Origin of the sequence: Microbulbifer sp. MCCC 1A16149 (assembly GCF_050368945.1) — a bacterium.
GTDB lineage: Bacteria > Pseudomonadota > Gammaproteobacteria > Pseudomonadales > Cellvibrionaceae > Microbulbifer.
On record NZ_CP185959.1, the window covers coordinates 4,357,672 to 4,412,474 of the forward strand.

Annotated in this window: 63 protein-coding genes (2 of these 63 only partly in view); 45 read left to right on the forward strand and 18 right to left on the reverse strand. The window is 58.4% G+C overall.

Going from position 1 to position 54,803, the window contains the following annotated elements:
• From ACONT6_RS17995 to ACONT6_RS18005, 3 genes are all read left to right on the forward strand, one after another.
• A protein-coding gene (locus ACONT6_RS17995; protein ID WP_428819755.1) for an adenosine deaminase family protein crosses the window boundary here: on the forward strand, positions 1–276 show its 3' end. It extends 1,143 nt beyond the left edge of the window; only the last 276 of its 1,419 coding nucleotides appear in the window; the start codon falls outside the window, past its left edge; the stop codon is at positions 274–276.
• Positions 277–303: 27 nt separating this feature from the next.
• Positions 304–1,419 (forward strand): purine nucleoside permease, encoded by a 1,116-nt coding sequence (locus ACONT6_RS18000; protein WP_428819756.1) that lies wholly within the window; start codon positions 304–306, stop codon positions 1,417–1,419.
• 274 nt (positions 1,420–1,693) lie between these two features.
• Positions 1,694–2,113 carry a c-type cytochrome gene (locus ACONT6_RS18005; RefSeq protein WP_428819757.1) on the forward strand — a complete coding sequence of 140 codons (420 nt, stop codon included), beginning with the start codon at positions 1,694–1,696 and terminating at the stop codon, positions 2,111–2,113.
• 100 nt (positions 2,114–2,213) lie between these two features.
• Here ACONT6_RS18005 and rep read toward each other — a convergent pair whose 3' ends face one another.
• Positions 2,214–4,247: a DNA helicase Rep gene (gene rep, locus ACONT6_RS18010; RefSeq protein ID WP_428819758.1), complete on the reverse strand. Its 2,034-nt coding sequence runs from the start codon at positions 4,245–4,247 to the stop codon at positions 2,214–2,216.
• Between the two features lie 169 nt (positions 4,248–4,416).
• On the opposite strand from rep, the gene ACONT6_RS18015 reads away from it, so the two are divergent.
• From ACONT6_RS18015 to ACONT6_RS18040, 6 genes are all read left to right on the forward strand, one after another.
• Positions 4,417–5,289, forward strand: a complete 873-nt coding sequence (locus ACONT6_RS18015) for a helix-turn-helix domain-containing protein (protein WP_428819759.1) — start codon at positions 4,417–4,419, stop codon at positions 5,287–5,289.
• Between the two features lie 77 nt (positions 5,290–5,366).
• A complete protein-coding gene (locus ACONT6_RS18020; RefSeq protein WP_428819760.1) occupies positions 5,367–6,797 on the forward strand; it encodes a hypothetical protein in 1,431 nt (476 codons plus the stop codon).
• Positions 6,798–6,870: 73 nt separating this feature from the next.
• Positions 6,871–7,104 (forward strand): DUF3565 domain-containing protein, encoded by a 234-nt coding sequence (locus ACONT6_RS18025; RefSeq protein WP_428819761.1) that lies wholly within the window; start codon positions 6,871–6,873, stop codon positions 7,102–7,104.
• Positions 7,104–7,559 (forward strand): YaiI/YqxD family protein, encoded by a 456-nt coding sequence (locus ACONT6_RS18030; RefSeq protein WP_181254667.1) that lies wholly within the window; start codon positions 7,104–7,106, stop codon positions 7,557–7,559. Before ACONT6_RS18025 ends, ACONT6_RS18030 begins: the two co-directional genes overlap by 1 nt.
• A 115-nt stretch (positions 7,560–7,674) precedes the next feature.
• A complete protein-coding gene (gene bla, locus ACONT6_RS18035) occupies positions 7,675–8,538 on the forward strand; it encodes a subclass B3 metallo-beta-lactamase (protein WP_428821529.1) in 864 nt (287 codons plus the stop codon).
• Complete coding sequence (locus tag ACONT6_RS18040) at positions 8,538–9,098, forward strand: GNAT family N-acetyltransferase (RefSeq protein ID WP_428819762.1); 561 nt, start codon at positions 8,538–8,540, stop codon at positions 9,096–9,098. Before bla ends, ACONT6_RS18040 begins: the two co-directional genes overlap by 1 nt.
• Here the strand turns inward: ACONT6_RS18040 and ACONT6_RS18045 are convergent.
• Positions 9,085–10,575 (reverse strand): YifB family Mg chelatase-like AAA ATPase, encoded by a 1,491-nt coding sequence (locus ACONT6_RS18045; protein WP_428819763.1) that lies wholly within the window; start codon positions 10,573–10,575, stop codon positions 9,085–9,087. The genes ACONT6_RS18040 and ACONT6_RS18045 overlap by 14 nt on opposite strands.
• 75 nt (positions 10,576–10,650) lie before the next feature.
• Positions 10,651–10,872 (reverse strand): accessory factor UbiK family protein, encoded by a 222-nt coding sequence (locus ACONT6_RS18050; protein WP_428819764.1) that lies wholly within the window; start codon positions 10,870–10,872, stop codon positions 10,651–10,653.
• Between the two features lie 437 nt (positions 10,873–11,309).
• Here ACONT6_RS18050 and ACONT6_RS18055 point away from each other — a divergent pair, with 437 nt between their 5' ends.
• The 6 genes from ACONT6_RS18055 to ACONT6_RS18080 all read left to right on the forward strand — a co-directional run bounded on the left by ACONT6_RS18055 (position 11,310) and on the right by ACONT6_RS18080 (position 14,870).
• Entirely contained in the window at positions 11,310–12,035 is a 726-nt protein-coding gene (locus ACONT6_RS18055) for a TorF family putative porin (RefSeq protein WP_428819765.1), read from the forward strand.
• Between the two features lie 58 nt (positions 12,036–12,093).
• On the forward strand, positions 12,094–12,432 hold the full coding sequence (locus tag ACONT6_RS18060; RefSeq protein ID WP_078084659.1) for a P-II family nitrogen regulator: 339 nt from the start codon (positions 12,094–12,096) through the stop codon (positions 12,430–12,432).
• Between the two features lie 90 nt (positions 12,433–12,522).
• Complete coding sequence (locus tag ACONT6_RS18065; protein ID WP_428819766.1) at positions 12,523–13,782, forward strand: ammonium transporter; 1,260 nt, start codon at positions 12,523–12,525, stop codon at positions 13,780–13,782.
• Positions 13,783–13,895: 113 nt separating this feature from the next.
• Positions 13,896–14,234, forward strand: a complete 339-nt coding sequence (locus tag ACONT6_RS18070; protein WP_043319767.1) for a P-II family nitrogen regulator — start codon at positions 13,896–13,898, stop codon at positions 14,232–14,234.
• A gap of 106 nt (positions 14,235–14,340) precedes the next feature.
• Positions 14,341–14,556, forward strand: coding sequence for a hypothetical protein (locus tag ACONT6_RS18075; protein ID WP_428819767.1), 216 nt, complete (start codon positions 14,341–14,343; stop codon positions 14,554–14,556).
• Positions 14,557–14,657: 101 nt separating this feature from the next.
• Complete coding sequence (locus ACONT6_RS18080) at positions 14,658–14,870, forward strand: hypothetical protein (RefSeq protein ID WP_428819768.1); 213 nt, start codon at positions 14,658–14,660, stop codon at positions 14,868–14,870.
• 192 nt (positions 14,871–15,062) lie between these two features.
• Here ACONT6_RS18080 and xerC read toward each other — a convergent pair whose 3' ends face one another.
• From xerC to lptM, 5 genes are read right to left on the reverse strand one after another with little or no spacing between them, the layout of a single operon-like run.
• Positions 15,063–16,001: a tyrosine recombinase XerC gene (gene xerC, locus ACONT6_RS18085; protein ID WP_428819769.1), complete on the reverse strand. Its 939-nt coding sequence runs from the start codon at positions 15,999–16,001 to the stop codon at positions 15,063–15,065.
• A gap of 5 nt (positions 16,002–16,006) precedes the next feature.
• Positions 16,007–16,768, reverse strand: coding sequence for a DUF484 family protein (locus ACONT6_RS18090; protein WP_428819770.1), 762 nt, complete (start codon positions 16,766–16,768; stop codon positions 16,007–16,009).
• Positions 16,769–16,799: 31 nt separating this feature from the next.
• Positions 16,800–17,630: a diaminopimelate epimerase gene (gene dapF, locus ACONT6_RS18095; protein WP_428819771.1), complete on the reverse strand. Its 831-nt coding sequence runs from the start codon at positions 17,628–17,630 to the stop codon at positions 16,800–16,802.
• Between the two features lie 26 nt (positions 17,631–17,656).
• Complete coding sequence (gene lysA / locus ACONT6_RS18100) at positions 17,657–18,910, reverse strand: diaminopimelate decarboxylase (protein ID WP_428819772.1); 1,254 nt, start codon at positions 18,908–18,910, stop codon at positions 17,657–17,659.
• Positions 18,907–19,146 (reverse strand): LPS translocon maturation chaperone LptM, encoded by a 240-nt coding sequence (gene lptM / locus ACONT6_RS18105; RefSeq protein WP_428819773.1) that lies wholly within the window; start codon positions 19,144–19,146, stop codon positions 18,907–18,909. Before lptM ends, lysA begins: the two co-directional genes overlap by 4 nt.
• Before the next feature lie 100 nt (positions 19,147–19,246).
• Here lptM and cyaY point away from each other — a divergent pair, with 100 nt between their 5' ends.
• From cyaY to ACONT6_RS18120, 3 genes are all read left to right on the forward strand, one after another.
• A complete protein-coding gene (gene cyaY / locus ACONT6_RS18110; protein ID WP_428819774.1) occupies positions 19,247–19,579 on the forward strand; it encodes an iron donor protein CyaY in 333 nt (110 codons plus the stop codon).
• A gap of 189 nt (positions 19,580–19,768) precedes the next feature.
• Complete coding sequence (locus tag ACONT6_RS18115) at positions 19,769–20,638, forward strand: SPFH domain-containing protein (protein WP_428819775.1); 870 nt, start codon at positions 19,769–19,771, stop codon at positions 20,636–20,638.
• Positions 20,639–20,653: 15 nt separating this feature from the next.
• Positions 20,654–20,860 carry an Arc family DNA-binding protein gene (locus tag ACONT6_RS18120; protein WP_428819776.1) on the forward strand — a complete coding sequence of 69 codons (207 nt, stop codon included), beginning with the start codon at positions 20,654–20,656 and terminating at the stop codon, positions 20,858–20,860.
• A 166-nt stretch (positions 20,861–21,026) separates the two neighbouring features.
• On the opposite strand, the gene ACONT6_RS18125 is transcribed toward ACONT6_RS18120, so the two are convergent.
• Both ACONT6_RS18125 and argH read right to left on the reverse strand, forming a co-directional pair.
• Positions 21,027–22,013, reverse strand: a complete 987-nt coding sequence (locus ACONT6_RS18125; protein ID WP_428819777.1) for a glycerophosphodiester phosphodiesterase family protein — start codon at positions 22,011–22,013, stop codon at positions 21,027–21,029.
• Between the two features lie 205 nt (positions 22,014–22,218).
• Positions 22,219–23,640 (reverse strand): argininosuccinate lyase, encoded by a 1,422-nt coding sequence (argH, locus tag ACONT6_RS18130; RefSeq protein ID WP_428819778.1) that lies wholly within the window; start codon positions 23,638–23,640, stop codon positions 22,219–22,221.
• Positions 23,641–23,764: 124 nt separating this feature from the next.
• Between argH and ACONT6_RS18135 the strand changes: the two genes are divergently transcribed.
• Entirely contained in the window at positions 23,765–24,967 is a 1,203-nt protein-coding gene (locus tag ACONT6_RS18135) for a sensor histidine kinase (protein ID WP_428819779.1), read from the forward strand.
• Entirely contained in the window at positions 24,964–25,728 is a 765-nt protein-coding gene (locus ACONT6_RS18140) for a LytR/AlgR family response regulator transcription factor (RefSeq protein WP_428819780.1), read from the forward strand. Before ACONT6_RS18135 ends, ACONT6_RS18140 begins: the two co-directional genes overlap by 4 nt.
• 14 nt (positions 25,729–25,742) lie before the next feature.
• Here the strand turns inward: ACONT6_RS18140 and ACONT6_RS18145 are convergent, their stop codons facing one another.
• From ACONT6_RS18145 to ACONT6_RS18160, 4 genes are all read right to left on the reverse strand, one after another.
• The gene (locus ACONT6_RS18145; RefSeq protein WP_428819781.1) at positions 25,743–27,425 is read right to left on the reverse strand and encodes an amidohydrolase; all 1,683 of its coding nucleotides are present in this window, start codon (positions 27,423–27,425) and stop codon (positions 25,743–25,745) included.
• A gap of 16 nt (positions 27,426–27,441) precedes the next feature.
• Positions 27,442–28,206 carry an SDR family oxidoreductase gene (locus ACONT6_RS18150; protein ID WP_428819782.1) on the reverse strand — a complete coding sequence of 255 codons (765 nt, stop codon included), beginning with the start codon at positions 28,204–28,206 and terminating at the stop codon, positions 27,442–27,444.
• Positions 28,207–28,287: 81 nt separating this feature from the next.
• Positions 28,288–29,436, reverse strand: a complete 1,149-nt coding sequence (locus tag ACONT6_RS18155; protein ID WP_181254645.1) for a PilT/PilU family type 4a pilus ATPase — start codon at positions 29,434–29,436, stop codon at positions 28,288–28,290.
• Positions 29,437–29,675: 239 nt separating this feature from the next.
• Positions 29,676–30,710 (reverse strand): type IV pilus twitching motility protein PilT, encoded by a 1,035-nt coding sequence (locus ACONT6_RS18160; protein WP_428819783.1) that lies wholly within the window; start codon positions 30,708–30,710, stop codon positions 29,676–29,678.
• 99 nt (positions 30,711–30,809) lie between these two features.
• On the opposite strand from ACONT6_RS18160, the gene ACONT6_RS18165 reads away from it, so the two are divergent.
• From ACONT6_RS18165 to ACONT6_RS18285, 25 genes are all read left to right on the forward strand, one after another.
• Complete coding sequence (locus tag ACONT6_RS18165; protein WP_428819784.1) at positions 30,810–31,505, forward strand: YggS family pyridoxal phosphate-dependent enzyme; 696 nt, start codon at positions 30,810–30,812, stop codon at positions 31,503–31,505.
• 30 nt (positions 31,506–31,535) lie between these two features.
• Positions 31,536–32,363 carry a pyrroline-5-carboxylate reductase gene (proC, locus tag ACONT6_RS18170; protein WP_428819785.1) on the forward strand — a complete coding sequence of 276 codons (828 nt, stop codon included), beginning with the start codon at positions 31,536–31,538 and terminating at the stop codon, positions 32,361–32,363.
• A 164-nt stretch (positions 32,364–32,527) separates the two neighbouring features.
• On the forward strand, positions 32,528–33,133 hold the full coding sequence (locus ACONT6_RS18175) for a YggT family protein (protein WP_078082709.1): 606 nt from the start codon (positions 32,528–32,530) through the stop codon (positions 33,131–33,133).
• Between the two features lie 198 nt (positions 33,134–33,331).
• The gene (locus tag ACONT6_RS18180; protein WP_428819786.1) at positions 33,332–35,308 is read left to right on the forward strand and encodes a dynamin family protein; all 1,977 of its coding nucleotides are present in this window, start codon (positions 33,332–33,334) and stop codon (positions 35,306–35,308) included.
• A 140-nt stretch (positions 35,309–35,448) separates the two neighbouring features.
• Positions 35,449–36,672 (forward strand): homoserine O-succinyltransferase MetX, encoded by a 1,224-nt coding sequence (gene metX / locus ACONT6_RS18185; protein WP_428819787.1) that lies wholly within the window; start codon positions 35,449–35,451, stop codon positions 36,670–36,672.
• Positions 36,672–37,262 carry a methionine biosynthesis protein MetW gene (metW, locus tag ACONT6_RS18190; protein WP_181255567.1) on the forward strand — a complete coding sequence of 197 codons (591 nt, stop codon included), beginning with the start codon at positions 36,672–36,674 and terminating at the stop codon, positions 37,260–37,262. Before metX ends, metW begins: the two co-directional genes overlap by 1 nt.
• Positions 37,263–37,338: 76 nt before the next feature.
• Complete coding sequence (locus ACONT6_RS18195) at positions 37,339–37,788, forward strand: DUF4426 domain-containing protein (RefSeq protein ID WP_428819788.1); 450 nt, start codon at positions 37,339–37,341, stop codon at positions 37,786–37,788.
• A gap of 70 nt (positions 37,789–37,858) precedes the next feature.
• Positions 37,859–38,503 carry an RdgB/HAM1 family non-canonical purine NTP pyrophosphatase gene (rdgB, locus tag ACONT6_RS18200; RefSeq protein WP_428819789.1) on the forward strand — a complete coding sequence of 215 codons (645 nt, stop codon included), beginning with the start codon at positions 37,859–37,861 and terminating at the stop codon, positions 38,501–38,503.
• Between the two features lie 4 nt (positions 38,504–38,507).
• On the forward strand, positions 38,508–39,761 hold the full coding sequence (gene hemW / locus ACONT6_RS18205) for a radical SAM family heme chaperone HemW (RefSeq protein WP_428819790.1): 1,254 nt from the start codon (positions 38,508–38,510) through the stop codon (positions 39,759–39,761).
• Between the two features lie 171 nt (positions 39,762–39,932).
• Positions 39,933–40,259: a thioredoxin TrxA gene (gene trxA, locus ACONT6_RS18210; protein WP_078082904.1), complete on the forward strand. Its 327-nt coding sequence runs from the start codon at positions 39,933–39,935 to the stop codon at positions 40,257–40,259.
• 443 nt (positions 40,260–40,702) lie between these two features.
• Positions 40,703–41,962 (forward strand): transcription termination factor Rho, encoded by a 1,260-nt coding sequence (rho, locus tag ACONT6_RS18215; protein ID WP_181254636.1) that lies wholly within the window; start codon positions 40,703–40,705, stop codon positions 41,960–41,962.
• 296 nt (positions 41,963–42,258) lie between these two features.
• Complete coding sequence (locus ACONT6_RS18220) at positions 42,259–42,528, forward strand: RNA recognition motif domain-containing protein (protein WP_010133764.1); 270 nt, start codon at positions 42,259–42,261, stop codon at positions 42,526–42,528.
• Between the two features lie 165 nt (positions 42,529–42,693).
• Entirely contained in the window at positions 42,694–44,157 is a 1,464-nt protein-coding gene (gene ubiD / locus ACONT6_RS18225) for a 4-hydroxy-3-polyprenylbenzoate decarboxylase (RefSeq protein WP_428819791.1), read from the forward strand.
• A 23-nt stretch (positions 44,158–44,180) separates the two neighbouring features.
• A complete protein-coding gene (locus tag ACONT6_RS18230) occupies positions 44,181–44,567 on the forward strand; it encodes a hypothetical protein (protein WP_428819792.1) in 387 nt (128 codons plus the stop codon).
• A gap of 109 nt (positions 44,568–44,676) precedes the next feature.
• Entirely contained in the window at positions 44,677–45,141 is a 465-nt protein-coding gene (locus tag ACONT6_RS18235) for a hypothetical protein (RefSeq protein ID WP_428819793.1), read from the forward strand.
• Between the two features lie 132 nt (positions 45,142–45,273).
• Complete coding sequence (locus tag ACONT6_RS18240) at positions 45,274–45,687, forward strand: hypothetical protein (protein ID WP_428819794.1); 414 nt, start codon at positions 45,274–45,276, stop codon at positions 45,685–45,687.
• 154 nt (positions 45,688–45,841) lie between these two features.
• Positions 45,842–46,303 (forward strand): hypothetical protein, encoded by a 462-nt coding sequence (locus ACONT6_RS18245; protein ID WP_428819795.1) that lies wholly within the window; start codon positions 45,842–45,844, stop codon positions 46,301–46,303.
• Between the two features lie 124 nt (positions 46,304–46,427).
• The gene (locus ACONT6_RS18250) at positions 46,428–46,808 is read left to right on the forward strand and encodes a hypothetical protein (RefSeq protein ID WP_428819796.1); all 381 of its coding nucleotides are present in this window, start codon (positions 46,428–46,430) and stop codon (positions 46,806–46,808) included.
• A gap of 150 nt (positions 46,809–46,958) precedes the next feature.
• A complete protein-coding gene (locus ACONT6_RS18255) occupies positions 46,959–47,255 on the forward strand; it encodes a hypothetical protein (protein WP_181252552.1) in 297 nt (98 codons plus the stop codon).
• A gap of 120 nt (positions 47,256–47,375) precedes the next feature.
• Positions 47,376–47,837: a hypothetical protein gene (locus ACONT6_RS18260; protein WP_428819797.1), complete on the forward strand. Its 462-nt coding sequence runs from the start codon at positions 47,376–47,378 to the stop codon at positions 47,835–47,837.
• 80 nt (positions 47,838–47,917) lie between these two features.
• Positions 47,918–48,229: a cupin gene (locus ACONT6_RS18265; protein WP_428819798.1), complete on the forward strand. Its 312-nt coding sequence runs from the start codon at positions 47,918–47,920 to the stop codon at positions 48,227–48,229.
• Between the two features lie 132 nt (positions 48,230–48,361).
• The gene (locus ACONT6_RS18270; RefSeq protein ID WP_428819799.1) at positions 48,362–48,766 is read left to right on the forward strand and encodes a DUF4259 domain-containing protein; all 405 of its coding nucleotides are present in this window, start codon (positions 48,362–48,364) and stop codon (positions 48,764–48,766) included.
• Between the two features lie 107 nt (positions 48,767–48,873).
• Positions 48,874–49,293 carry a GNAT family N-acetyltransferase gene (locus ACONT6_RS18275; protein WP_428819800.1) on the forward strand — a complete coding sequence of 140 codons (420 nt, stop codon included), beginning with the start codon at positions 48,874–48,876 and terminating at the stop codon, positions 49,291–49,293.
• A gap of 101 nt (positions 49,294–49,394) precedes the next feature.
• Positions 49,395–49,571: a PLD nuclease N-terminal domain-containing protein gene (locus tag ACONT6_RS18280; RefSeq protein ID WP_181254628.1), complete on the forward strand. Its 177-nt coding sequence runs from the start codon at positions 49,395–49,397 to the stop codon at positions 49,569–49,571.
• Between the two features lie 30 nt (positions 49,572–49,601).
• Positions 49,602–49,949 (forward strand): cupin domain-containing protein, encoded by a 348-nt coding sequence (locus tag ACONT6_RS18285; RefSeq protein WP_428819801.1) that lies wholly within the window; start codon positions 49,602–49,604, stop codon positions 49,947–49,949.
• A 112-nt stretch (positions 49,950–50,061) separates the two neighbouring features.
• On the opposite strand, the gene ACONT6_RS18290 is transcribed toward ACONT6_RS18285, so the two are convergent.
• The 4 genes from ACONT6_RS18290 to hemC all read right to left on the reverse strand — a co-directional run.
• Complete coding sequence (locus tag ACONT6_RS18290; RefSeq protein WP_428819802.1) at positions 50,062–51,315, reverse strand: heme biosynthesis HemY N-terminal domain-containing protein; 1,254 nt, start codon at positions 51,313–51,315, stop codon at positions 50,062–50,064.
• Entirely contained in the window at positions 51,312–52,847 is a 1,536-nt protein-coding gene (locus ACONT6_RS18295) for a uroporphyrinogen-III C-methyltransferase (RefSeq protein ID WP_428819803.1), read from the reverse strand. The genes ACONT6_RS18290 and ACONT6_RS18295 overlap by 4 nt, the downstream gene beginning before the upstream one ends.
• A gap of 198 nt (positions 52,848–53,045) precedes the next feature.
• Complete coding sequence (locus ACONT6_RS18300; protein WP_428819804.1) at positions 53,046–53,864, reverse strand: uroporphyrinogen-III synthase; 819 nt, start codon at positions 53,862–53,864, stop codon at positions 53,046–53,048.
• Positions 53,865–53,881: 17 nt separating this feature from the next.
• Positions 53,882–54,803 carry the 3' portion of a hydroxymethylbilane synthase gene (gene hemC, locus ACONT6_RS18305; protein WP_428819805.1) on the reverse strand. Its footprint extends 14 nt past the window's final position, so 922 of the gene's 936 nt are visible here — the last part of the coding sequence; its start codon lies beyond the right edge, outside the window; it ends in the stop codon at positions 53,882–53,884.

A 54,803-nucleotide genomic window follows, 5' to 3' on the forward strand; every position in this document is an offset into this window, starting at 1 on the left:
ATGACCGACGAATACTTTGTCGCCGTGAAGGAGTTCAACCTGTCCTGGGAGGAGTTGACGTCACTGGGCCGCAATTCCCTGCAGCACAGTTTTGTTGATGCGCAAACCAAGCGGGAATTGCTGCAGGACTACGAGCGCCGGCTCGAACGTTTCAAAAAACGTTTCCAGCGTCGCGGTTCAGGCGCGCTCAGTGACGTGGTGCCGCGTAGTCACAGTTTCATCTGTAAAAAATACACGCTGTGCGAGTACTCCACGCCTGCGATGGCCGCGAACTAAATTTTTGATGGAAAACCAAGAGAAAAAATGATGTTGAATAACGCTCTCTCCAAGGGGATGTTTTCTTCCCTGCTGCTGTCCTTATTGGTAGCCGCCGGCTGTGAAAAAAATATTGAAGCACCGACAGAAAAACAGGGCGCGCAAACCCCATCACCGATCCCGGTAAAAGTGGTGGTGGTGAATATGTTTGAAATCGGCGAGGACGAGGGAGATACCGCCGGGGAATTCCAATTGTGGAAGGAACGCCAGAAGCTGAGCCAGCGCTTTCCCTTTCCCCAATCTCACCACGATCTGTTCCTGAACCCGGAAACCGGTGTGCTGGGTATGGTGACCGGTATGGGCACCAACAAATCCGCCTCTGCGGTAATGGCGCTGGGACTGGATCCGCGCTTTGACCTGAGCAAGGCCTACTGGCTGGTGGCCGGAATTTCCGGTTTCGACCCCGCGGACGCTTCCATCGGTTCTGCCGCCTGGGCGGAATGGCTGGTGGACGGCGACCTGATGCACGAGATCGACGGCCGCGAGCTGCCGGAAGACTGGTCCACCGGTAACTTCCCGCTGTTCAGCAAGGGCCCCTACCCGGAGAAGCGCCCGCCGAACCAGGGCGAGGTATTCCAAATCAACGGCGAACTGACCGAATGGGCATTCCAGCTCACCAAAGACATCGATCTTGGCGATGACGAGCACATTGCCGAGGACCGCAAGGCATTTACCGACTTCCCCAATGCGCAGCGCAAGCCGTTCGTGCTCAAGGGCGACAATCTCGCGGGCATGACCTTCTGGCACGGGGACTACCTGAACCAATGGGCCAACGAATGGGTGGATTACTGGAGTGAAGGGCAGGGCAGCTTTGTATCTTCCGCCATGGAAGATACCGGCACCGCACAATCCCTCATTTATCTCGACCGCGCAGGCAAGGCGGATTATGACCGCCTGATGGTACTGCGCACCGCCAGCAACTTCACCGTGCCGCACCCGGGTATGACCGCGGCAGAGAGCCTGCTCAGCGAAGGTGAGAATTACGCCGGCTTGCAGCTGTCGCTGGAAAGCGCTTACCGCGTTGGTAGCCGTGTGGTGGACACCTTGGTCAATGACTGGGGCACCTACAAGGAGCAGATGCCCTACGAGGTGGAAGGCAAATAATCTGCATCGGTTTACCGTCGACCACGGTCGCTATGGTGCCGGGTACCCATTAGCCTGTGATGCCCTCGGTGGCACGGGGTACCTCGCCAGACCCCGTTGATTGACGTAGGTTTTTACCCGCAGATTCCGTGGCCGCAAGTCGCCGTTTGCAACGGGATTGGGTTCAGGCCTTCGCACAGGCGGGCGCTATGCTTATAATGCGCGGCTGAATTGTAGAGGTATGTGGCTAACACACCGGAATCTACGGGCCGCGCAAGGCCTTTAGGGGGATTGGATGAAAGTTGTTTTGAATTTCGTGGCGGCCCTGGCCGTGGTGGCTGGTGCGGCAGTAGCTGTGGCGCAGTCTGTAGATGAACAGATCGCCGAGCGTATCGCGCCGGCCGGCAAGACCTGTATGCAGGGCGACGAGTGTGCCGCAGCGGCGCCGGCAGCCAGTGCCTCTTCCGGTGGTACCCGCAGCGGCAGCGACGTGTATACCGGCCACTGTGCTGCCTGTCATGCGACCGGTGCTGCGGGCGCGCCCAAGTTTGGCGATGCCGCTGCCTGGGCTCCGCGTATCGACAAGGGTATCGATACCCTCTACACCCACGCCATCAACGGCTTCAACGCGATGCCGGCGCGCGGCCTGTGTATGGACTGCAGCGACGATGAAGTGAAGGCCGCTGTTGACCACATGGTGGAAGGCAGCAAGTAAGCGACTGCTTACACCGGTGCAAAAAAGCCGCTCATGGAGCGGCTTTTTTTATGTCTTGAGGGAGGGCGGCGAACAACGAGGTTCATCGCCGCCACTGTCTCTAGTCAAACATGCTCAGCAGCGAGCCCAGGGTTTCTTCCCCCTTGGCCTGATTCTGCTCTGGCGTCGCCTGGCCAAACCCTTCAAAGATGCAGTCTTCCTGCGGCAATTCGTCGAGGAAGCGGCTCGGCGTGGTGTCCTGGTTCTCCCCGAACATCTTGCGTTTGCCCGCCAGGGTCATGGTGAGGGTCTTCTGTGCGCGGGTGATACCCACGTAGGTGAGTCGGCGCTCTTCCTCGATATTGTCGTCTTCGATGCTGTTGCGGTGGGGCAACAGGTTTTCTTCCATACCGATCATGAACACGTGCGGGTACTCGAGACCCTTGGACGCGTGCAGGGTCATCAGGCTGACCTTGTCGGTGGCTTCTTCCTCTTCCTGGCGGTCGAGCATGTCGCGCAGGATCAATTTGGAGATCGCCTGTTCCAGGCGCACGTCCTGCTCCAGCTCGTCGTCGGTGCCCTCCATGGTCTTCATCAGGGAGTCGAGCAGCCAGTAGACGTTCTCCATACGCTTCTCGGCGACCTTTTCGCTGCTGGCGTTCTGGGACAGCCAGCCGGCGTAGTCGATATCGTCGAGCATCTCCCGCAGCGCCGATTCCGGGCTGTTGTCGCGGCAGTTGCGCGCCACGCCCTCGAGCCAGTGGGCGAAGCGGTTCAAGCGCTCATAGCCGGCCTCGGTGATATGTTCCTTGAAACCGATTTCCGTACAGGCGCTCAGCATCGAAACTTCGCGACCCTTCGCGTAGTTGCCGAGCGCCTCCAGGCTGCTGGTACCGATCTGACGGCGCGGGGTGTTGATGATGCGCAGGAACGCGTTGTCGTCATCCGGGTTTACCAGCAGGCGCAGGTAGGACATCACGTCCTTGATTTCCGCGCGCGCGAAGAAGCTGGTACCGCCGGACAGCTGGTAGGGAATCTGGTTTTCCTGCAGCTTCATCTCGATCAGGCGAGCCTGGTGGTTGCCCCGGTAGAGCACCGCAAAGTCCATGAACTGGGCGCCGCGGCGGGCCTTCTGCAGGAAAATCTCGTTGGCAACGCGCTCGGCTTCCTCGTTTTCGTTGGTCACCTTGAGCACGCGGATCTCGTCGCCGAGGCCGCGATCGGACCACAGCGCCTTGTCGAATTCGTGCGGGTTGTGCGCGATCAGGTGGTTGGCCACCTTGAGGATGCGGCTGGTGGAGCGGTAGTTCTGCTCCAGCTTGATCAGGCGCAGGTTGGGGTAGTCCTGCTTCAGCTGGCTCATGTTTTCCGGGCGCGCGCCGCGCCAGGCGTAGATGGACTGGTCGTCGTCGCCCACCACGGTGAGACCGCCGCGGCTGCCGACGAGCAACTTCACCAGCAGATACTGGGAGCTGTTGGTGTCCTGGTACTCATCCACCAACAGATAGCGGATTTTTCTTCTCCAGCGCTGCAGCAGCTCGGGGTCTGTATCGAACAGCTGCACCGGGATCATGATCAGGTCGTCGAAATCCACCGAGTTGTACGCCTTGAGGGCGTCGCAGTAGCGCCCGTAGGCCACCGCCATGGCCTGTTCCCCCGGGCTCTGGGCCATTTCCAGCGCCTTGCGCGGGGAGAGCATGTCGTTCTTCCAGTTGGAAATCTGGTTCTGCACCCGGTCCAGCAGATCGGTGTCCAGGTCGCCGTCGCGCAGCATCAGCTCCTTGATCAGGCCGCGGGCGTCTTCCGAGTCAAAAATCGAAAAGCCGGGTTTGAAGCCGGCGGCGCGGTATTCCTTGCGCAGAATATTCAGGCCCAGGTTGTGGAAGGTGGACACGGTGAGGCCGTGGGACGCCTTGGATTTCTTGCCATCGGGGCCGGTGATCAGCTTGCCAACCCGCTCTTTCATCTCCCGTGCGGCCTTGTTGGTAAAGGTCAGGGCGGCGATATTTCGCGCCTGATAGCCGCATTGTTCGATCAGATAGGCGATTTTTCGCGTAATTACACTGGTCTTGCCGGAGCCGGCACCGGCCAGTACCAGACAGGGGCCGTCGATGTATTTGACTGCTTCCGCCTGGCGCGGGTTGAGTTTGGTCATGGGGTACAGCTGTAGTGGATATGACGGTGAATGACACGAGGGTGCGATTCTATCAGTCGCGCCGCGGGTTGGCTGCGTCTGGCGATTGGATTTATATTGATCAAAGCGACGACGAGATTCCCCACCAGAGGGAACAGCATAAGAACAACCGATAACACAGGTCCGCAACATGAAGACCAACACACCACTCAGCCTGGTGGAGCAATCCCGCGGCGAGAGCGCGTTCGGGCGCCTGATGCACTTCTGGCGCAAGACCCTGGGAATGTCCCAGGAGGAATTGTCGGAGAAGCTCGGTGTGTCCACGCGGCATATCAGCTTCCTCGAGACCGGGCGCTCACAGCCGTCGCGGCTGGTGGCGGCGGCGCTGGCGGACTGTTTCGGGCTCAGCGCCCGCGATCGCGCCTATCTGCTGACGGCTGCGGGCTTCTCTGCGGATCAGTCGGTGTTTGACTCCCCTGAACTGGCGGTGTGGATGAACAAGTCCATGCAGAACGCGATGAGCCGCGCCGAGCCCGAGCCGGCGTTTGCCCTGGACAGCTTCGGACAGGTGATCTCCGTCAACCGCGCCTGGCTGGCGTTCTTCCTGCCGCGGGTGGACCCGGCGCTGTTGCAAGACCCGAACATGTACGAGCTGGTGATGCACCCCAAAGGCCTGCGTCCCCACCTGCACAACGGTATGGCGCTGTCCTGTGGCTTGGCCCTGTACCTGACCATGGAAACCCTGCAGAGCGACAATCCCGCCGGGTGGGAGATGCTGGAACGGCTTGAGGCCGCCGGCGCTATGCCGGAAAACTGGCGTCAACTGGGGAGGCGCCTGGTTCACACCAGCGATTACCCGCTGACACTCAAGACGGAGCAGGGGCTGGTCAACCTGACCGTGTACAACGACACCCTATCTTCCACCTCGCAACTGGTACAGCCGCGCCTGCTGATCGGTCGCATCTATCGCGACGACGGAGAGCGAGTGGTCAGCGACCAGGAGTTGGCAGCGGTACCGGATGACCATCCACTGCTGTACCGGTCGCTAATGCAGGCGGAATGATTACCTGGCAAATAATGGTGACCCGGACTGGCCCCACCTAAGCTCGAAGAGGTAATAACAATAACGAGCTAAAGGCGATGGATCAGACCAACTCCCCGGGCAGCCGCCTGGATACCTCTCACCAGAAACCCGGCCCGGCTAAATCCGGCGGCTGGCGCTGGGGGCCCTTTACCTTCCGCGTCCCCTTCCTGCACCTCAAATTCGTCCCCTCCCAGTTCATACAGGGACTGGTGGTAGCCAGTGGCACCAGCCTGATCATGGCGCCGGTGATGATCGGCTACTTTGGCTTGTCATTTGAGGAAGCGCTGGCACTGTTGCTGTTGGCCAACACGGTGCTGTGTGCGTCGTTTGTGGTATTCGGCGAGCCCTTCGCTCCGGGGATGCTGACCCCGGCCTTCCCGTTGGTACTCACCTTTATCGTCAGCGGCTATCCCGAGGGGCCGGAGCGGTTTCAGGTGATGACCGCGCTGTCGCTGAGTCTGGCGGCCATTGCGTTGGTGTTCAGCCTGTCGGGACTGTCGAAGCGGATGATGCGCGCACTGCCGGTGGCGCTGAAGGCGGGGATCATCTTTGGCGCTGCCATATCCGCCCTCGATCGGGTGTTTATCAAGGATGTGGCGCTGTTCGAGACCCATACCTTCAGTGCCATCACCGCGCTGCTGGTGTCATTGCTGTTCACATTTTCCGCCCCGGTCCAGAACCTGCGTACCCGCTACAAATGGCTGGACAGCGTCTGTTGTCTGGGTCTGTTGCCGGGGTTTGTGGCCGCCGCGGTGGTGGGGGTGCTCGTCGGGGAAATCCAGTTTGATATCCGCTGGGGATTGTTTTTGCCGCCGGTGGCGGAGACCCTGGCCAAGGTGTCGCCGCTGAGTATCGGCTGGCCGCCTGTCTCGATGTATCTGGAGGTGCTGCCGCTGGCGTTTGTGGCCTACGTGATCCTGTTCGGGGATTTTGTTACCGGTACGGAAATGATCCACAGCGCACAAGCGGCGCGGGAAGACGACCCCATCGATACCAATTTCGAGCGCAGCGAAATCGCCGTTGCATTGCGCAATGCCGTTTCCGCGGTATTCGCACCGCTGTTTCCCTACCAGGGGGTGCTGTGGACCGGGGTGCACGCGGTGGTGATCCAGACCTGGCGGCGCGGGCGCGACAAGATGCGCAACCTGCACAGTGGGATCGGCTCTTACTACGGCTTTGGTCTGCCGCTGATCTACCTGTGCTGGCCCTGGATCAGCCTGATCAAGCCGATCATGGCCATCGCCCTGATGCTCACCCTCGCGCTCACCGCCTTCGCCTGTATCATGGTGGCCGCGCCGCTGGTGAAAAAGCCGCTGGAGATGGTCTGCGCCCTGGTGATCGGCTTTATGCTCGCCATGTTCGATGTGTGGACGGCACTGGGCGCAGCGGTGTTCCTGCTCGTCTTTATCAACGGCAACCTGCCGCGCTGGCAGAAAAAGGCCGAATCCTCCGAACAACCCTCACAGGTGGCCCCAGCGGGAGATTGATTTTTACCTTCCGCGAATATTTGTCTATAAAGGCACCTCTCTGAGGTGCCTTTTTTTATTGCCGACTGCCTTTATGAAGCAACCGATTAGCGGCTATCACCGCGACGACGAAGCCCACTGGGTGGCGCAGCTCGCCTGTGGCCACAACCAGCATGTGCGCCATGATCCACCGTGGCAGAATCGTCCCTGGGTCACATCGGTAGCGGGCCGCACCCGGATGTTGGGACTGCAGCTGGAGTGCAAGAAGTGCGATGCAGGTGCGCCCGCCGACGAACAACCGCCCTCACAATTGAGAGAAACTGATTAATGCCAAAAATCTGGGTCGATGCCGACGCCTGCCCCACGGTGATCAAGGAAATCCTGTTTCGCGCCGCCGAGCGCACCGAAACCGAAATGACCCTGGTGGCCAACCAGCATGTACGGGTGCCGCCATCAAAATTCATCCGCGCCATGCAGGTGACGGCCGGCTTTGACGTGGCCGATAACGAAATCGTGCAGCGCTGCAGCGAGGGCGACCTGATCATCACGGCGGATATCCCGCTGGCGTCGGAGGTGATCGACAAGGGCGCCACCGCACTCAACCCCCGTGGGGAAAAATACTCCAAAGCCAATATCCGCGCGCGCCTGAATATGCGCGACTTTATGGAAACCCTGCGCTCCAGCGGTGTCCACACCGGCGGGCCGCCGCCGCTGGGGCAACAAGAACGCAAGGCATTTGCGGATCAGCTGGATCGCTGGCTGGTGCAGGCGAAAAAGTCATAGTTTTATCGTCGTTTTATGTCGCTGCGTATTCCGTATCTGGATAGAGTCCGGGAGTAGAGCGATTTTTTCTCACCGGTGATGGAAGACGTTGGGAAGTATTGTTATGCAAAACATAATGAAGATTTCGGGGCTAGGCGTCCTGATGTTGGCTGCCGATATTGCGCCACTAGCGGCAGAAGAAAAACCGCTGCCACAACTGAAAGCCTACGAAGTCCCCGATTCCTGGCGTACACCCGTAAAGCCACTGCGGATCACCGAGCATGTATGGCAGATCGGCACTCGCGGTTTGACTGCGCTGTTAATCAAAACCGACAGCGGCGCGGTACTGATCGACGGCGGAATGCCGCAGGCAGCAGATCATCTGCTGGCGAATATGCGCACTCTGGGGGTGGCGCCGCGGGATTTGAAATGGATATTACTCAGCCACGGGCACGCCGACCATGCCGGTCCTCTTGCCGCCATCAAGCGCGCGACCGGAGCAAGGGTTGTGGCAAATGCGGAGTCTGCCCACCTGTTGGCCAGTGGCGGTGCCGGTGATATCCATTTCGGTGACGCATTGTTATACCCGTCTGTTACAGTCGATCGCTATGTACAGGATGGGGAAATCATTGCGTTAGGGGACCTGCAGTTTCAGGTGCACTTTGTTCCGGGGCACACACCGGGGAGTATGGCGTGGACCTGGCGTGAGCAGCGTGAGGGTAAAGAACTGGATGTGGCCTACGTGGACAGCCTGACGGCGCCCGGTTACCAGTTGCTGGACAATCCTCGCTACCCGTACATCGTGCGCGATTTTCGCTTGACCCTTGCCAAGGTGCGGGATCTTCCCTGTGAGCTGTTGCTGACGCCGCATCCCGGCGCCAGTGGCTGGAGTTACGGTGATGTCGCGACACAGGAAAAGGTCATGGATTGTCGCGACTATTCCACAGCTGCACAAATTGCACTGGATAAACGCATCGAAAAAGAGCGCCGACAGCAGTGATGCAGTTAATTGAACCTAAAACACAGCGCCTGCAGTTGCGTCAGTGGCGCGAGAGTGACCGCGAGCCGTTTGCCGCGATGAACGCAGATCCGCGCGTGATGGAATTTTTCCCCGCGCTGTTGAACCGCGCAGAAAGCGATGCCGGAATTGATCGCCAGATAACGCACATTGAAAAGCATGGATGGGGATTCTGGGCCGTGGAAACGCTGCGTGAAAAGCAGTTCATCGGCTTTGTCGGTATCAAACATGTCACCGACGATATGCCGTTTGCACCGGCGGTGGAAATCGGCTGGCGGTTAGCGCCGCAAGCCTGGGGGAAAGGTTACGCGACGGAGGCCGCGCGGGTTAGTCTCCGGGTCGGGTTTGAGCAGCTCGCTCTCGAAGAAATCGTATCGTTTACCGTGCCGGGAAATTTTCGATCGCGCGCGGTGATGCAAAAGCTGGGTATGCAACAGAATGAAAATTTTTTGCATCCCGCTTTGCCCGAGGGGCACCCGATGCAGGAACATGTGCTCTATCGACTGAGCTACCGCGATTACCAGGCGGCTATGCCGGCATGACAGTTTTACGATCCAGGTTGCGATAGGCCAGCGCCTCCGCAATTTGTCCGGTACCGATATTTTCCTGTCCGGATAAATCCGCCAGCGTGCGCGCCACTTTCAATACCCGGTGATAACTGCGCGCAGACAAGCCAAGCTTTTCCACCGAGGCGCGCAGCAGGGCGCTTTCCACTTTGCCCAACCGACAGTACTTATCCAGCTCACTACCTTTCAGCTCGCCGTTTATTTTTCCCTGCCGCGCCAGTTGTATGTCCCGCGCGCTACGCACCCGATTGCGCACACTCTCCGAGCTTTCACCCACCGGTGCATCCTGCAACTGGCTGGCACTCATGCTCGCGACTTCCACCTGCATGTCAATGCGGTCCAGCAGGGGGCCGGATAATTTATTACGGTAGCGATCGATCTGGTCCGGGGTGCAGCGGCAACGGGGCTCGCCGAGGTATCCGCACGGGCAGGGATTCATCGCCGCCACCAGCTGGAAGTCCGCGGGGAAGGTGACCTGGGCGCGGGCCCGGGAGATGCGCACCTCGCCGTTCTCCAGAGGCTCGCGCAGTATTTCCAGCGCGGAGCGCGGGAACTCCGGCATTTCATCCAGGAACAGCACACCGCGATGGGCCAGGCTGATTTCCCCCGGGCGGGGATTGCTGCCGCCGCCCACCAGGGCGGTGGGGGAGGCGGAATGGTGCGGGGCGCGGAATGGGCGCTGACGTACGCGATCCAGGCCGGCACTGGAGTAGAGTGCGGCCACCTCGATCAGTTCATTTTCCGCCAGCGGAGGCAGTATGCCGGGCAGGCGGCTGGCCAGCATCGTCTTACCGGTACCGGGCGGACCGTAGAAAAGGAGGTTGTGAGATCCGGCGGCAGCCACCTCCAGCGCGCGTCGCGCCTTCAGCTGCCCGCGCACGTCCGCCAGGTCCGCGCAGATAACCGCTTCCTGTTCCATGTCCTGAACCGCATCTGGCAGCGGTTCGCGACCATGCAGCTGCGCGCAGACCTGTAACAGGGTGGTGGCGGATTTGATGGGTGTTGCGATTAGTGCCGCTTCCCTCGCGGAGTCCGTATCGGTGACCAGGGTGCGGCCGCTGTCGCGACATGCCATGGCGGCGGGCAGGGCGCCCGGGATCGGGCGCAGGCTGCCGGACAGTGCCAGCTCGCCGATGAACTCGTAGTTTTCCAGTGTCTCACCGGGCACCTGCCCGGACGCGGCGAGGATGCCGAGTGCGATAGCGAGATCGTAGCGCCCGCCGGCCTTGGGCAGGTCGGCGGGAGCAAGATTCACGGTAATGCGCCGCTGGGGGAACTCGAAGTGGCTGTTGACGATGGCGCTGCGCACCCGGTCGCGGCTCTCGCGTACCGCTGCCTCCGGCAAGCCGACGATATTGAATGCGGGGAGGCCGTTGGCGAGGTGGGTTTCCACGGTCACCAGCGGCGCCTGAATGCCCAGCTGTGCGCGGGCGTAGGTAATGGATAGGCTCACTTTCTTCCTTGAAAAGCTGTCGTCCCTGAAATTCTGTACGGCTGTGCGACTAACCTGTCGCCACGCCCTGTCTGGTCAGTCGCCGAGTCGGCCCTCCAGCGCGCGGATCTGTTCTTCCAGTTGTGCGAGCTTTTCCTCTGCACGCGCCAGCTTCGCCGCCTGGATATCGAATTCGCGCTGACTGACCAGTGGCAGTTTACCCATCGCGACCTCGAGTGCATCGCGCAGGTCGCTGCTGATCACTGCCCCCTGTTGTTGCAGCTCGGTTAATAAATCTTGCAATTTGTCACGGGCCACGCGCAATTCTCCACTAAGAAACCGCTATAAAACGAAGCGAAATAGTACCGCAGCGGGGTTTTACCACCAAGCGCCGATTGTTGTGCGCCGTGTTGGTTCAAGTTTGGCGCGCCGCTCATAACTGGTGCCCGCTGGTGGTGCGGGTTCCATTTTGGTGCGCACCCTTTTTGCGCATATTAATTGACCGCCCCGTTCTGTTTGCCTGCAAAACACCGCTTTTCAGCGCTAACTCATTGATTTTTGTGTGTCTTTTTAAAGTTGGCACTAACTCTGCAAGTACCTATGTGCGAATCGCCCTGGTAAAGAAGGCAGGGATAGGTCTTCTGGGGAAGTGCCTGGGCGTGTGCGGCGAGTGCCGTCTCCCCGGCGAAGTCGAAGCTGCAAATATAAAAAAAGTAATACGAGCATTTCACACAGAGATCTAGGAGAACCAAACAGTGGGAACCAAACTGAATAACAAAATTGCTGCCCTCGTATCCGGAAGTCTGCTGGCCATGGCGATTAGCGGCGCAGCAACTGCCGCCGACGGTCCCAGCCTCAGCGCAAATATCGGTGTGGTGAGTGACTATCGCTTCCGCGGTATTTCCCAGACCGATACCGGTCCTGCGATCCAGGGCGGTGTTGATCTGGACATGGGCAACGGCGTTTACCTGGGCACCTGGGCATCGCAAGTGGACTTTGCCTACGGCTCAGACGAAACCGATTTCGAGCAGGATTTCTACGGTGGCTATGCCGGTGAAACCGCAAGTGGAATCGGCTATGACGTTGGCTACATTTACTACGCTTATCACGGTAGTGATCGCGATGAGGATTACCAGGAAGTTTACGGCAGCCTGAGCATCGGCGACGCAAGCCTTGGCTTTGCCTACTCCGACGACTACTGGTACCAGGCGGGTGAATTTTACTACCTGAGCGCTGGCTACTCTTTCGCGCTGGCCAACGATATTTCCCTGGACCTGAGCGCCGGCCTGAACCTGTTTGATGAGGAAGTTTTCCTGAACGGATCTGACTCCTACATCGATTACTCCGTGTCAGTTGGCAAGGAGTTTGGTGGTCTCGCCCTGAGCGCGTCTCTGGTGGGAACCGATGTGAGCGACGAAGAGTGCTTCCTCACCGATTGGTGTGAGCCGACCGTACTCGCCGGAGCGACTTACAGCTGGTAATAGCTACAACAAATTGAGCCCGCTCATTGTGAGTGGGCTCTTACTGTAGGGGGAACCCATGAAGCTGGTAACCGCAATAATTAAACCATTCAAGCTCGACGCAGTGCGCGACGCGCTGGCTGAGGCCGGTGTCAGTGGCATTACCGTGAGTGAAGTAAAAGGTTTCGGGCGACAGAAAGGACATACCGAGCTCTATCGTGGAGCGGAGTATGTGGTGGACTTTTTGCCTAAGACCATGTTGCAGATCGCGATTGAAGACAGCCAGGTTGACTCTGTGCTGGAAGCAATTGGTACTGCGGCGCAAAGTGGCAAGATCGGCGACGGCAAGATCTTTGTTGCGAACCTTGAGCAGGCAATCCGCATTCGTACCGGCGAGACCGGTTCGGAAGCGATCTAAATAACAGAACAGATTGCCAAAACGATTCTTTGATCATTAGACAATAACTGCCGGGGCAACTCGGGAAGTTTGGGTTAAACGGAGCGAAAAATGGAAAATCAAATTTTTCAGTTGCAGTACGCAATTGATACATTTTATTTCCTCGTGTGTGGTGCACTGGTCATGTGGATGGCAGCGGGCTTTGCCATGCTGGAAGCGGGCCTGGTGCGTTCTAAAAACACCACCGAGATTCTTACCAAAAACGTGGCGCTGTTCGCGATCGCGAGCACCATGTATCTGGTCAGCGGTTACGCCATCATGTACGACGGCGGCTGGCTGCTGAACGGCATTGAAGCCTTCGACCTCGAAGGTGTTCTGACTGCATCCGCAGAAAACGGTTTCGAAGGTGACTCCGTTTACTCCGGTGCGTCCGACTTCTTCTTCCAGGTAGTGTTCGTCGCTACTGCAATGTCCATCGTTTCCGGTGCGGTTGCAGAGCGTATGAAACTGTGGAGCTTCCTGGTATTCGCAGTTGCCCTGACCGGCTTCATCTACCCGCTGGAAGGCAACTGGACCTGGGGCGGTGGCGATGTATTCGGCCTGTACAACCTGGGCGACCTGGGCTTCTCCGACTTCGCCGGTTCCGGCATCGTTCACATGGCGGGTGCCGCTGCTGCTCTGGCTGGCGTACTGCTGCTGGGCGCACGTAAAGGCAAATACGGCCCGAACGGCGAAATCTACGCCATTCCGGGTGCCAACCTGCCGCTGGCTACCCTGGGTACCTTCATCCTGTGGATGGGCTGGTTCGGCTTCAACGGCGGTTCCGTACTGAAGCTGGGTGATGCTGCCAATGCACACTCCGTGGCCATGGTATTCCTGAACACCAACGCCGCTGCCGCTGGCGGTGCTGTTGCCGCGCTGATCACCGGCCGCATCCTGTTCGGCAAGGCCGACCTGACCATGCTGCTGAACGGCGCCCTGGCTGGCCTGGTAGCGATTACCGCTGAGCCCTCTACCCCGACTGCCCTGCAGGCAACCCTGTTCGGCGCCCTGGGTGGCATCCTGGTGGTATTCTCCATCATCACCCTGGACAAGCTGAAGATCGACGATCCCGTTGGCGCCATCTCCGTGCACGGTGTAGTTGGTCTGCTGGGTCTGCTGCTGGTACCGCTTACCAACGACGGCTCTTCCTTCAGCGGCCAGCTGATTGGCGCTGCTACCATCTTTGGTTGGGTATTCGCGGCCTCCTTCGCGGTATGGTTCGCCCTCAAGCTGATCACCGGTATCCGTGTTACCGAGGAAGAAGAGCAGCAGGGTGTTGACTTGGCCGAGTGCGGAATGGAAGCTTATCCGGAATTTATGAGCAAATAAGCGCTCATAAACTAGCCGTCGGTGCGGGAAGCTCCCGGCCGGCGGCGGCAAGAATCTTCCGGCACCGGTTTTCGGGCCGGTGCCCGCAAGAAACATAATCAGGGGATAAGTCAATGAAATTGATTACGGCTGTGGTTAAGCCATTCAAACTGGACGACGTGCGCACCGCACTGTCTGAGGTCGGCGTGCAGGGCATGACCGTTACCGAGGTTAAGGGTTTCGGCCGCCAGAAGGGACACACTGAACTGTACCGTGGCGCTGAATATGTAGTGGATTTTCTGCCCAAGGTAAAACTGGAACTGGCGGTTGACGACAGCATGGTCGACAGCGCCGTTGAAGCCATCACCAAAGCCGCTCAGACCGGCAAAATCGGTGACGGCAAAATCTTCATCACTGCGCTCGAAGAAGTCATCCGTATCCGCACCGGCGAAACTGGCAGCGAAGCGGTCTGATCAAAGAATCCGACACAGTGTTTTTCAAGCCCCGCTCGCGGGGCTTTTTTGTGCCTGTAAATCCGGTTTAAAAAGCACGGCTGTTCGAATGGCGCAAAAGTGATTTATGCGTCGTGACGGCGTTCAAAACCCTGGCGGTAAAAATTGCATAACCAAGTGCAATAAATCGGGTAAAAAACGAGCAAAAAAACTCTACCGAATTCGGGAACCTTTTCTGGCAGGCTGGTTGGACACTGCCTATAAATATTTCGCCGCAGGAAATCTTCTGGCCGGCGGATTTGATTTGCAGAACCGGTTTTTGCTTCACGTGGAACGGGACTGAGAAAGGAATCTGATTGGTGCGTGCGGAGTATTCCGGGATGGAGTGCGGCAGCAGGGGTATTCCCTCTGTAACAGGGGTATCAAGTTACAGGGTAAATCACTATGAAAGAAGATCAGTCCAGCGCTCGTTCGAAAGACAACGAGGAGTTTGCCGAAGAGCGTTCCATCACCTCCCGGGAACGGGCTCGCAGTCAACTCAATGCCGAAGTCGAGGCTTTCCTCGCCAGAGGCGGGGCAATCAACGAGATTGACCCGGAAGTGACCGCAGACCCGCCGCGCAAGCCACAGCCGAAGTACGGCAGTCGGCCCATCTAAGCGCGTCAGGCGAGGAATATCTGGATACCGGCACCCGCCGGTATGCGCACAGTCACTGTGTCACCCCGGCCTCGGCCGGGGCCAGATTCTTCCGGGGCTGTTTCCATCCATCCTGTTTTCGCTGCGTTCCCTCAATTCCCTTCCAGTCTCTTCCTGGCGTGACGCCGACACATGGAATACTGCGCCGACGGCTTAATCGTCGTCAGATTTTTGCGCCCGCGGATGGGCCTTGTCGTATACCCGCGACAGGTGCTGGAAATCCAGGTGGGTGTAGATCTGGGTGGTGCTGATATCCGCGTGCCCGAGCAGTTCCTGCACGGCGCGCAGGTCGCCACTGGACTCCAGCATATGGCTGGCAAAGGAGTGGCGCAGCATATGCGGGTGGACCGGTTGCTCGGCGCCGCCGGCCCGGGACCAGTGGGAAAGGCGCAGCTGGACCGCGCGATTGCCGAGCCGCTTGCCTTTGGCACTGGTAAATACCGGGGATTCACCGAGGGCGTCGGCGATGGATGGCGGTGCTTCGCGGCGCCATTCCTCGAGGGCGCGCCGGGCATGGCGTCCAACCGGCAGCAGGCGGGTTTTATTGCCTTTACCGGTCACGCGCACTTCGCCGCCGCGCAGGTCCAGATCTGGCCAGTTGAGTCCGGTCAGTTCCGACAGGCGCAGTCCGCTACTGTAGAAGAGCTCGAGTATCGCCGTATCGCGCAGGGCCAGCAGGTCGCTGGCCGCATCCTCGGTGTTGCCCCCCGCATGGCCGTCCGGGCTTTCCACAAACTGCGCCGCGGCATCCACATCGAGCAGCTTCGGCAGTCTCTTCTCCGCCTTGGGCGCGCGCAGTCCCTCGGCCATATTCGCGGCCAGCCAGCCCTCACGGACACAGAAGCGCAACAGGGTACGCACGGCGGATAACCAGCGTTGCAGGCTTTTCGGGGAGAGACCGCTGCGGTGCAGCCGCGCGAGCCAGCTGCGCAGGCACATTTCATCCAGGGACTGGACGTCGCCGCGCCCCTCCTCATCCGCCAGCAGTTGCAGTTTGTCGAGGTCGCGGCGGTACCCGGCGAGGGTATGGGGGGAAAGGTTCTTGTGCTGCAGATGTCGCAGGAAGGCGTCTGTGGCGGCCGCCAGCTGCATCGGACTCAGCTCCGTGCCAGCAGGTCGGGCAGCAGCCGCTCGAGGATCTCGCCGATGTAGGACAGGAACAGGGTGCCGAGGCTGGAGCGGTAATGGTTGGGATCGCTGGAGCCCACGGCGAGGATGCCCAGCTGGCCCGCCAGCGGTACCACCGCGGCAGAGGCGACGCGATCCGCGTCCTTGCCGAACAGGTAGGCGATCTCCGTGGGGCGCAGGGAGCCGCACACGGTGCGTCCATTGCGCAGGATGGAACCGATAGCGGTCTCGGCGCTGGTGCGGGAGCTGCTGCGTACATCGCCCAGCTGTTTACCCGAGCCGGGCAGGGGCCCGAACAGGGTCAGCGCGGTGACCTCGACATTGAAATCCTGTTTGAAGCTTTTCAGCAGGGCGTCGCCGGCTTCCGCGACGGTGCGGGCTTCCAGCAGTGCCAGTACCAGCCGGCGGCTGTGCAGGAACAGCTGGTCGTTGTCCCGCGCATTCTGCAGCAGCTGATCCAGCCGCTGGCGCATTTCGATATTGCGCTCCCGCAGCAGGTTGGTCTGATGGGTCATCAGCGACACCGTCTTGCCGGATTCCTTGGGCAGCTGGATGCTTTCCAGCAGCTCCATGTTTTCCGCGAAGAAGGTGGGGTTCTGCATCAGATAGCGGGCCACCTGCCGCGACAGCAGCTTTTTGTTGCGCTGGTTTTCGCTGTCGTTGGCTTCCTGTTTTTCCAGGCTGGCCTCGACGGCGCTGTCGATCAGGGGGGCGTCGCTGTGTTCGGTCATTGTGGTCTTCGGCTGCTTCCAGGGAGAGTTCTCAGAGTACTATCTGTCCGTGATATACCGCAGTCGCGGGTCCGGTCATGGTAACCGGCTCACCGGGCCCGGGCCAGTGGATTGTCAGGGTGCCCCCGGGAAGGGTGATCTGCAGCTCCTCGTCCACCAGTCCGCGCAGGCGCGCGGAAACCATGGCGGCGCAGGCGCCGGTACCGCAGGCGCGGGTTTCGCCCACGCCGCGCTCGAACACCCGCAGGCGGGCGCGGGTGCGGTCTTCGATCTGCAGAAAGCCCACATTGACCCGTGCGGGGAAGCGGGGGTGGCTCTCGATAGCGGCGCCCAGGGTTTCCACCGGCGCCTTGATTACGTCCTCCACCAGCAGGACCGCGTGGGGGTTACCCATGGATACGGCGCCCACGTTGTAGGTTTCGCCGTCCACTTCCAGTGGATAACTTTCCGCCTGGATATCGGCCTCGAACGGAATCAGTGCGGGCTCCAGTACCGGCTCGCCCATGTCAACACTCACCTGGTCGGCGCCCTGTACATTCAGGCGCAGGGTGCCCGCGGCGGTTTCCACCAGGATGTTTTCCTTGCTGGTAAGGCGTCGCTCGCGCACAAAGCGGGCGAAACAGCGCGCGCCGTTACCGCAGTTTTCCACTTCACTGCCATCGGCGTTGTAGATGCGGTAACGGAAATCTACGTCCGGATCTCGCGGAGCCTCGACCAGCAGCAGCTGATCGCAACCGATGCCGGTGTGGCGGTCGGCGATCTGGCGGACCTTCTCCGGCGACAGCTTTACCCGCTGGGTGATGCCGTCGACCATTACAAAGTCGTTGCCTAGGCCGTGCATTTTGGTGAATTTGAGCCGCATGGGAATGTCTCGTCCGTCCTGTCTCTTCAATCCTTGGCCGGCACCGTGGATTCACCACGTACCAGATCCGCGAGGCTTTCCCGTGCGCGCACCAGGTAAGTTTTGTCGCCGTCCACCAGGACTTCCGCAGCGCGACTGCGCGAGTTGTAGTTGGAGCTCATGGTGAAACCGTAGGCTCCGGCGGAAAGCATCGCCAGCAACTGGCCCTGCTCGAGCGCCAGCGGGCGGTGCTTGCCGAGGAAATCGCCGGTCTCGCACACCGGGCCAACGATGTCCCAGCTCTCGGTCTCGCCGCTGGACGGGGTAACGGCCACGATATCCTGCCACGCCTGGTACAGGGCCGGGCGCAAGTTATCGTTCATCGCCGCATCGACGATGGCGAAATTATGCTCTTCGGTGCGCTTCAGGTATTCGACCCGGGTCAGCAGGGTGCCGCCGTTGGCGGAAATGGAACGGCCGGGCTCCAGTACCAGGGCCAGATTGCGCCCGGCAAGCTTTTCTTTGACTGCGCCCAGATAGTCGCTCACCTCCGGCGGTTCTTCGCCGCGGTAACGCACACCGAGGCCGCCACCCAGGTCCAGGTGCTTGAGTTCGACACCGCTTTCAGCGAGCTGGTCGATCAGCACCAACAGGCGGTCGAGCGCGTCGAGGAACGGATTGATCTCGGTGAGCTGGGAGCCGATATGGCAGTCCACACCCACCGCCTCGAGGCTGCTGGAGGCGGCGACCTTGCGGTACACCTCCGGTGCGCGCTCGATGGCGATGCCGAATTTGTTTTCCTTGAGGCCGGTGGAAATATACGGGTGGGTATTGGCATCCACGTCCGGGTTAACGCGCAGGGATACCGGGGCCACCGTTCCCATTTCTGCGGCGACTGCCTCGAGCCGTTCCAGCTCGGATTCGGATTCGACGTTGAAGCAGTGCACGCCCACTTCCAGCGCGCGGCGCATCTCCGCCGCAGTTTTGCCTACGCCGGAGAACACCACTCTGGCGGGATCGCCGCCGGCCAGGATGACCCGCTCCAGCTCACCGGCAGACACGATATCGAAGCCTGCGCCCAGCTGTGCCAGCACAGACAGCACACCCAGGTTGCTGTTGGCTTTGATGGCGTAACAGATCAGCCCGGGGTGATCGCCCAGTGCATCGGCGTAGGCGCGGTACTGCCGCTCGAAGTGCGCGCGGCTGTAAACGTAGGTGGGGGTGCCGAACTGTTCGGCGATCTGTTCCAGGCTGACGCCCTCGGCCCACAGGCTTCCCTGCTGGTAGTGAAATTCACTCATTTGGCTACTGCTTCTGCTTCCGTGTGTTGCTCGGTATTGTTTTGAGAGTCTTGTTCGGGCGGCTGCGCCGGGCTCTGTTTCTGTTTTCCGTCGGTTTCCTGTTGCGGCTGGCCGGCGCCAGCGGCGGTCGGTGCCGCCGTATCCTGGGGCAGGTAGAGAGGGCCTTTCTGGCCGCACGCGGTCAGCGCACCGGTGAGGGTGAGTGACAGTGCCAGGAGGGTAATCGGTTTACGCATCGGTTTTCCTGCCGCAAAGCGCGGTACGAGAAGACTGGAAAAGCCTGCTAGTATAGCGATCCTCTCCCTTCAGCAACACAGTAACAAAAGTAACCGGAATATGACCCAGGCCGCCACGCAAACCGCCTACAACGCCGCCATCGAAGAAACCCTGATCGCGATCGAAGACGCCCTCGATGAATGTGAAGTGGACATGGACTACGAGCGCGCGGACGCGGTACTGACCATCACCCTGGAGGACAACGGCACCCAGGTGATCCTGTCCCGCCAGAGCGCGGTGCAGGAACTGTGGGTGGCAGCGCGCTCCGGGGGCTATCACCTCGGCTTCCAGAACCCGGGTTGGAAATGCACCACCACCGGCGAAGATCTGCCAACCCTGCTGGATCGGGTGCTGACCGAGCAGCAGGGCACCCCGGTTTCCCTCGGCCTGTAATCCTGTCGCCGGGGTCGCGGTACGCCGCATCCCGGAGTTCCCTCCCTCATTTCGAATTCACCACAGCAGATGGACGCCGCTCCATCCGCAGGTCTCGTGCGTCCGAAAATCCTTGGCAGCTGATTTATGTGATGCTAGATTGATATCAAAGTGATATCTAATTTGTGGCCTGAATACAAGGAGTCCCGGATGATCAAGGAAAAACGCGCCTTTACGGTGAGTGGATATGGCATGCTGGCAGTGCTTCTGGCGCTGCAGGTGCTGACCATCGGCATGGTGGTGTGGAGCCTGGTGTCACAACAGTTCGCGGCTGCCGCCCTGTGGGCGCTAGTGACTCTGTTGGTGGTGTTCTGTTGGCACGGCCTGTTTATGGTGGCGCCGAATCAGGGGAAAATCCTGCAGCTGTTCGGCAAGTATGTGGGCACCGAGCACACCACCGGGTTGCGCTGGACCAATCCACTGGTGTTCAAGCGCACACCGATTTCTCTGCGGGTGCGCAACTTCGAAAGTGGCAGGCTCAAGGTCAACGATGCCAACGGCAACCCGATCGAGATCGCCACGGTGGTGGTATGGAAAGTGGTGGACTCCGCTGAAGCCTATTTTGAGGTGGACGACTACGAGAGCTTTGTCACTATCCAGAGCGAGGCGGCACTGCGCAACGTGGCCAACGAATACCCCTACGACAACCACAGTGAAGAGGCGCTGTCCCTGCGCGGCGACCCCACCAGCATTGCGGAAAAAATCCGCGATCAGGTTCAGGAGCGGCTGGGGCGCGCGGGCATTCAGGTGATCGAAGCGCGCATCAGCCATCTGGCCTATGCGCCGGAAATCGCCCAGGCAATGCTGCGCAAGCAGCAGGCGGGCGCGATACTGGCGGCGCGTAAGCTGATCGTGCGCGGTGCGGTGGAGATGGTCACCGATGCCATTTCCACCCTGGCGGAGTCACACGACCTTGAGCTGGACGAAGAGCGCAAGGCGAATATGGTAAACAATTTGATGGTCGTGATCTGTGGCGAACAGCAGGTGCAGCCGGTCATCAACAGCGGCAGTCTTTACTGATCCCGATCCGGAATTATGGCAAAAAAGAAAGCTTTCCCACTGCGAATCAACGAGCAGGTGCTGGCTGCAATGCAGCGCTGGGCCGATGACGATCTGCGCAGTCTCAATGCGCAGATCGAGTACGTACTGCGCGATGCACTGGTGCAGTCCGGGCGGGTGAAGCTGGTACAGAAGGTGGTGACGGAGGTTCAGGAGAAAGACGAGGACTCTGAGGGATCTTAGGAGAGGTTTCGTAGGTGGTTTGGTGGCGGCGACGCTACCGGGTATGCCTTTGCGAGACACGCCGTGAACCCATCCCTGGGGGCTTGTCGAAAAGGTCCCTCTTTTCGACAGTCTCGCAAAGGCATACCCGGTATCGCCGCCTTCGCTTTTGAGTTTGGTGTCCCTTCTACTTTTCGATTCCGAACTTAGTTTTTGCATACGGACCGATGACTTCCACTTTTTCTACCCACAACGCTCCGCGGTAATCCGCTGGCAGGAACTCGATCTGTTCAGGTGTATAAATTCCGTGGACGCCTCCGGGGCTACGGTGTTTAAAGTCCAATACCATCACCAGACTACCGGCATCTTCCATGCGTTGGATAAACCGGTTCGGCCAGCCCCACAGTGCCCAGTGCCAGGTGTTCGGGGCGACGACCGCGCCATTGCGGCAGGCTTCTGGTACATAGCCTGACCAGCCGAGCATCAGGTAGCGGTAGGTACACTGCTTGACGCTGTCGCGGCTGAATACCCAGGCATCCGGGCGCAGCTCGCGCATTTTCTTCATTACCCTTTCATTACCGTAAACGAGCAGGTTTCCCTGTGGTGGTAGTTTGTGTTTGCGCAGGTAGCTGTTGAGCCGGTCGGCTTCCATGGGGCGGCCACCTTTGATGTTCACCAGGAATTTCTTGTCTGGAAATGCTCGATACACCTCTTGCAGCGTCGGCATCAGTCCCACACCTTTGCCGCGAAATGGATAGCTTTTGCCGCCGTCGTGGGTATAGCCGTAACCGATGTCCAGGGTTTTCAGATAACTCATCGGATGGTCGCGGGTGGCGCCCTTGCCCTCGGTGCGGCAGTCGAGAGTCCAGTCATGGAACACGGCGAATTCGCTGTCGGTGGTGGGGTGCACATCGATTTCAACAATATCTGCTCCGGCATCGAAGGCGGCCCGCATGGAGGCAATGGTGTTTTCCAGATATTGATGCTCCGGTTCGAATACACGGATCGCGGTGCAGTCATCGCGGCCGAGATTTTCTCGGTTGTAGGTCTGGTAGCCCCCGCGGTGGGAAATCAGCGTCGGCTCGCCCGGGCGCTTTTGCGCGAGCCAGGAGGCGTTGGTGAGGTAGACGGCGACCGCGAAGGCAGCAATGCCGATAACAATATATTTACGCACGTGCAGACTCTCCCTGTGATCGGTTTTTTTCTCGAAAGGAGTCTAGCGGGTCACGGATATCAGAAAGTGGCGCGGGGCCGGATGAATGATGGCGAATTGTGGCAGGAGGGGGTGTGTAGGAGCCTGCCCTGCAGGCGAACGATACAGGGCTCTGAAATGTTCGCCTGCAGGGCAGGCTCCTACGCAGTAACTTACGGGAAGCTTATCAGCGCGCAGTAATCAGCTTGCGCGCGCGCTCGCAGGCGGCGCGCACCTGATTCGGTGCAGTGCCACCGATGTGGTCGCGGGCGGCTACGGAGCCCTCCAGGGTCAGCACGTCGAATACGTCGTCGCCGATCACATCGGAGAACTTCTGCAGCTCGGCGAGGCTGAGGTCGGCGAGGTCGCAGTCCTTTTCAATGGCAAAGGCCACGGACTGGCCGACAATCTCGTGGGCATCGCGGAAGGCCACGCCCTTGCGCACCAGGTAGTCCGCCAGGTCGGTGGCGGTGGAGAAACCCTTGCCGGCGGCGGCGAGCATATTCTCTTTCTTCGGCTTCAGCGCAGGCGCCATATCGGCGAAGGCGCGCAGGCAGTCCAGCACCGTGTCGGCGGCGTCGAACAGGGGTTCCTTGTCTTCCTGGTTGTCCTTGTTGTAGGCCAGCGGCTGGCTCTTCATCAGGGTGAGCAGGGCGATCAGGTGGCCGTTGACGCGGCCGGTCTTGCCGCGCACCAGTTCCGGTACGTCCGGGTTCTTCTTCTGCGGCATGATGGAGGAACCGGTGCAGAAGCGGTCGGGCAGGTCGATAAAGTCGAACTGGCTGGAGGTCCACAGCACCAGTTCTTCGCTGGCGCGGCTCAGGTGGGTGAGCAGCAGTGCGGAGAAGGCGCAGAATTCGATGGCGAAGTCGCGGTCGCTGACGGAATCTAGGGAGTTCTCGGTGGGCGCATCAAAGCCCAGTAGCTCGGCGGTGCGCGCGCGGTTGATCGGGTAACTGGTGCCTGCCAGGGCCGCGGCGCCGAGGGGCGAGCGGTTGACGCGCTTGCGGCAGTCCATCAGGCGCTCGAAGTCGCGGGTCAGCATCTCGTTCCAGGCCAGCAGGTGGTGGCCAAAGGTCACCGGCTGCGCGGACTGCAGGTGGGTGAAGCCGGGCATGATGGTGTCCGCTTCCTTTTCCGCCAGGTCCACCAGTCCCGTCTGCAGGCGGGTCAGTTCGCCGGCGATTAGGTCGATGCGGTTGCGCAGCCAAAGGCGGATATCGGTCGCTACCTGGTCGTTGCGCGAGCGGCCGGTGTGCAGCTTCTTGCCGGTGGCGCCGATGCGGTCGGTCAGGCGCGCTTCGATATTCATGTGCACGTCTTCGAGCGCCACGGACCAGGGGAATTCGCCGGCCTTGATCTCCTCGGCGATATCCTTGAGGCCACCTTCGATCTGCTTGAACTCGTCTTCGGTCAGCACGCCGACTTCCGACAGCATCTGCGCGTGGGCCAGGGAACCCTGGATATCTTCCAGCGCCATACGCTGGTCAAACATCACCGAGGCGGTAAAGCGCTCTACGAAAGCGTCGGTAGCTTCGCTGAAGCGCCCACCCCAGAGCTTGGCGGCGGGGTTCTGTGCGTTGTTGGCTGAGGAGTTGTCGTTGCTCATGCTGCCTCTGGTCTGACTGCGGAATGAAAGGTAACTGTTTGCCGATCCGGATAGTGGAAGTGACCGGGCGCAGGCGGTATCTTTTGATGCCAGTAAGCCGATCCAATCATAAAGATAACGTGGTATGACATCTTCGCGGCCCGCGCAAGCGGCGGGCATTATAGCGCAGCAAGTTCGCGAAATTGCCCCCGATGGCAAAGATTCTGCGTGCCCGCAGTCCGTGGAACCGGCGCCATTCCTGCCCGATCTGTGCAATGTGACCGGCGTGGCGGCTCTGGTTCTGATCGGCGAACTGTTGTCCCTGGTGCTGGTGATCGCCAGCGATGGCCTGTATCCGTTCAACTGGCAGCGCCTGGGGCTGGTTTCACTCACCGTGTTGTGGGTGATACTGCCGGCCGCCGCCATTCTGTGTCGCCTGCGCCCAGCCCTGGCGCGCCTCTCCCACAAGCTGGCCGCCGCACTCAGTTATACCGTGGTGCTGTCGGTACTGGTTACTGTGCTCGGGGTGCAGCACTGGTGGCTGGCGGATATGTCGGACGCGGCTATCGATCACTGGTCGCTACTGGCAAGCCTGCTGGTGGGCGCCATCTGTTCCGGGATCTTCCTGCGCTACGCCTATGTGCAACAGCAGTTGCACAATCAGCAGCAGGCGGAACTCGGCGCGCGTATCGAGGCACTGCAATCGCGTATTCGCCCGCACTTCCTGTTCAACAGTATGAACAGTCTTGCCAGCTTGATTGCCGTGGATGCCCAGCGTGCGGAAAAACTGGTGGAAGATCTCTCGGCACTGTTTCGTGCCTCACTGGCAGACTCAAAACTGGTACCCCTTGAGCAGGAGGTTGCGCTGGCGAAGCGTTATCTGGAAATCGAGTCCCTGCGGCTCGGCGATCGGCTCCGTCAGGAGTGGCTGGTTGAAGAGCTGCCCGGAGGAATCAAACTGCCCTCCATGCTGCTGCAGCCGCTGCTGGAAAATGCGGTGCTGCACGGTGTTGCGCGACTGCGACAGGGCGGTGTGGTGCGCATTGCCATTCAACAAAATGTCATTGGCAGCAAGGCGCGCGAACTGCTATTGTCGATTGAAAATCCCATTGCAGATTCCGGGACGGAAAATGGTCGCGAACAGGGCAGCACTAGCGTCCATCGCGGCAACGGTATGGCGGTCGATAATATCCGTCAGCGTCTCGGTGCGTTTTACGGCAATCGCTTCCGCTTCGGTGCGGAGGTCCGCGACGGTCACTACCGGGTGGAGCTGCGTTTGCCGCTGGAAACCGGACAATTGCTGAAGTCAGTGCATCAGTCGGCGGCTGTGGCGGAGGACGCCTCGTGAGCGATTCCGTATCCACTCCCGCGAGCAATCTCGGCGTGTTGATCGTCGACGACGAACCGCTGGCACGGGCCAGACTGGCCCGACAGTTGCAGACTATTGATGGTTGCCAACTGCTGGGAGAAGCTGCCGATGGGGAAAGCGCAATACAACAGCTGGATTCACTCGACCCGGACCTGTTGTTACTGGATATCGAAATGCCCGGGGAAAGCGGGCTCCAACTCGCCACCCAAATCACCAACCGCCCCAACCCACCCGCGATCATTTTTTGCACCGCCCACGACGAGTTTGCGCTCCCTGCCTTTGCGGTCGCTCCATCGGGTTACCTGCTCAAGCCCGTCAATGTGGAGCAACTGGCACAGGCGATTGCCCAGGCGCGAAGACTGAGTCGACCACAGCTCAAAAAACTCAACGCCCAGGCCCCTGCCAGCGGCCGTCGCCAGATCAAAGCGGTGAGCCGCCGCGGTGTGCAGTTACTGGATGTGGCGGATATCCGCTGTTTTATCGCCGAAGACAAATACGTTATCGCCCACCACAGTGGTGGCGAGACGCTATTGGATGAATCGTTAAAAGAACTGGAAGCGGAGTTTGGCGAGCGTTTTGTGCGGGTGCACCGCAGTGCCATCGTCGCGGTGGAATACATTACCGGCCTGCGCAAAACCGCCGGCGGCCACGAAGTAACCCTGAAGGATATAGATCTGGCGCCGCCGGTTTCCCGCCGATTGCTCGGCAGTATCCGGGATCTGCTGACCGAACTCGCCTGAGTCGCCTCTGAAAGTCAGTCGCGTCCCGCAATCAGAGTCTGCAGCACCCGGATTTCCCGCCACTGTTCCGCTGGTGTGGTCAGCGGATTTTTATCCACAATCACCAGATCCGCGTATTTTCCCACCTCGATACTGCCTACCTCGTTTTCCATCCCCAGTTGCCAGGCGCCATTGATGGTCAGCGCCCGCAGCGCTTGCAGTGGGGTTAAAGCCTGATCTGGCCCGAGCACAGCGCCACCGCGGCTGCGGCGGGTAATCGCCGTTTGCATCAGGCTGAACGGGTCGGCGGGAAACATGGGGCTGTCCGCGTGCAGGGTGGGGTGCATATCCTGGGCAAATGCCGCCGCGACCGGCAACAGGCGCTGTGCGCGCTCCTCGCCCAGCAGCTGGTCCTTGAGTGCATCCCCATAGTAGTACAGATGGTTGATATGGAAGCTGGGGGTGACACCAAGTTCGGCCAGCTCAGGCAACACGGATTCTTCCAGCAGTAGGCCGTGTTCGAGGCGGTGCCGCTGGCCGATGAACCTATCCCGTTGATCTGCTGGCAGGTTATCCAGATTGGCCTGTAACAGGCGCAGATAATCCCGTGCGGCGCGGTCTCCCTGCACATGCGTGGCGGTCTGCCAGCCGCGCTCACTGAACAGGTGTAACTGCTGTTGGAATTCTCGCGTGCCGATTACCGGTTCACCGTGGCTGCCGTGGGCGATACCCAGTTGTGTGCTGAGGTCGCCATCCGCGTAGGCCTGCTCCACAACCATACTGCCGCTGTAGGGCGAACCGTCGTACCAGAATTTTGCCCCGAGTACGCGGAAGCTATCGCCTTCCTTTTCTGGCGTGCCATCCAGCTTGTCGAGGTTTTCTCCACGGTAGTAAAAAAACTGACGGATACGCGGGGAGAAATGATCACTGGCAGCCCACCGCGCCAGCCAGGCCGGTACGTTAAAACCCAAGGAGGCAACCGTGGTGTAGCCAGCGCGCCGCAGATCGTCCAGCTCTGCCTCGTAAGCTGCGGTCACTTTCAATGGGTTTTTATGCGGGGCGAGAAAAGGCTCCAGCGCGGGCTTTTCTACCAGCATGCCGTTTAGTCGCCCGTTTTCATCGCGCCCGTAGTAGGAGCCCTCACCGGGTACTGGAGAATTTTCGTCGATATCCACGGCCGCCAGCGCCGCGGAGTTCACCCACGCGGTGTGCATGCTCTGGGCGAGAATAAATACCGGGTTGTGCGGCGCCAGTTGATCCAGTTGTGTGCGCGTGGGCGTCGCCAATCCACTGAGTAATACCGGATCCAGTCCCTTTGCGTAAATCCATTCACCGCGCGGTGTGTTGGCGATTTCTGCTTCCAGTGCTTTCCATGCATCTGCCGCGGAGGGATGGGTGAAGCCGCTCATATCAAAAAAATTGCGGAACACCGCGCTGATGGCCGGGTGCTCGTGGGCGGCGATGAACCCGGGCAGAATAGCTTTTCCCTGAAGGTTGATGATCTCCGTGCCTGGCCCGGCAAGCGCACTGACAGATTTACTATCTCCCACTGCGTAGATAATCCCATCCTGAATGGCTAAGGCTTTGGCGATGGGTTGTTTCGGATCCAGCGTGACAACAGTCCCGTTAATGAAAATACGCTCGGGTTCCTGGTTCCCGCACGCGGACAGCAGGGTAAGGATAGCCAGGGTAGTGAGAAAAATTACTGCATTTTTCATAAGTGAATCTGCCGCTTCAGAGTCCACCGGTAGCATCTATGAAGGCACCAGTGGTAAAGGACGCCTCGTCACTGAGTAGCCAGGCGATTGCCCCGGCTACCTCTTCTGGTTGCCCACCGCGTGCAAGGGGTATCAATGGTTGCAGTCGCTGTAGACGGTTTGGTTCTCCGCCGTCGTTGTGCATTTCGGTTTTGATAAATCCCGGGCGCACGGCGTTTACCCTGATGCCTTCGCGGGCGACTTCCTTGCTGAGGCCGATGGTGAGCGTGTCGACCGCACCTTTACTTGCTGCATAGTCGATATATTCGTGCGGGGAGCCACTGCGGGCAGCACCGGAGGAGACATTAACGATTGCGCCACCGCGACCGCCGCAAGTTGTCGACATACGCTTGATTGCCTCGCGGCAACAGAGCAAGGTGCCAGTCACGTTGGTCTGCAATATGGTATTTATTCGCTCTGCAGTCATCTCGTTCACGCGGATTTGGGGCATGAGCATTCCGGCATTGTTTACCAGTGCCGCCAGTGGGCCAAGTTGCTTGTCCACTGCCTGGAACAGTGCTTCGACGTCTTTTTCTCGGGAAATATCTGCCTGAACAGCGATGGCTTTTACACCACAGGAATGGGCGGCTTCCAGTACTGCGTCGGCGGCGGATTTCCGCGTGCGATAACTGATGCAGATATCGTAACCGCGGGCGGCAAGCAACTTTGCAGTGGCCGCGCCGATACCGCGACTGCCGCCGGTGACCAGAGCGACTCTATTCGATGATATTTGTGGGGGCATGGCAGCTTTTCCGGGGATTAAAAAGGGCAGGACGTTTCCGTGCCTGCCCCATGTGCATCGAGTATCTGACCGGTTTTTGGATCAGTAGATCTGAGGGCCGCCGCCGCTATCGCTATCGCTGGCGAGGCTGAGTTCGTCGGCGGCGCTGTTGAGGTACTCGGCGTCGGACTCGGACTTGAGCTTGATCATCAGGCGCAGATCGTTGGCGGAGTCGGCGTGGGCGAGGGCGTCTTCATAGGTGATCTCGCCGCGGTCATAGAGTTCGTACAGAGCCTGGTCGAAAGTCTGCATACCCTGCTCGACGGAGCGCTTCATCAACTCCTTCATTTTGTGTACCTCGCCCTTGCGGATGAGGTCGGACATGAGCGGGGTGTTGATCATGATCTCGAGACACGCGCGGCGACCGTCGCCATCCGGTGTCGGGACCAGCTGCTGGGCGACCATGGCCTGCAGGTTGAGCGACAAATCCATCCACAGCTGCTGGTGTCGATCGGCGGGGAAGAAGTGGATGATCCGGTCCAGTGCCTGGTTGGCGTTGTTGGCGTGCAGGGTACACAGGCACAGGTGGCCGGTTTCGGCGAAGGCGATGGCGTGGTCCATGGTTTCGCGGGAGCGTACCTCACCAATGAGGATGACGTCCGGGGCCTGTCGCAGGGTGTTTTTCAGGGCGGTCTCGAAGGAGTCTGTGTCGAGGCCGACTTCGCGCTGGGTAACGATACATCCGCGGTGCTGGTGAATGAATTCGATGGGGTCTTCGATGGAGATGATGTGACCCTTCGAGTTTTCATTGCGGTGGCCGATCATGGAGGCGAGCGAGGTGGATTTACCGGTACCCGTTGCACCCACGAAGATGATCAGGCCACGCTTGGTCATGGCCAGCTCTTTGAGCTGTTCTGGCAGGCCCAGTCCGTCGATGGTGGGGATTTTGGTTTCGATCCGACGCAGTACCATGCCGACGAGGTTGCGCTGGAAAAAGGCGGATACCCGGAAGCGGCCGACGTTGCGCAGGGAGATGGCAAAGTTGAGCTCTTTGCTTTCCGCGAATTCCTTTTTCTGGCGGTCGTTCATGATACCGACGACCATTTCGCGCGCTTTTTCCGGGCTTAGCGGGGAGCTGCTAACGGGAACGATTTTACCGTGCAGTTTGATGGACGGCGGCACACCGGCGGTGATAAACAGGTCGGAGGCGCCTTTTTCGGTGACCAGTTGCAGGAGTCGTTCGATTTCCATTTTTTATTTACCGCCTTGGGTGTTCGCTTATTCTGGATCCGGAGGTACGTTTTAGTGCTGGTCCGGTGGCGGCCGGGCACCGGGTGCGGGTTTTCAGGACTGCTGTGAATACATCCCTGTACGCTTCGTCGGCAACGTCCCTGTTGCCGACGATCCTGAAAACCCGCACCCGGCACCCGGCCTTCAATTTGAAACTCTGTACTTCGTAAGCGCTTGCTTGTTGTGCGTATTAACTTTGCTTAGAAGTTTTCCGGCATTTTCGCTTTCTCACGCGCAACTTCACGGCTGATGATGCGTTTCTCCACCATATCTTGCAGGCACTGGTCCATGGTCTGCATACCGACGTTGGCGCCGGTCTGGATGGCGGAGTACATCTGCGCAATCTTGTCTTCGCGGATCAGGTTCCGGATCGCGGGGGTGCCGCGCATGATCTCGTGGGCGGCTACCCGGCCGCCGCCGTTGCGCTTGAGCAGGGTCTGGGAGATTACCGCCTGCAGGGATTCCGAGAGCATCGAGCGCACCATGGATTTTTCCTCCGCCGGGAATACGTCTACCACACGGTCGATGGTTTTGGCAGCGGAGGTGGTGTGCAGGGTGCCGAATACCAGGTGACCGGTTTCCGCGGCGGTCAGTGCCAGGCGGATGGTTTCCAGGTCTCGCATCTCACCCACGAGGATGATGTCCGGGTCTTCACGCAGCGCGGAGCGCAGGGCTTCGGAGAAGCCGTGGGTGTCGCGGTGGACTTCCCGCTGGTTGACCAGGCACTTCTTGGATTCGTGTACGAATTCGATCGGGTCTTCGACGGTGAGGATGTGTTCGTACTTGTTGTCGTTGATGTAGTCGATCATCGCCGCGAGCGAGGTGGACTTACCGGAGCCGGTAGGACCGGTGACGAGTACCAGGCCGCGGGGGGTGTCGGAGATCTGTTTGAACACCTGGCCCATTCCGAGGTCTTCCATGGTGAGTACCTTGGAGGGAATGGTCCGGAATACGGCGCCGGCGCCGCGGTTGTGGTTGAACGCGTTCACACGGAAGCGGGCCACGCCGGGGACTTCGAAGGAGAAGTCGGTCTCGAGGAACTCTTCGTAGTCCTTGCGCTGCTTGTCATTCATGATCTCGTAGATCAGGCCGTGTACCTGCTTGTGCTCCATGGGAGGGAGGTTGATGCGGCGCACGTCGCCGTCGACCCGGATCATGGGTGGCAGGCCGGCGGAGAGGTGCAGGTCCGAGGCGTTCTGCTTGGCGCTGAAGGCGAGGAGTTCTGTAATGTCCATACTGCTACCCTTTATTCTTCTCTTTCTGACACTTGTCGATATGACGCGCGGGCACTGAGCGCATAGAATGCCCGCCGAGTAATGAATGGGTCCCAGTATATGCGCAAAGGGTCTATCCCCGAAAACCTCAATTCCGTCGCTGAGCGAATCGTCACAGCCTGTCGTAGCTGTGACCGTCAGGACGACTCGGTCACGCTGCTGGCGGTGTCCAAAACCCGACCGGCAGAGGACCTGCGTGCGGCGTATGCCGCAGGACAGCGCCATTTTGGTGAAAACTATCTGCAGGAAGCGCTGGATAAGCAGGAGGCGCTGGCGGATTGCGACATCATCTGGCACTTCATTGGTCCGCTGCAGTCCAACAAGACCCGCGATGTGGCGGGGCATTTTCACTGGATGCATACGGTGGATCGGCTGAAAATTGCACGCCGTCTGTCGGAGCAGCGCCCGGCCGAGATGCCGCCGCTGAATATCTGCCTGCAGGTGAATATCGACGGTGAGGAGAGCAAGTCCGGCGTCAGTCCGGAAAAGCTGCCGGAGCTGGCAGCCGCAGTGGCGGCGTTACCCAACCTGCAGTTGCGCGGACTGATGACAATTCCCGCTCCCCGCGGCGCTGCCGAGGATCAGCGCACCCCATTTAAACAGCTGGCCGCGCTGCTGGAGGATCTCAGGCGCGCGCTGCCGGACCAGCCGCTGGATACCCTGTCCATGGGCATGTCTGGCGATATGGAGGCGGCCATTTTCAGCGGCGCCACGATGGTGCGCATCGGTACCGATATCTTCGGGGCCAGAAAATAGATTTCTCAAAAGAACACGATAAGGAACACTATGTCTGATCAAAAAATGGTCTTTATCGGCGGCGCCGGCAATATGGCCGGTGCGGTGATTGGCGGAATGGTGGCGAGCGGCTATCCCGCAGACAAAATCGTGGCCACCGGCCGTAATGCGGAAAAGCTCAAGCAGTTTTGCCAGCGCACCGGCGTGCATGGCAGCACCGACAATCTGGCGGCGATCGCCGATGCCGATGTGATTGTGCTGTCGGTCAAGCCCCAGGTCATGAAGGAAATGTGCGAGTCCATTGCCGATGTAGTAAGTGCTCGCAAACCCCTGGTGATCACCCTGGCGGCGGGTATCCCGCTCGCTGCGTACCAGCGCTGGCTCGGTGCGGGCGTGCCCATCGTGCGCGCGATGCCGAATACACCGGCCCTGGTGGGCACCGGCGTCACCGGCCTGTATGCCGGTGACGGTGTCACCGATGAGCACAAGTCCGTAGCCACACAGATGGCGGATGCTGTGGGCATCGCGCTGTGGGTAGCGGAGGAATCCGGTATCGATCAGGTGATCGCCGTTTCCGGTTCTGGCCCGGCCTACTATTTTCAGTTTATGGAATCCATGATCGATGCGGCGGAGAAGGCCGGCATGGATCGTGCGGACGCTGAACGACTCACCTTGCAAACCGCTCTGGGCGCGGCGAAACTTGCGGTGTCTGCCGATGTGGATGTGGCGCAGTTAAAGCGCAATGTCATGTCCCCGAACGGCACCACCGAGCGTGCGGTCAAACGCTTTCAGGAGGGCGGCTTGCCGGAACTGGTGGAGCAGGCCATGAGCGATTGCGCTGCGCGTGCGGCGGAAATGGCGAAAGAATTGGATAACTGATTAGCTTGTTGGAAAACGCCATCCTGGCCTTTTCCAACCCGGGTTTGCGGCACTTGTCCGCAAACCCTCCACGACAAATTGAGCGCATGCGCTCAATTTGCGGCCGGGCCATCCGTGGCCCGGTTTAACAAACTGTTTGCAACAGCCTGTTAAAAGGACTTTTGATGGTCAACACCTTCAGCAATATCGGCGTTTTCATTCTCGCCACTATCGGCATTCTGTTTCTGTTCGCGGTCATCCTGCGCTTTATGCTGCAGCTGGGACGCGCCGACTTTTACAACCCGATCTCCCAGGGCATCGTCAAGGTCACCAACCCGCTGTTGCGCCCGCTGCGCAAAATCGTGCCCGGCCTGTTCGGCCTGGATATGGCATCCCTGGTGCTCGCCCTGCTGGTGGGCTGGGTGATGATCCTCGGTGCGGGATTCCTCGCCGGTGCCGGACTGTTGAACCCGCTGAGCGCACTGCTGTGGTCGCTGCTGGGTGTGTTGATGACCCTGATCGCGATCCTGTTTGTCGGTATGCTGGTCTCCATTGTGGTCAGCTGGGTTGCGCCGCAGAGCTCTCATCCCGCGCTGATGTTGCTGCGCCAGCTGCTGGAGCCGATCTACGCACCGGTGCGCAAGATCATCCCGCCGTTGGGTGTGATCGATATCAGCCCGATTTTCGTCTTCATCCTGCTGACCGTGGCCGACAAGCTGCTGGTGGGCTTCGCGCAGAGTGCGCATATGCCGCAACTGGTATACAACCTCTTCTGGCACATCCCATTTTGATCTGATGCGCTTCGGGAGCCGGGTCTGCCGGCTCCCCAGCTGTCTTAACTGTCAGCTTCCCTGGATTCTTCCCCTCAAGCCTTACCCAGTTCGCGAAACCGTGTCAGCAGGGTTTAACTCCGCGCCTGCTTGCTGGAAAATGGCACGCAATATTCATCAGTAATCACAATAAAAGCAGTAACAACAAGAACACTAAACATGGAAGATGCGACTTTGCGCCAGCACATTGCCGATTACGATCAGTGGAAGAGGGGGCTCGACGGCCAGCTCGATGCGTTCAGCCACTGGCTGGAAGACCACTTCCCCAACTCAGCCGGCGCCCGCCAGGTGGTTCAGCAGGCGCGTCAGCTGCTGGTGGACGACCAGTTCACCGTGGCCCTGGTAGGTGAGTTCTCCCGCGGTAAAACCGAGCTGATCAATGCGATGCTGTCGCATACCTACGGCAAACGCCTGCTGCCGTCGCGCCCGGGCCGCACCACTATGTGCCCCACGGAAATCTTCTGTGATGGCAGCGAACAGGCTTCGGTACGCCTGCTGCCGATCGAGACCCTGGCTACCAACACCAGCCTGGAAAGCTTCCGTCGCATTCCGCAGAAGTGGGTCAATCACACCTTCGACCCGGAAGACGCCGAAGCTACCCGCGAGGCACTGATGAAAGTCGCCGCCACCAAGGCGGTGACCCCGGAAGAGGCCGCACGCTACGGTTTTGACCGCCGTCACCTGGACGGCAATGGCAACCTGGTACAGATTCCCGCGTGGCGCTACGCCCTTATTTCCCTGCCGCACCCACTGCTGGCCCAGGGGCTGCGCATCATCGACACCCCGGGACTGAACGCCCTGGGTAATGAGCCCGAGCTGACCCTGTCCACCCTGCCGGGTGCGCAGGCGGTCGCGTTCCTGCTCTCCGCCGATGCCGGCGTCAGTGGCACTGACCTGAATATGTGGGAAACCCACCTGGTTCCGCTGCGGGATCACCGCGGCACGGCGGTGATGGCACTGCTCAACAAGATCGATGTGCTGTGGGACGACCCCGACGAAGATACGGATCAGATGCTGCGCAAGATGCGCGATGAAGTGAGCAAGCTGCTGGATCTGCCATTGGAAAACGTGGTCGGCGTATCCGCGAAAAAAGCACTGCTGGCGCGTGCCGAGCGCGATCCGGTCCTGCTGAAGCAGAGCTGTTTCGGGGATTTTGAAAAACTGCTGGTACAGCGCCTGATGGAACATCGCCAAAAGGTAGCCAACCACCGCTCCCTGCATCAGGCGCTGACCCTGATGGCCGACACCCGCGATCTTTTAAAGCGCCGCCTGAACAGCGGCAGCGCCACCCTGGATCATCTGAAGCGCCACGGTGCCACCAATCCGGATCAGCTCGAGGAGCTGAAGCAGCTGCACCAGACCGCCAAGGAGCAGCACAAGTACTGCCACCAGGAGCTGCTGACACTCAAGTCCAGTCAGCGCATGCTGTCTCGCCAGCGCGCATCCTTGCTCGCCCCGGTTTCCAGCCAGCAGTTGCAGCAACTGATCGATGAAACCCGCAAAGCGCTGAACGAGCGCTGGTCGCCTCTCGGCCTCGCGCGGGCGATCGATAATTTCATGGGTGGTGTGGAGCATCAGCTCTCCAACCTCGAGCGCGAAGTGGATCAGACCAACCGCCTGGTCGACGCGATTTATGATCGCTCCACCCTGAACAACATCATCTCCGCGGAGCAGCATTTTGACATTGCCGGCTTCCGCGCGGCCCTGCGCGGGCTGCACCGTCAGGCAGCGCAGTTGCGCCGCTCTCCCCAGTTGCTGCTGGCCCGCCGCAATCGTTTGACCGAGCGCTTCGTGGCGACACTGGCCAATGAAGTGGGGCGCATGTACAGCCAGATGATCTCTTCCGTGGACGGTTGGCTCGATCAGGTGCTGGAACCGCTCAAGCAGCATGTGCAGTACCAGAAACATCTGCTCAACCGTCACCTGATCAAGCTCACCGAGCTGAAACAGAAAACCCAGACCAAGCGCACCGACTTGCGCGCGCTGGAAGAAGAGCTGGTGCGCAACCACAGTGCCCTGGGAAGCCTGGAAGACCTGCTCAAACAGACCCAGCCCTCCCCGCAGCCGGTTGCGCCTGCACCGGTGGCGACCATGGCCAGTAATGTGACGCCATTGAAATCGCCTGCCATTTCTTGATGGTGGGCTTGGGCGGTTTTGTGGTGATTCGGGCGGCGTGTGCACCCTTGTGAGACACGCCGCCCGAATCTTAGCTTCTCCCCCCGCTGTGTACTCCCGTCCCCACCTTTCGTAAACTTGGCGCCCCGCCCAATAACCACATGCGAAAGATTTTGACCACGGAAGCGCAATCTCCCAGTTCTCCGAAGCCGACAGGCCTGCCCGCCAATTCGGTCGGCATTGTCGAGCCCCTGAGCCACACTTTTCCCGGGCCGTTCAAGCTGGCCTGTGGCCGTGTGCTGGATGAGTACACCCTGGTGTACGAAACCTACGGCGCCTTGAATGCCGATAAAAGTAACGGCGTACTGATCTGCCATGCACTCTCCGGGCATCATCACGCCGCCGGTTACCACAGTGAAAGTGACAAACGGCCGGGCTGGTGGGATCACTACATCGGTCCCGGCAAGCCCATCGATACCAACAAATTCTTCGTGGTTGCGCTGAACAATCTGGGTGGATGCCACGGCTCCACAGGACCAGCCTCGATCAATCCCGAGACCGGCAAACCCTGGGGGCCGGACTTTCCTCCGCTGCGGGCGCGGGACTGGGTGCACAGCCAGGCGCAACTGGCGGATCACCTGGGTATTCACCAGTGGGCGGCAGTCGTGGGCGGCAGCCTCGGTGGAATGCAGGCCATGCGCTGGGCGCTGGAATATCCCGAGCGGCTGCGCCACTGTGTGGTGATTGCATCGGCGATGAAATTGTCCGCGCAAAACATTGCGTTCAACGAGACCGCCCGCCAGGCGATTACCTCCGACCCGGATTTCCGCGACGGACGTTACCTCGAAGCGGAAACCCTGCCACGGGATGGCCTCGCGGTGGCGCGGATGATCGGACATATCACCTATCTATCTGACGATGGCCTGGGCAAAAAATTTGGCCGCGAGCTGCGTTCTGGTACTTTCCAGCAGGGCGTGGAAGAGCTGGTGGAGTTCCAGGTACAGAGCTACCTGCGCTATCAGGGGGATACCTTTTCCAGCAGCTTCGATCCCAATACCTATATCCTGATGACCCGTGCGCTGGATTACTTTGACCTGGCGCGGGAATACGAGGACGACCCGGTAAAAGCCTTTTCCAACGCGCGCTGTAAATTCCTGCTGGTGTCGTTTACGTCCGACTGGCGCTTTGCCCCGGAGCGCTCGCGGGAAATAGCCGATGCCCTGATGCACGCGAATATTCCGGTGAGCTACGCGGAAGTGGAATCCCCCATGGGGCACGATGCCTTCCTGTTGCCCAACGAGCGTTACGAAAACCTGTTCGCCGCGTATATGAACAATGTCGCCCGCGAACACGGCGCTGCCAATGTAGGGGAGGTGTCGGCATGATGCGTAAGGACCTGGATATTATTCACAACTGGGTTGCCTCCAATACGCGGGTGCTGGACCTCGGCTGTGGTGATGGTGCCTTGCTGGAGCGGCTGGCGAAGGAAAAGCAGGTGAGCGGTTACGGCCTGGAAATCGATCCCGGCCAGATCCAGAAGTGTGTCGAGCGCGGGGTCAATGTGGTGGAGCAGAACCTCGACAATGGGCTGAAGAACTTTGCCGACCACAGTTTTGATACGGTGGTAATGACCCAGGCCCTGCAGACCCTGCGTTTTCCGCATCTGGTAGTGGAAGAAATGTTGCGGGTGGGGCGGGAGTGCATCATTACCTTCCCCAACTTCGGGCAGTGGAAGGCGCGCTGGCACCTGGCGGTATCCGGGCGTATGCCGGTTTCCGATTTATTACCATACGAATGGTACGACACGCCCAATATTCACTTTTGTACTTTCAAGGACTTCGAGGTGCTGTGCAGAGAGCACAGCTGGAAAATCCTGCACCGTCAGGTAGTCTCAGAGTCCCCTGTTTCCGGGGTGTTGAAGGATTTTTTACCGAATCTCTTTGGAGAGACGGCGATTTACCATCTGACTCGCTAATATAAAGGTCAGAAGGTTGTTTAATGCGCCGCCTCTGCGCGAGGAGGTTGCCGAAAGGATGATTGAGGAGAACGCCGTGAAACGTCTGTATGCTGCATTTTTTTCCATGGCCTTGTTGCTGTGGGCCGCTGCGGCCGCCGCCCAAGGCGCGAAAACCATTGAAAGTCATCAGGATTTTGGCGATTACCGGGTAACCTACTCGGTATTCAACAGCGATTTCATCCCCCCGGATATCGCCCGTCAGTACAACCTGGTGCGCGCGCGGGACCGCGCTTTCGTGAATATTTCCGTGAGCAAGAAAGGTGGCCTGAAAGGCATGAGTGCGGGGATTTCTGGCAATGCGACCAACCTGATCCAGCAGTCTCGCCCGCTGGAGTTCAAGGAAATCCGCGAGCAGGATGCGGTTTATTACCTGGCACCGCTGCGCTTTGAACACGAGGAGAGCCTCACCTTCAATATCGATCTGGTCATGCCAGACGGCAGTTCGCAGCAGCTCACCTTCCGTCGTCAGCTGCACAAGAACTGACAGACCGACAGAAACCTAATACAGCGGGCCGGTTGCCCGCTGTTTTCATTTTGGAAACTGAATTCTTCCTATGGATAAAATCGTTCTCGCCAGTGGCAACGCCGGCAAGCTCAAGGAATTCTCCCAGTTATTTGCCGGCTGGCAGATTGCGGTGCTGCCGCAATCGGATTTTCTGCAGCAGGAAGCGGAAGAAACCGGTCTCAGCTTTATTGAAAACGCCCTGATCAAGGCGCGTCACGCCAGTCGTGCCAGCGGCCTGCCGGCACTGGCAGATGATTCCGGCCTGGCGGTGGATGCGCTTGGCGGCGCGCCCGGCATTTACTCCGCGCGCTATGCCGGCGCCGGTGCCAGCGACGCAGACAACAACCAAAAGCTGCTGGACGCGCTGCAAGACGTACCCAGCGAGCAGCGTATTGCCAGCTTCCACTGCGCTCTGGCGTTTGTGCGCACCCCGGAAGACCCGGTGCCACTGGTGTGCACCGCGCGCTGGCAAGGGCTGATACTGAATCACACCGCCGGCGACCAGGGATTTGGCTACGATCCGCTGTTTTACGTTCCTTCGGAAAAACTCACCTCGGCACAGTTGCCGCGGGAAGTGAAAAACCGCCTCAGCCATCGCGCCCAGGCGGTGAAGAAGTTTGAAAAGCTGTGGCACGAGGAAATGGTGCTGCCGGAACAACAGCGGAATGCCGATGTGGGCAAGAAGCTGATCTGAGTTGATGCCATTGAATCCCGATTCCCCGCAACTGTCACTGCCGCCCCTCAGCCTGTATGTGCATATCCCGTGGTGTGTGCGCAAATGCCCCTATTGTGATTTCAATTCTCATGAAGTCTCCGCGGGCACAGGCGAGCATGTCGCCATCCGCCACTCTGTGGATAGCGAGCAGACCGATTCCCAGCTGCCGGAAGCAGATTATGTGGACCAACTGGAGCGGGACCTGCGCAGTCAGCTGGGTTGGATTCAGGGGCGCAAACTGGGATCCATCTTCTTTGGCGGCGGCACCCCGAGCCTGTTCTCGCCGCTGGCCATCGAGCGGATCCTGAACCTGGCGGAATCCCTGGTGGGCTTCGAGCCCGATATCGAAATCACCCTCGAGGCCAATCCGGGCACTTTTGAGCAGGCCAAGTTCGCCGGCTACCGCCGCGCCGGGGTCAACCGGTTGTCCATCGGTGTGCAGAGCTTCGATCCCCTGCAATTGCAGAACCTGGGCCGTATCCACAGCGGCTCCGAGGCGGAGACCGCGGCCACCCAGGCCCGTGCGGCGGGCTTCGACAATATCAACATCGACCTGATGCACGGCCTGCCCGGGCAGGGGGAAATCGATGCCCTGCGGGATCTTGAGCGCGCGGTGGAATTGGGGGCGGAGCACATCTCCTGGTATCAGCTCACCATCGAGCCCAATACCGCGTTCTACTCCGCGCCGCCGGTTACCCCGGGCTCGGAGCAGATCGCGGCCATCCAGCGGGCGGGGCGGGCGTATCTGGCCGGGGAGGGCTATGGCCGCTACGAGGTATCTGCCTACGCGCGCAGCGGTCTCGCCTCCCGCCACAACCTCAACTATTGGTCGTTTGCCGACTATATCGGCATCGGCGCCGGCGCCCACGGCAAGTTCACCCTGCCGGAGAGCGGCCGCATCATTCGCACCCAGCGTACACGCACCCCGCGGGATTACCTGGCGCTCGGCTGTCATGTGGGGGAGGGCGGTGTGCAATTCCCGCTGCCCAAGACCACCGATGTGGCCGAGGCTGAGCGGCCGCTGGAGTTCCTGATGAACACCCTGCGGCTGGCGTCCGGCGTGCCGGCAGGGACCTTCCCCGCCTATACCGGTCTTCCACTGTCGGTACTCGAGGGGCAATGGCCGCGATTGCAGGCCATGGAGCTGGTGGAGCCCCTGGGGCCGAGCATCGCCACCAGCGAATTCGGCTATGACTATGTGGACGAGATCCTGCAGCGGTTCCTGCCCGAGGATTGATCCCACCCTTGAAAACGGTGCCACGGCCCTCATATAGGGCGAAATGCCAACTGTTGCAGCAAATTGCCAACGGCGGCGAGCCCATTTGCCTTGCGGGGCCTGCTGGCCGTACTTATCATGTCAGCCGGCAGGTCCGCGGGGCCTGAAGAAACAGAACCACAGGAAAGCACTATGAGCGCGAACATCGTCAACGTAACCGATGCAGAATTTGAAGCCGAAGTACTGAAGGCGGAAGGCCCGGTACTGGTAGACTTCTGGGCACAATGGTGTGGCCCCTGCAAGATGATCGCCCCGGTACTGGAAGATCTGGCAGGCCACTACGGTGAGCAGCTGAAAATCGTCAAAGTAGACGTAGATGCCAACAAGGAAGCCGCAGCCAAGTACAACGTGCGCGGTATCCCCACCCTGTTGCTGTTCAAGGGCGGCAATGTGGAAGGCACCAAGGTAGGTGCACTGTCCCGTGCACAGCTGACCGAGTTTATCGACAGCCAGATCTGATCTGGTCTGTGCGGGGCGCCTCCTGTCGACGGCAGGGCGCCCCGAGTCGTTTCTGGCCCCTGCAATGCTTCGGGTACCCAGGCGGCTCACCGGTCCGGTAAATAGACCTTGCAGGATGCCGAACTACCGTTATACTGCCTATTAATCAAAGTAACTGTTCAGTCCAGACCTGAGCCAAGTCGCCAACCCCGCTGTCGTCACAGCCTCTCCGGCGCAAACTCCTCAAGTTGAACGATCTTCCCTCTGGCACCTTCGCCAAGCCTAGTGTGCCGATGCGAGTGGTAACCTGTGTTCAGGTGGTCTTCAATTGAGTAGCGTGCGGAAAGCTAATCCGTCGACTAGTCGATACGGGTATTATCAAGATCGAACTTTCAACTCCCCCCTCAAAAAATTCCGGTGCGTCCGCGCCAACTGACAGAAGAAACCTTAATAAAGCAATTGGTATGAACCTTTCTGAATTAAAAACCAAACCCATTGAAGAGCTGATTGAAATTGCCAAAGGCATGGGGCTCGAAAACCTCGCCCGCTCGCGCAAGCAGGACATCATTTTCAATATCCTCAAGCGCCACGCCAAGAGCGGTGAAGACATCTACGGTGAGGGGGTGTTGGAAATTCTTCAGGACGGGTTTGGCTTCTTGCGGTCTGCCGACTCGTCCTACCTCGCAGGCCCCGATGATATCTACGTTTCTCCCAGTCAGATCCGCCGCTTCAATCTCCGCACCGGCGACTCCATTGCCGGCAAGATCCGCCCCCCCAAAGAAGGTGAACGCTACTTCGCACTGCTGAAAGTAAGCGATATCAACTTCGACAAGCCGGAAAACGCGCGCAACAAGATTCTTTTTGAAAACCTTACGCCGCTGTTCCCGAACGATCGCCTCACCCTCGAGTGCGGCAACGGATCTTCCGAAGACCTGATCGGCCGCATCATCGACCTGGTCGCACCGATCGGCAAAGGCCAACGTGGCCTGATTGTTGCACCTCCTAAAGCGGGTAAAACGATCATGTTGCAGAACATGGCCCAGGCCATCACCCGCAACAACCCGGAGTGTCACCTGATCGTCCTGCTGATCGACGAGCGCCCGGAAGAAGTGACCGAAATGCAGCGCTCCGTGCGTGGCGAAGTGGTTGCCTCCACCTTTGACGAGCCGCCGGCCCGTCACGTACAGGTGGCCGAGATGGTGATCGAAAAGGCCAAGCGCCTGGTAGAACACAAGAAAGACGTGGTGATCCTGCTGGACTCCATCACTCGTCTGGCGCGCGCCTACAACACCACAGTACCCAGCTCCGGCAAGGTGCTGACCGGTGGTGTCGATGCGCATGCCCTGGAGCGCCCGAAGCGCTTCTTTGGTGCAGCCCGTAATATTGAAGAGGGCGGCAGCCTTTCCATCATCGCTACCGCGCTGGTGGACACCGGTTCGAAGATGGACGAAGTGATCTTCGAAGAGTTCAAAGGCACCGGTAACATGGAGCTGCAGCTGGATCGCAAGATCGCCGAGAAGCGCGTCTACCCGGCCATCAATGTGCGCCGCTCCGGCACCCGCCGCGAAGAGCTGCTGATGCCGGAAGGCGAACTGCAGCGCGTGTGGATTCTGCGCAAGCTTCTGCACGATATGGAAGATCTCGCCGCCACTGAATTCCTGATCGACAAGCTCAAGGACTTCAAATCCAACGACGAATTCTTCCTGTCCATGAAACGGAAATAATTCCGATACACAATAAAGGCCTGCGCAATGTGCAGGCCTTTTTTGCTTCTAATGGACAATTTTTGCAATGCGATGAATGAGGCGTGAAATTACGCCGAATTCAGTTGAAAAGGCCAAGCGTTAGGCATATAAAGGCTTTCATTGCGGTGTTGAACATACTTTCGACACCTACTGAATTGGTCTCGCCCGGCTGGGAAGTCGAGCGACTCTGGACCAATCTCAAATGGATAACTCGGTGGAGCTGGTTACCATTTGTGAATTGCTCGACAGCCCACTGACTCTAGTGAGACTTTTTTGTGAATATCTATATCGGAAATCTGGCCTACGGCGTAACCTCTGACGAACTGCACGAAGCTTTCGGTGCGTTCGGTGAAATCTCCCGGGCTACTGTAATCACTGACCGGGAAACTGGCCGTTCTAAAGGTTTTGGTTTCGTAGAAATGCCGAACGACGACGAAGCGCGTAAGGCAATCGAAGAAATGAATGATCAGCCGCTGTCTGGCCGTAACATCCGTGTTAACGAAGCCAAGCCGCGCGAAGACCGTCCGCGTCGTCCCCGCTTCTAAGACACGTTTTATCGTCTAGAAGTCCGGCAGCCCGCAGCGCCCGCTGCGGGTTGTTCAAAACCCCCTCCTTATTCTGCACTGCCGTACCCCTGGCAAGGCGCAAATTCCCCATTGTGTCCCGACTGTTTTACACTGGCCGCTGAACTTCTCGTCGACCGGTAAAACATGAAATACAAAGACCTGCGCGACTTCATCCGACTCCTGGAAAAGCGCGGCCTCCTCAAACGTATCAAACACCCCGTCAGTCCCTACCTGGAGATGACAGAAATCGCCGACCGCGTACTGCGCGCCGGTGGCCCCGCCCTGTTATTTGAAAACCCCACCGGCTACGACACCCCGGTTCTCGCCAACCTGTTCGGCACCCCCGAGCGTGTCGCACTGGGTATGGGGCGGGAATCCGTGAGTGAGCTGCGCGAAGTGGGCGAACTGCTTGCCTTCCTGAAGGAGCCGCAGCCGCCGGAAGGACTCCGCGACGCCTGGGAAAAACTGCCCGTATTCAAGCAGGTGATGAACATGGGCCCCAAGGTTGTCAGCAAGGCTGACTGCCAGCAGTTTGAAATCAACACCGGTGACATCGATCTCACCAAGCTGCCGATCCAGACCTGTTGGCCGGGGGACGCCGCGCCACTGGTTACTTGGCCGCTGGTGATCACCTGCGGACCGGAAAAGAAACGCCAGAATCTCGGCATCTATCGCATGCAGCTGATTGGGAAGGATCGCCTGATTATGCGCTGGCTTTCCCATCGCGGCGGCGCACTGGATTTCCGTGAGTGGCAGCAGAAGTTCCCCGGTGAGCCCTTCCCCGTTGCGGTGGCTCTGGGTGCCGACCCCGCCACCATCCTCGGCGCCGTCACCCCGGTGCCGGACACGCTCTCTGAATACGGATTTGCCGGCTTGCTGCGCGGCGCCAAGACCGAGGTAGCGGAAGCGAGGCTCAGCAACCTGCAGGTGCCGGCCAGCGCCGAGTATGTACTCGAGGGCTATATCTATCCCGACGACATGGCCGACGAAGGCCCCTACGGCGACCACACCGGCTACTACAACGAGGTCGACAGCTTCCCGGTATTCACCGTGGAGAAAATCACCCACCGCAAAGACCCCATTTACCACAGCACCTACACCGGCCGCCCACCGGATGAGCCCGCGGTACTGGGGGAGGCCCTGAACGAAGTGTTCGTGCCGATATTGCGCAAGCAGTTCCCGGAGATCGTCGACTTCTACCTGCCCCCGGAAGGCTGCTCCTACCGCCTCGCGGTGGTCACCATGAAGAAACAATACGCCGGCCACGCCAAGCGCGTGATGATGGGCGTGTGGTCCTTCCTGCGCCAATTCATGTACACCAAGTTCGTTATCGTTACCGATGATGATGTAAACGCCCGCGACTGGAAGGATGTGATCTGGGCCATGACCACCAGAATGGATCCCGTGCGGGATACCGTGATGGTGGAAAACACCCCAATTGACTACCTCGACTTCGCCTCCCCTGTCTCCGGCCTTGGATCAAAAATCGGATTTGATGCAACCAATAAATGGGAAGGGGAGACAACGCGCGAATGGGGACGGCCAATCGTAAAAGATCCGGATGTCACCAAGAAAGTTGACGAAATCTGGAGCAAGCTAGGACTTTAAACAGAAAATGCCAAGGAGGGCATATGAACATAATAAAAACCTTCAGGCCCGGAGATGACGGGACCAAAAAGTATTCAGATAAATACGGACAGCAACTCTGCGCTGTCCGCTACCGCCGGTCACAATGTAAAAAGACTGTATATACCACCGTAGAAATCATCGTTGCCGAACGCGAAGCTTACCCGCGGTCGCAAGCACACCGCGCAGCTAATGCGAAACCCACTGAATGGGTCGCCCTGAAAATTGCCTTTGATGAGCTAGAGCTACGCAATGAAGCAAAACGAATCGGCGGGCGATGGAGCAAGCTAGCCAAAGCCTGGGTGGTAAAGAGAAAGCTTGCAGAGGGCGCAGAATTACACCATCGAATAGTAGAAGGGCTTATCGATAAGTGCCTAGATGTAGACATGTAGAATGCTTCCAGATATAGGCATAATGCCTAAATATGGAAAAATATTGCCAGATCTAGGCATTATGCCTAGATCTGGAGCTTTTGAATAAAACTGTTAAGGCAAATTCAGTATGACGAAAAAAATTTCATGGGGTGAGCCATTCAAATTTGTAAAGGCTAAGCGAGCCGAGTATGGCTATGGAGGTATGAGAGCTCACATTTTTCTTTTCATCTTTTGCCTGATCATATTTTCAGCCTTGGGAGTGTTTCTCGGGAAGAATGGCAACATAATAGAGGTATTGATGGTATCTTTTATTGGTTCATTTTTATTCGCCTTCCCCGGGCTTTGGATTTTTAGCTTTATTCCAAATGCTATAACGGCCAACAAAAAAGGTATCGTTTCCGGAAAGAATTTAATTCCTTATAAAAAAATAAAAAACGCCATTGTTGGGCAAGCAGAATTTCAGAAACAAACGTTTCCAGTTTTGGTATTTACGACCACTGACAACGTTCAGTATATGTATGGGTTGTCCGAAAAAATTTCCCCAAAAGAGCTTAGCGACTACTTGGAGAGCTATGGGGTGGAGGTGCAGTAGCAGCCTTAACAAAGCAATGCAGCCGACGTCTTACTTTGTGCACATTTTGCACGGTCGCTGCGCTCCTATTTTCGTGCAAAAGGTGCACAAAGTAAGCCGCGGCTGATTGCGGCGTTATAGGTCAAAAGTAGTATGAGCTTTACTTTAGATTTAATACTCACAGATGTACCAATGGAAAATGATGAAGCTTGGAAATATATTGAAGAGCTTAGAGAAGAGTACTACGAGGATAAGTCTGGAGCCCATGAGAAATTGATAGCATTGCATAAAGTTCTGACAGATAAATATCCATGCTTGTGTAGCTATGAGGACGATGATCCTGAAATGGAAAATAGTCCGTGGGCAGATGGCCCAATGCTAAATAATTTCGCAAGCAAGATGGGAATGCTAGCAATTCTGTATTCAAGAGCCGATGAGCTTTTTCCATTCATATTAGAAAAAGCGTTACTTTTTGATATTACGGTCGCTGATGGGCAAAGTGAAAAAATTTATCGCCCTGGTCAGCCAGTTGTATCTAAAGCCAGGCCTTGGTGGAAACTTTGGTAAAAACCTATAACAAGGCGAGGCAATTCGTTCCGGCCCTGCGGGCCTCCACCGGACAGCTTACTTTGTGCACTTTATGCGCAGGTCGCTTCGCTCCCATTTTCGCGCATAAAGCGCCCAAAGTAAGCTGCCGCTGCTCGCGGCGTTAAGGCACACTATGAATAAAGTAATTGCGTTTTTTCTTGTTTGTGTTTCTTTTCACGCCGAAGCGTGGGAATGCAGCAACGAAAATAGATACAAGCAGTCAATAGGTGCGCATGCTGACCAGGCGACCGATGTATTTTTAGGTCAGGTAGTTTCTGGGACCTATGACCCAAATGAAAAATACGGGAATGAAACTGAAATTACTGTTGCGGTAAATCATTCTTTCAAAGGTGAAAATGGGAAGTTAGTCACTTTAGTAACTGGTTTTGAGTCGCTGTTTCAGGGAGTTACATTGGGTGAAAGTTATGTGTTCTTCTTGTTCTCAGATAGAGAGTTGACCTTTTGTCGAGAATTAATTCCGGTTGGTCCAAGTACGCGTAGCCTCGAAGATCTCAAGGAAATGTCTAATCGAGTGGATGTACACTCTGGATCTAAGATCAAGCATTTACTTCACCACTTTGGGAACCTGCCTTAACAAGCAGCGGCAGAGCGACAGCCAACGCTACGCACCTTTTGTGTTACTCGCTGGCGCTCAAACATTAACACGAAAGGTGCTCCGCGCTGGCTGCGCCTGCGCTGGGCGTTATGGAGCGAGAGGTATGAAAAAACTAATAGCCTTTATTCCATTACTATTTACGCTCAATTCCACCGCGAGCCAGGGAGATGACCCTTGCCCAGAAGTAGCTCTTTCTATTCCCGCGTCAAAGGAAATTCCTTCGGAAATGGAGCCGCCAAAATTTCCAACACATGGAGATCGCTTTTTACCTGGATGTGTAATTGTGTCTTTTGAGCTCGCTGAAGCTAGGGATAGTCACGGTAAAACACTTGTTCCTGTAAATTTAAAGATAGAGGCGGAAAGTCACAAGAAATGGAATAGATCAGCCCTGAATTCAGTAGCCAGTAGGAAATACGCAGCAGAAAATGTAGAGTTTCGGGGGCGCCAATGGTCCAAAATTATGTTTTACCTAGGGGCTCCATAACAAGGCCGGGCAATTTGCTACGTGCCTTCGGCCCTCCGCGGGACAGCTTACCTTGTGCACGTTTTGCGCAGGTCGCTGCGCTCCCATTTTTGCGCAAAACGCGCACAAGGTAAGCTGCCCCTGCCGGCGGCGTTATGTGTCAGTGAGATAGTGAGTACGATTAACATGGAATATCTAATAAAAGAAGGAAGGGAGTTACTTCAGAACCTTGAAGATCTCGCAAGCTCTTACCATGTGAAGTCGGATATGCATGAAAAATTAAGCTGGGAGACTGTCGGGATCGGCGGAATGCTAAGCCAATTAGTTTCAGGCAGTGAATTAACTTACTCTTTGATTTCAAGTAACTTGGAGAAAGAATGGGGGCAAGAGCTTGTAGATTCTCATCCTGATCTGTTCAAGAGAGTTTATAGGTTCCGTGATGCATACTACCGCGCGAAAAACACATAACAATCAGCGGCAGAGCGACAGCCAACGCTACGCACTTTTTGTGTTACTCGCTGGCGCTCAAACATTAACACAAAAAGTGCTCCGCGCTGGCTTCACCTGCGCTGGGCGTTATGAGTTCATATGAGAAGAATTGCATTCATTTCCTTGGCGGTGCTATTTCCAAGCTTAGTTTTTGCCTGTGGCAAAGAAAAAGTGGATGTATCGAAGTATGTTACCGACTCCAAAATAGCAGACACTCCCATTCTGGAGGGCTGCCTAAACATCAATTTTCTCTTGGCTCCTAAATACGTCAATGACGGCTTGTACTTGGCCGGCGTAATGGTAAATGTAAAGGCCCCATCAGGAGTTCTTATGGCAAGTGTTCCACTAGCCATTATCGAGGAACCTGGTTACCAAGTGGCTAATACTTGCCTTTCGGAGTCGGCATTAAAGGCGAGTGAGTTGGAGTTCGTATTCTTGCATAAAGCTCATGCAGAGTTATCCGGTGATGGATATCGTGTTTTGGGAGGCATGGGCTGCAATCATACTGAGATAGTGCAGCTTACCAGTCTGGTAGAAACTCATAACAAAGCCAGGCAGTAAAGCTTCGGGCCTCCGCGGGACAGCTTGCCTTGTGCACGTTTTGCGCAGTTGAGCTCTGAGAGTGTGGTAAAAATCTAAAAATGGAAGTCATAAAAAGCAAGAGTTTCACTGCGGATCGGGCTTGGGGATCAAAGCAAATTGCAAATATGCAAGGTATTACCACCAAGCTCCACTGGACCGATCAACCGTACAAGTGGCACATAAACGATGGAGAAGAAGTTTTCGTAGTATTAGATGGTGTAGTAGACATGCACTATCGCATAAATGGCGCTGAAGAAATCGCCGTGCTAGAGGTTGGAGACATATTCTTTGCTTCTGTCGGAACGGAGCATGTAGCCCACCCAAGAGGTGAAGTGCGGGTGCTAGTAGTTGAGAGCGAGGGCAGCGTATAACAAGCAGCGGCAGGGCGACAGCCAACGCTGCACACATTTTGTGTTACTCGCTGGCGCTCAAAAGTTAATACAAAATGCGCTCCGCGCCGGCTGTGCCTGCGCTGGGCGCTAACTGTAATAAGGAGAACAAACATGGGCGCTTGGGGAATGGGTGTTTTCGATGATGATACTTCTTGTGACATTATCGAGGACGCGATAGGCGATGAGACAACTATTCAGGCAATGGTTGAAAAGTCTACTTCGATCGATGAATCAGAATATCTTGAATATGACGATTGCCATCAAATTATAGTTTCCGCAGCCATGGTTGATTCTCTTTTAAATGGTGCAAGCCATTGTAAGTTGGAGGGCGCTGGAATCTGGCTGTCTCGTCAAGATCCAAACTCAATAGCTGAGAGCAAGATGAAGTTAGTATCTCTGCTTAAAAGAGTTATTGGCCCAAATTCCGAGTTAAATGAACTTTGGGAAGAGAATGAAGATGATTACCCAGAGTGGAAAGGTAATATCCAGGGCATCATCACTTCGCTCAGCAGTTAACAAGACGCTGCAGACCAACTTTGTGCACTTTATGCGCGGTCGCTTCGCTCCCATTATTGCGTATAAAGCACCCAAAATTGTCGGCGGCTGCGCTCGGCGCTCAGGTAATGATGCAGATTGAATATAAAGTAAATGAAGCGGTTTCGGTTGAGCAGTTCCGAAGCTTGCTGGATCGCTCTACTTTGGCCGAGCGCAGGCCCGTAGATGATGCTGCCTGTCTTGAAGGTATGTTAAAGCATGGCAGCCTGACTGTGAGTGCCTGGTGCGCAGATACTCTGGTAGGTATCGCGAGAAGCGTTACCGACTTTAATTACGCATGTTATCTGTCTGACCTGGCGGTAGACAGTAATTTCCAGAAAAGCGGCACTGGCCGTAAATTGCTGTCGATGACACAGGAGCAGCTCGGGCCGCAATGCAAGTTGATCCTGATCGCCGCGCCCGCGGCGAATTCATATTATGAGCATCTGGGTTTCGAGAATAACACGCGTTGCTGGGTGCTTGATCGCGATGTGTGTATCGCTGAGTAAATTGAGTGAAGCGACTGTTCAGTACCCGGTTCCCGTGGATTATGCGGATGGCAACCTATACTTGGTGGCTTACGATCAATGGTAACTGAGAGGGTGGATCAATGGAGGGATTACTAGGTTTACTGATACTGATCGCGGATATCTACGCGATCGTCAAGATATTGCAGAGTTCGGCCAGCGGGCTCAAGAAGCTGGTGTGGGTGTTGATAGTGCTGATCCTCCCGGTTATCGGCCTGATCGCCTGGTTCCTGATGGGGCCCGGTGGACGCTCCGGATGAGTATTCGCAAGCCGGTTTTGGAGGGTTTCCTTGCACGCTGACAATATTTTCGCAGCGCTGCCCGACGCACTGGATGGCGAGGTATTTGAAGATATTGTCAGTGCCGATAGCGTTCGCATCGAGCGCATAGTTTCCCGTGGTCAAGTGACGCCCCCCTCAGAGTGGTACGATCAGCAGGAGAGCGAATGGGTGATCCTGCTGAAAGGTGCTGCGCGCATGTTGCTGGAAGTGTCTGGTGATGCAAGTAGCGAAGGCGCGATGCGGGAGGTGCACCTGTCACCGGGAGACTATCTGAATATTCCCGCCCACTGCCGTCACCGGGTCAGCTGGACTGACCCGCAGCAGCAGACTGTGTGGTTGGCGGTGTTTTACCGCTGACAACCTGATCTTGTTCCAGTTTCGAAAGTAGTTAAGGCGTTGATTTAGCCTTGGTTTACTGCTGGTCGTGGTGGCAATGCTTCTTGGCTGGCCAGTTCTGCTGTTGGCGCGGTCAGGATGCTTTAGTACTTAGCATACTGGAGTTCTGCCCCGGCAGCGGCAATTGCGGCAGGTCGGAAACCGCCTGTAACAACCCCTGCTCATACAGGCGCGCGGCCTGGTCTTTTTCTCCCAGGGCGAACAGCAGGCGCGCCAGCTCGGCGGAGGTGACCGGGTCTGAGCGCAGCAGCAGGCTTTTTTCAAAATACTGCCGGGCCTTGCCCCAGATTTCATTGCGCAGGCACAGCCGCCCCAGGCAGGTGAGCAGGTCGGCGTTTTCCCCGTATTCCTTCTGCCAGCCATCTGCAACGGAGAGTTGCTGATTGGCGTCTGCGCCGGTGAGATGTCCGTACAGGCGCACGGTATCGCCGCGCCATTCCCGGTTCAAAATCCAGCGCAGATGTTTTTCCGCTTCCACGTCGTCATCGACTTTGTGCAGGGTCTCGCCGTAGAGATTGCGCAGTTCGATATTGCGTTGCCAGCGGCCGTTCAGGCTCTGCCAGATCTCGCGGAGTTTTTCCCGGTCTTTGCGGTTGGCGGCATCGCGCAGCAGGTTTTGATACACCTCGAGCTCCAGTTGCTGCAGCTGGGATTCCGGCATGGTGCCGTGCTTCTCCAGGCGCGGGAGCAATTCGCGGAGGCCGTTCCACTCGCCGATGTGGTAATAGGCCTGGCGCAGCAGCTGCAGCAACGCGGGGTGATTGGGCTCTTCCTGCATGGCACGCTGCAGGCTGGCGATGCATTGCTCGTAGTGTTTGTCGAGTAATTGCATGCGCGCCTGACTGATGGCGACGGCGAGCTGGGTATCGTCGCCGGTGGCCTCGGCCTTGGCGAGCAGCTCATTGGCTTCATCCCGGTAGCCGAGTTCGAACGCGCTGCGGGCGGCGGCCAGGTAGTTGATGATGGGGGCATCGGAGCGGGCCGCGCTTTTCAGCAGCAGGCGGCGCGCGCGGGCCCAGTTGCCTTCCATATACTCGACCAGTCCGTTGGTAAGGCGGCGGCGGGCCATACGGCTGCGACCAAAGCGGATGCGGCTCACGCTGCCCTCGATGGCGCGGGCGAGGCCGCGCAGTAGCCAGATCAGCAGGAACAGGGCGAGCATGCCCAGTACCAGTCCGCCAATGGCGACCCACAGGTTCATCTCGATCCGCTTGCCGCTATCGCCGCCCACCATCAGCAACAGGTAGCCGGGATAGGAGCGCATGGCCTCGGCGAGCAGGGCGCCGCCGAGCAGGAGTACCAGGGTGAAGAAGAGGAAGCGTTTCACTGGAAGCTGCCTCCGTTACCGCTGTCGTCCGACTGCCCGGCGGAGACCTTGTGCATGCGATCGATATAGTTGCGCAGCGCGCTCTGCGAGGCGCTCAGGTTGGGCAGGTCGGTTTTCACCTTCTCCTGGCTCAATTCCTCCAGCTCGCGCAGGATTACCTGGCGCTGGGGGTTCTCCACGCCGTAATCCAGCAGCAGCTGGCGCGCGTGGTTGAGGGATTCCTTGTATACGGTGTCGTCGGCGCGCAGCACGGCGAGTTCTGCCTGTTCCATGTTCAGGCGCAGGCTCTGGCGGAAGCGGGTTTCGCTTTGTGGCGACAGTAGTACCGGGTCTACCTCGCCGTCACGGATACGCACAGAGCCCTTGAGGAAGTCGACGAAGTTGTCCCAGCTGGAGCGGAAATGCGCGTCGCCCACATCGGCGTTATCCGCCTGGGCTTTGGCGCTGGCGGCATCCCGTTTGGCGAGATCGAACTGGGGCTGGATATTCAGTTTGACCATCTGCTCTTCCAGTGCGCGCAGGCGCAGGTAGAGTCCCTCGCGATCCACATTTTCCACCAGCTTGAGTTCGGTGATGTCCCGCGCCAACTGCTGGCGTACGCCAAACAGGTCCGGCAGGTCGACCTGGCGCATGATGGTGTCTACTTCCTGCAGCAGGCCGAGGGCGGCGCGGCTGTCCTGTTCCAGCATCAGGCGCTGGTTGGCGAGACGTAGCAGATAGTCCGCCTCTGCCAGCTGCCAGTCTTCCCGACTGGCGTTGCCGAGCTGGCTCAGGCGGTTGCCCTGGGCGGTGACATTGCGCTGCAAGCCTGCCAGCTGTTGCTGCAGCTGCTCAATGGTCTCGCCCTGTTGCGTCAGCTGCTGGTTCTGCTGGGACAGTTGCTGGCGCAGTGCGCGGATCAACTGTGCGCTCTGGTCTTGCGGTGGCATCGGAGAGGTGGCGGCCGGTGTGTTGGGAGATGATGTATCCGGTGATGGGCGGGACTCCTCCGGCTGCAATATCGGCTGTTCGGGCGTCGGGGGTTGTTGTGCGCTCGCAGTGGCATCCGACGGTAATTCGTCGCTGCTGGAATTGCCCTGGTTTGTATCTGCCTGATAGTCCGGCGTGGTAGCACCCCGGTTGTCGCTGCCGCTTTGCTGCGGCGAAATCGCGGTATCGGTGGTGCTGCTGCCGGCAGAGAAGTGTTTGCCGATTACCGGCAGTGTCTGCAGATGTTGCCCGACCTGCTGACGCACGCCGGGCAGCAGGTACCAGGCCGCGACCGCTGCGGCGATCAGCACCAGTAGCAGTAACCAGAACCAGGTCCAGCCGCGCCCTTTTTTCGCAGTGCCTGCCTTGGGGGGCTTTTTACCTGCACCTGCGGCGGATTTGCTGGTCGCCTTGTCGCCGCTTTTGCCGGATGTTTCTGCCGCTTTGGCGAAATTGCTCTTGGGTTCGGCTTTGCGGGTCACCATCGGCACATCTTTTTCATCGGCCTTTTTGTCGCCGTTGTTATCCGGGGTGGAGGGCGGCGGGGCTTTTTTATCGCTCATGGACTCGCTTGCTCAGAATGGATGCTGGGATGCTAGTGGCACCGGCTTTCTTCCGCGGCCAGACCGGTCGTGCGACGGGCTGGCGGACACAGCCGCGTCTGCCGAAAGAAATTTTGTCGCCAAATTATAGCGACTGAAGCGGTTCTTTATACGGAGTCTGGCGCGGAAATGAAATTTTTTACCGACTCTGGCGTGTAATCAGGAATCGTCGGCGGCCAGAGCGTCTTTCAGTGCGGCCAGCATCGCGCTGTCGCCGGCATTGTGCGCGGCGAGAACCCGGGTAAAGCCGAGTTCGCGCGCGCGCTCGGCGACCCGTGGGCTCGGGCAGATAAGGTGGCACTGGCGCAGGGCGCTGCGGCCACTCGCATCGAGTGCACGATGCAGATTGTCGAGGGTTTCGCCGCTGTGCACGGTGATTGCGTCGGGAATATGCCCGTAGGCGCGCAATTGCTCGGTGGCTTCCGCGGGCAGTGCGCGCTGGTAGAGCTCGCAGTAATCGAGGCGCGCACCGCGCTCGACCAGGGTGTCGCCAATCAGGGTGCGGCCGCCCTGGCCGCGGAAAATGATCACCCGCTCTCCTTGCGGATGCTGCAGCGGCGGCAGCGCCAGCAGTGCCTCCGAATCCATGGTGCTGGGAATTCCGTCACCGGCGTCACCGGTATTGCCGATTTCGGGTTCCGCACCCCGGGCGCGGATGGCGCGCGCGGTCGCGGCGCCAATGGCGTAGTAGCGCGGCCCCTGGGGCAGCTGCGGCCAGTACATCTCCAGCCAGTCAAAGCCGTGTTGCACCGCGTTCTGCGAGACGAAGATGGCGTGTTCGAACTGATCGAAATCCATCACCAGGTTTTTGATGGCCTGAATCGCATCGTCTTCTTCCACCGGTACGATATCCAGCAGCGGAATACAGTCGGTGAGCGCGCCGGCTGTGTGCAGCAGATCGCGCCAGCCGCCGCTCTGGTGAGCGGGGCGGGTGATCAGGATACGTCGTCCGGCGAGTGCCTCGGTGGCGCTGGTCATGGCTGCGGGGTGAGGGATCAGATGGCCGCGAGAATCTTGTCGGCGCCGGCATCGAGCAGTTGCTCGGCCAGACGGGTGCCGAGGACTTCAGCTTCCGATACGTGTCCGCGAATTTCACTGCTGAGCATGGTGGTGCCGTCGGGGCTGCCCACCAGGCCGCGCATATACAGCTGATTCTTGTCCTCGCCCTCGAAAATCGCGTAGCAGCCGATGGGTACCTGACAGCTGCCGTTGAGGCGGCGCACCATGGCGCGCTCGGCGACCAGATGATGGCTGGTATCGGTGTGGTGCAGGGGCGCGAGCAGCGCCTCGAGCGCAGGATCGCGACGGGATTCAATGCCCACGGCACCCTGTCCGCCAGCGGGCAGCAGTACTTCGGGTTCGATAAATGCGGCGATGCGCTCGCGCATTTCCAGGCGCAGCAGACCGGCGGCGGCGAGGATGATGGCGTCGTAGTCGCCGGCGTCCAGCTTTGCCAGGCGGGTGTTGACGTTGCCGCGCAGGAATTTCACTTCCAGGTCCTGGCGCAGGGCCAGCACCTGGCACTGGCGACGCAGGCTGGAGGTGCCGACCACGGCACCTTGCGGCAGCTCTTCGAGGGAGCGGTAGTGATTGCTCACAAAGGCGTCGCGTGGGTCTTCGCGCTCGCAGATCACCGGCAGGTGCAGTCCTTCAGGGAACTCCATCGGCACGTCTTTCATGGAGTGCACCGCGATGTCGGCGCGCCCCTCGAGCATGGCTTTTTCCAGTTCTTTAACAAACAGGCCCTTGCCGCCCACTTTGCTGAGCGGGATATCCAGCAGCTGGTCGCCGCGGCTGGTTAGAGGCAACAGTTCAACGGTGAGGTCCGGGTGGTGGAACTCCAGCTGTTGCTTGACGTAATTGGCCTGCCACAGGGCGAGGGCACTCTCGCGGGTGGCGATTCGGATGGTGGTGATT

What these genes read in the sequence shown, in the direction of transcription:
- ACONT6_RS18000 (WP_428819756.1), top strand. Translation starts at nt 304, where the DNA reads ATGATGTTGAATAACGCTCTCTCCAAGGGGATGTTTTCTTCCCTGCTG.
- ACONT6_RS18005 (WP_428819757.1), top strand. Translation starts at nt 1,694, where the DNA reads ATGAAAGTTGTTTTGAATTTCGTGGCGGCCCTGGCCGTGGTGGCTGGT.
- rep (WP_428819758.1), bottom strand. Translation starts at nt 4,247, where the DNA reads ATGACCAAACTCAACCCGCGCCAGGCGGAAGCAGTCAAATACATCGAC.
- ACONT6_RS18015 (WP_428819759.1), top strand. Translation starts at nt 4,417, where the DNA reads ATGAAGACCAACACACCACTCAGCCTGGTGGAGCAATCCCGCGGCGAG.
- ACONT6_RS18020 (WP_428819760.1), top strand. Translation starts at nt 5,367, where the DNA reads ATGGATCAGACCAACTCCCCGGGCAGCCGCCTGGATACCTCTCACCAG.
- ACONT6_RS18025 (WP_428819761.1), top strand. Translation starts at nt 6,871, where the DNA reads ATGAAGCAACCGATTAGCGGCTATCACCGCGACGACGAAGCCCACTGG.
- ACONT6_RS18030 (WP_181254667.1), top strand. Translation starts at nt 7,104, where the DNA reads ATGCCAAAAATCTGGGTCGATGCCGACGCCTGCCCCACGGTGATCAAG.
- bla (WP_428821529.1), top strand. Translation starts at nt 7,675, where the DNA reads ATGAAGATTTCGGGGCTAGGCGTCCTGATGTTGGCTGCCGATATTGCG.
- ACONT6_RS18040 (WP_428819762.1), top strand. Translation starts at nt 8,538, where the DNA reads ATGCAGTTAATTGAACCTAAAACACAGCGCCTGCAGTTGCGTCAGTGG.
- ACONT6_RS18060 (WP_078084659.1), top strand. Translation starts at nt 12,094, where the DNA reads ATGAAGCTGGTAACCGCAATAATTAAACCATTCAAGCTCGACGCAGTG.
- ACONT6_RS18065 (WP_428819766.1), top strand. Translation starts at nt 12,523, where the DNA reads ATGGAAAATCAAATTTTTCAGTTGCAGTACGCAATTGATACATTTTAT.
- ACONT6_RS18070 (WP_043319767.1), top strand. Translation starts at nt 13,896, where the DNA reads ATGAAATTGATTACGGCTGTGGTTAAGCCATTCAAACTGGACGACGTG.
- ACONT6_RS18075 (WP_428819767.1), top strand. Translation starts at nt 14,341, where the DNA reads ATGCGTCGTGACGGCGTTCAAAACCCTGGCGGTAAAAATTGCATAACC.
- ACONT6_RS18080 (WP_428819768.1), top strand. Translation starts at nt 14,658, where the DNA reads ATGAAAGAAGATCAGTCCAGCGCTCGTTCGAAAGACAACGAGGAGTTT.
- xerC (WP_428819769.1), bottom strand. Translation starts at nt 16,001, where the DNA reads ATGCAGCTGGCGGCCGCCACAGACGCCTTCCTGCGACATCTGCAGCAC.
- ACONT6_RS18090 (WP_428819770.1), bottom strand. Translation starts at nt 16,768, where the DNA reads ATGACCGAACACAGCGACGCCCCCCTGATCGACAGCGCCGTCGAGGCC.
- dapF (WP_428819771.1), bottom strand. Translation starts at nt 17,630, where the DNA reads ATGCGGCTCAAATTCACCAAAATGCACGGCCTAGGCAACGACTTTGTA.
- lysA (WP_428819772.1), bottom strand. Translation starts at nt 18,910, where the DNA reads ATGAGTGAATTTCACTACCAGCAGGGAAGCCTGTGGGCCGAGGGCGTC.
- lptM (WP_428819773.1), bottom strand. Translation starts at nt 19,146, where the DNA reads ATGCGTAAACCGATTACCCTCCTGGCACTGTCACTCACCCTCACCGGT.
- cyaY (WP_428819774.1), top strand. Translation starts at nt 19,247, where the DNA reads ATGACCCAGGCCGCCACGCAAACCGCCTACAACGCCGCCATCGAAGAA.
- ACONT6_RS18115 (WP_428819775.1), top strand. Translation starts at nt 19,769, where the DNA reads ATGATCAAGGAAAAACGCGCCTTTACGGTGAGTGGATATGGCATGCTG.
- ACONT6_RS18120 (WP_428819776.1), top strand. Translation starts at nt 20,654, where the DNA reads ATGGCAAAAAAGAAAGCTTTCCCACTGCGAATCAACGAGCAGGTGCTG.
- argH (WP_428819778.1), bottom strand. Translation starts at nt 23,640, where the DNA reads ATGAGCAACGACAACTCCTCAGCCAACAACGCACAGAACCCCGCCGCC.
- ACONT6_RS18135 (WP_428819779.1), top strand. Translation starts at nt 23,765, where the DNA reads ATGACATCTTCGCGGCCCGCGCAAGCGGCGGGCATTATAGCGCAGCAA.
- ACONT6_RS18145 (WP_428819781.1), bottom strand. Translation starts at nt 27,425, where the DNA reads ATGAAAAATGCAGTAATTTTTCTCACTACCCTGGCTATCCTTACCCTG.
- ACONT6_RS18150 (WP_428819782.1), bottom strand. Translation starts at nt 28,206, where the DNA reads ATGCCCCCACAAATATCATCGAATAGAGTCGCTCTGGTCACCGGCGGC.
- ACONT6_RS18155 (WP_181254645.1), bottom strand. Translation starts at nt 29,436, where the DNA reads ATGGAAATCGAACGACTCCTGCAACTGGTCACCGAAAAAGGCGCCTCC.
- ACONT6_RS18160 (WP_428819783.1), bottom strand. Translation starts at nt 30,710, where the DNA reads ATGGACATTACAGAACTCCTCGCCTTCAGCGCCAAGCAGAACGCCTCG.
- ACONT6_RS18165 (WP_428819784.1), top strand. Translation starts at nt 30,810, where the DNA reads ATGCGCAAAGGGTCTATCCCCGAAAACCTCAATTCCGTCGCTGAGCGA.
- proC (WP_428819785.1), top strand. Translation starts at nt 31,536, where the DNA reads ATGTCTGATCAAAAAATGGTCTTTATCGGCGGCGCCGGCAATATGGCC.
- ACONT6_RS18175 (WP_078082709.1), top strand. Translation starts at nt 32,528, where the DNA reads ATGGTCAACACCTTCAGCAATATCGGCGTTTTCATTCTCGCCACTATC.
- ACONT6_RS18180 (WP_428819786.1), top strand. Translation starts at nt 33,332, where the DNA reads ATGGAAGATGCGACTTTGCGCCAGCACATTGCCGATTACGATCAGTGG.
- metX (WP_428819787.1), top strand. Translation starts at nt 35,449, where the DNA reads ATGCGAAAGATTTTGACCACGGAAGCGCAATCTCCCAGTTCTCCGAAG.
- metW (WP_181255567.1), top strand. Translation starts at nt 36,672, where the DNA reads ATGCGTAAGGACCTGGATATTATTCACAACTGGGTTGCCTCCAATACG.
- rdgB (WP_428819789.1), top strand. Translation starts at nt 37,859, where the DNA reads ATGGATAAAATCGTTCTCGCCAGTGGCAACGCCGGCAAGCTCAAGGAA.
- hemW (WP_428819790.1), top strand. Translation starts at nt 38,508, where the DNA reads ATGCCATTGAATCCCGATTCCCCGCAACTGTCACTGCCGCCCCTCAGC.
- trxA (WP_078082904.1), top strand. Translation starts at nt 39,933, where the DNA reads ATGAGCGCGAACATCGTCAACGTAACCGATGCAGAATTTGAAGCCGAA.
- rho (WP_181254636.1), top strand. Translation starts at nt 40,703, where the DNA reads ATGAACCTTTCTGAATTAAAAACCAAACCCATTGAAGAGCTGATTGAA.
- ubiD (WP_428819791.1), top strand. Translation starts at nt 42,694, where the DNA reads ATGAAATACAAAGACCTGCGCGACTTCATCCGACTCCTGGAAAAGCGC.
- ACONT6_RS18230 (WP_428819792.1), top strand. Translation starts at nt 44,181, where the DNA reads ATGAACATAATAAAAACCTTCAGGCCCGGAGATGACGGGACCAAAAAG.
- ACONT6_RS18235 (WP_428819793.1), top strand. Translation starts at nt 44,677, where the DNA reads ATGACGAAAAAAATTTCATGGGGTGAGCCATTCAAATTTGTAAAGGCT.
- ACONT6_RS18240 (WP_428819794.1), top strand. Translation starts at nt 45,274, where the DNA reads ATGAGCTTTACTTTAGATTTAATACTCACAGATGTACCAATGGAAAAT.
- ACONT6_RS18245 (WP_428819795.1), top strand. Translation starts at nt 45,842, where the DNA reads ATGAATAAAGTAATTGCGTTTTTTCTTGTTTGTGTTTCTTTTCACGCC.
- ACONT6_RS18250 (WP_428819796.1), top strand. Translation starts at nt 46,428, where the DNA reads ATGAAAAAACTAATAGCCTTTATTCCATTACTATTTACGCTCAATTCC.
- ACONT6_RS18260 (WP_428819797.1), top strand. Translation starts at nt 47,376, where the DNA reads ATGAGAAGAATTGCATTCATTTCCTTGGCGGTGCTATTTCCAAGCTTA.
- ACONT6_RS18265 (WP_428819798.1), top strand. Translation starts at nt 47,918, where the DNA reads ATGGAAGTCATAAAAAGCAAGAGTTTCACTGCGGATCGGGCTTGGGGA.
- ACONT6_RS18270 (WP_428819799.1), top strand. Translation starts at nt 48,362, where the DNA reads ATGGGCGCTTGGGGAATGGGTGTTTTCGATGATGATACTTCTTGTGAC.
- ACONT6_RS18275 (WP_428819800.1), top strand. Translation starts at nt 48,874, where the DNA reads ATGATGCAGATTGAATATAAAGTAAATGAAGCGGTTTCGGTTGAGCAG.
- ACONT6_RS18280 (WP_181254628.1), top strand. Translation starts at nt 49,395, where the DNA reads ATGGAGGGATTACTAGGTTTACTGATACTGATCGCGGATATCTACGCG.
- ACONT6_RS18295 (WP_428819803.1), bottom strand. Translation starts at nt 52,847, where the DNA reads ATGAGCGATAAAAAAGCCCCGCCGCCCTCCACCCCGGATAACAACGGC.
- ACONT6_RS18300 (WP_428819804.1), bottom strand. Translation starts at nt 53,864, where the DNA reads ATGACCAGCGCCACCGAGGCACTCGCCGGACGACGTATCCTGATCACC.